General features: G+C 66.4%; 49 protein-coding genes and 2 tRNA genes (2 of these 51 cut by a window edge). 30 read left to right on the top strand and 21 right to left on the bottom strand.

The features are described 5' to 3' along the window. The 3 genes from nagB to BMX78_RS02160 all read left to right on the top strand — a co-directional run. Window positions 1-113, top strand: the final stretch of a protein-coding gene (gene nagB / locus BMX78_RS02150; RefSeq protein WP_091415732.1) for a glucosamine-6-phosphate deaminase. 670 nt of this gene lie to the left of the window's left edge; the window shows 113 of its 783 coding nt (coding positions 671-783); its start codon lies off the left edge, out of view; it ends in the stop codon at window positions 111-113. A 118-nt stretch (window positions 114-231) separates the two neighbouring features. Then, window positions 232-564, top strand: coding sequence for a DUF3039 domain-containing protein (locus tag BMX78_RS02155; protein WP_370455872.1), 333 nt, complete (start codon window positions 232-234; stop codon window positions 562-564). Further along, window positions 564-2348 (top strand): DEAD/DEAH box helicase, encoded by a 1785-nt coding sequence (locus BMX78_RS02160; RefSeq protein ID WP_091415735.1) that lies wholly within the window; start codon window positions 564-566, stop codon window positions 2346-2348. The genes BMX78_RS02155 and BMX78_RS02160 overlap by 1 nt, the downstream gene beginning before the upstream one ends. 89 nt (window positions 2349-2437) lie before the next feature. Here the strand turns inward: BMX78_RS02160 and BMX78_RS02165 are convergent, their stop codons facing one another. After that, window positions 2438-3076: an isochorismatase family protein gene (locus tag BMX78_RS02165; protein WP_091415737.1), complete on the bottom strand. Its 639-nt coding sequence runs from the start codon at window positions 3074-3076 to the stop codon at window positions 2438-2440. Then, window positions 3076-4404 (bottom strand): nicotinate phosphoribosyltransferase, encoded by a 1329-nt coding sequence (locus BMX78_RS02170; protein ID WP_091416052.1) that lies wholly within the window; start codon window positions 4402-4404, stop codon window positions 3076-3078. Before BMX78_RS02170 ends, BMX78_RS02165 begins: the two co-directional genes overlap by 1 nt. Window positions 4405-4767: 363 nt before the next feature. Between BMX78_RS02170 and clpS the strand changes: the two genes are divergently transcribed. The 6 genes from clpS (at window position 4768) to rdgB (ending at window position 9123) form a co-directional block, all read left to right on the top strand. Next, entirely contained in the window at window positions 4768-5151 is a 384-nt protein-coding gene (clpS, locus tag BMX78_RS02175; protein WP_091415739.1) for an ATP-dependent Clp protease adapter ClpS, read from the top strand. Continuing rightward, window positions 5144-5710: a DUF2017 domain-containing protein gene (locus BMX78_RS02180; protein ID WP_091415741.1), complete on the top strand. Its 567-nt coding sequence runs from the start codon at window positions 5144-5146 to the stop codon at window positions 5708-5710. The genes clpS and BMX78_RS02180 overlap by 8 nt, the downstream gene beginning before the upstream one ends. Before the next feature lie 123 nt (window positions 5711-5833). Next, entirely contained in the window at window positions 5834-6829 is a 996-nt protein-coding gene (murI, locus tag BMX78_RS02185) for a glutamate racemase (RefSeq protein ID WP_091415743.1), read from the top strand. Continuing rightward, a complete protein-coding gene (locus BMX78_RS02190; protein ID WP_091415746.1) occupies window positions 6826-7623 on the top strand; it encodes an MBL fold metallo-hydrolase in 798 nt (265 codons plus the stop codon). Before murI ends, BMX78_RS02190 begins: the two co-directional genes overlap by 4 nt. 79 nt (window positions 7624-7702) lie before the next feature. After that, window positions 7703-8461 carry a ribonuclease PH gene (gene rph / locus BMX78_RS02195; protein WP_091415747.1) on the top strand — a complete coding sequence of 253 codons (759 nt, stop codon included), beginning with the start codon at window positions 7703-7705 and terminating at the stop codon, window positions 8459-8461. Next, complete coding sequence (rdgB, locus tag BMX78_RS02200; protein ID WP_091415750.1) at window positions 8458-9123, top strand: RdgB/HAM1 family non-canonical purine NTP pyrophosphatase; 666 nt, start codon at window positions 8458-8460, stop codon at window positions 9121-9123. Before rph ends, rdgB begins: the two co-directional genes overlap by 4 nt. An 89-nt stretch (window positions 9124-9212) precedes the next feature. Here rdgB and BMX78_RS02205 read toward each other — a convergent pair whose 3' ends face one another. Beyond that, entirely contained in the window at window positions 9213-10007 is a 795-nt protein-coding gene (locus BMX78_RS02205) for a DedA family protein (protein ID WP_091416054.1), read from the bottom strand. A 149-nt stretch (window positions 10008-10156) separates the two neighbouring features. Between BMX78_RS02205 and BMX78_RS02210 the strand changes: the two genes are divergently transcribed. Together BMX78_RS02210 and BMX78_RS02215 are read left to right on the top strand one after the other, a co-directional pair. After that, window positions 10157-11167 carry a 3'-5' exonuclease gene (locus BMX78_RS02210; protein ID WP_091416057.1) on the top strand — a complete coding sequence of 337 codons (1011 nt, stop codon included), beginning with the start codon at window positions 10157-10159 and terminating at the stop codon, window positions 11165-11167. A gap of 72 nt (window positions 11168-11239) precedes the next feature. Continuing rightward, a complete protein-coding gene (locus tag BMX78_RS02215) occupies window positions 11240-11719 on the top strand; it encodes a DUF4395 domain-containing protein (protein WP_091415753.1) in 480 nt (159 codons plus the stop codon). Here BMX78_RS02215 and BMX78_RS02220 read toward each other — a convergent pair. Beyond that, a complete protein-coding gene (locus tag BMX78_RS02220) occupies window positions 11700-12782 on the bottom strand; it encodes an ADP-ribosylglycohydrolase family protein (RefSeq protein ID WP_091415755.1) in 1083 nt (360 codons plus the stop codon). The two genes, BMX78_RS02215 and BMX78_RS02220, sit on opposite strands and share 20 nt — an antisense overlap. A gap of 192 nt (window positions 12783-12974) precedes the next feature. Here BMX78_RS02220 and BMX78_RS02225 point away from each other — a divergent pair, with 192 nt between their 5' ends. The 4 genes from BMX78_RS02225 to BMX78_RS02240 all read left to right on the top strand — a co-directional run bounded on the left by BMX78_RS02225 (window position 12975) and on the right by BMX78_RS02240 (window position 19731). Beyond that, the gene (locus tag BMX78_RS02225; protein ID WP_091415757.1) at window positions 12975-13901 is read left to right on the top strand and encodes an aquaporin; all 927 of its coding nucleotides are present in this window, start codon (window positions 12975-12977) and stop codon (window positions 13899-13901) included. 67 nt (window positions 13902-13968) lie between these two features. Then, the gene (locus BMX78_RS02230) at window positions 13969-15153 is read left to right on the top strand and encodes an exonuclease SbcCD subunit D (protein WP_091415759.1); all 1185 of its coding nucleotides are present in this window, start codon (window positions 13969-13971) and stop codon (window positions 15151-15153) included. Beyond that, a complete protein-coding gene (locus tag BMX78_RS02235) occupies window positions 15150-18251 on the top strand; it encodes an AAA family ATPase (protein ID WP_091415762.1) in 3102 nt (1033 codons plus the stop codon). Before BMX78_RS02230 ends, BMX78_RS02235 begins: the two co-directional genes overlap by 4 nt. A gap of 190 nt (window positions 18252-18441) precedes the next feature. Then, window positions 18442-19731, top strand: a complete 1290-nt coding sequence (locus BMX78_RS02240) for an MFS transporter (RefSeq protein ID WP_286138744.1) — start codon at window positions 18442-18444, stop codon at window positions 19729-19731. Between the two features lie 30 nt (window positions 19732-19761). Here the strand turns inward: BMX78_RS02240 and BMX78_RS02245 are convergent, their stop codons facing one another. Then, entirely contained in the window at window positions 19762-20496 is a 735-nt protein-coding gene (locus BMX78_RS02245) for an IclR family transcriptional regulator (RefSeq protein ID WP_091415764.1), read from the bottom strand. A gap of 244 nt (window positions 20497-20740) precedes the next feature. Between BMX78_RS02245 and BMX78_RS02250 the strand changes: the two genes are divergently transcribed. Further along, on the top strand, window positions 20741-22072 hold the full coding sequence (locus BMX78_RS02250) for an MFS transporter (RefSeq protein WP_091415765.1): 1332 nt from the start codon (window positions 20741-20743) through the stop codon (window positions 22070-22072). 80 nt (window positions 22073-22152) lie between these two features. Here BMX78_RS02250 and BMX78_RS02255 read toward each other — a convergent pair whose 3' ends face one another. From BMX78_RS02255 to BMX78_RS02265, 3 genes are all read right to left on the bottom strand, one after another. Continuing rightward, a complete protein-coding gene (locus BMX78_RS02255; protein ID WP_091415768.1) occupies window positions 22153-22800 on the bottom strand; it encodes a phosphoribosyltransferase in 648 nt (215 codons plus the stop codon). Between the two features lie 95 nt (window positions 22801-22895). Beyond that, window positions 22896-23723, bottom strand: coding sequence for an alpha/beta fold hydrolase (locus BMX78_RS02260; RefSeq protein WP_091415771.1), 828 nt, complete (start codon window positions 23721-23723; stop codon window positions 22896-22898). Window positions 23724-23790: 67 nt separating this feature from the next. Next, window positions 23791-25194 (bottom strand): amino acid permease, encoded by a 1404-nt coding sequence (locus BMX78_RS02265; RefSeq protein WP_091415774.1) that lies wholly within the window; start codon window positions 25192-25194, stop codon window positions 23791-23793. A gap of 282 nt (window positions 25195-25476) precedes the next feature. On the opposite strand from BMX78_RS02265, the gene BMX78_RS02270 reads away from it, so the two are divergent. The 5 genes from BMX78_RS02270 to BMX78_RS02290 are packed head-to-tail and all read left to right on the top strand — an operon-like array spanning window position 25477 to window position 31530. Beyond that, window positions 25477-26187 carry an NUDIX hydrolase gene (locus tag BMX78_RS02270; RefSeq protein ID WP_091415778.1) on the top strand — a complete coding sequence of 237 codons (711 nt, stop codon included), beginning with the start codon at window positions 25477-25479 and terminating at the stop codon, window positions 26185-26187. Then, complete coding sequence (nadA, locus tag BMX78_RS02275) at window positions 26184-27488, top strand: quinolinate synthase NadA (protein WP_091415781.1); 1305 nt, start codon at window positions 26184-26186, stop codon at window positions 27486-27488. The genes BMX78_RS02270 and nadA overlap by 4 nt, the downstream gene beginning before the upstream one ends. Window positions 27489-27505: 17 nt before the next feature. Further along, window positions 27506-29446 (top strand): L-aspartate oxidase, encoded by a 1941-nt coding sequence (locus tag BMX78_RS02280; protein ID WP_091416063.1) that lies wholly within the window; start codon window positions 27506-27508, stop codon window positions 29444-29446. After that, entirely contained in the window at window positions 29439-30371 is a 933-nt protein-coding gene (gene nadC / locus BMX78_RS02285; RefSeq protein WP_286138745.1) for a carboxylating nicotinate-nucleotide diphosphorylase, read from the top strand. The genes BMX78_RS02280 and nadC overlap by 8 nt, the downstream gene beginning before the upstream one ends. A gap of 4 nt (window positions 30372-30375) precedes the next feature. Continuing rightward, a complete protein-coding gene (locus BMX78_RS02290; protein ID WP_091415783.1) occupies window positions 30376-31530 on the top strand; it encodes a cysteine desulfurase family protein in 1155 nt (384 codons plus the stop codon). A gap of 30 nt (window positions 31531-31560) precedes the next feature. Here the strand turns inward: BMX78_RS02290 and BMX78_RS02295 are convergent, their stop codons facing one another. Both BMX78_RS02295 and BMX78_RS02300 read right to left on the bottom strand, forming a co-directional pair. After that, window positions 31561-32409 carry a fumarylacetoacetate hydrolase family protein gene (locus BMX78_RS02295; protein WP_091415785.1) on the bottom strand — a complete coding sequence of 283 codons (849 nt, stop codon included), beginning with the start codon at window positions 32407-32409 and terminating at the stop codon, window positions 31561-31563. Between the two features lie 59 nt (window positions 32410-32468). Further along, window positions 32469-33155, bottom strand: a complete 687-nt coding sequence (locus BMX78_RS02300) for a DUF1684 domain-containing protein (protein ID WP_091415788.1) — start codon at window positions 33153-33155, stop codon at window positions 32469-32471. Window positions 33156-33288: 133 nt separating this feature from the next. Here BMX78_RS02300 and BMX78_RS02305 point away from each other — a divergent pair, with 133 nt between their 5' ends. Next, the gene (locus tag BMX78_RS02305) at window positions 33289-34104 is read left to right on the top strand and encodes a hypothetical protein (protein ID WP_091415789.1); all 816 of its coding nucleotides are present in this window, start codon (window positions 33289-33291) and stop codon (window positions 34102-34104) included. Window positions 34105-34178: 74 nt separating this feature from the next. Further along, the gene (locus BMX78_RS02310) at window positions 34179-34985 is read left to right on the top strand and encodes a transglutaminase-like domain-containing protein (protein ID WP_091415792.1); all 807 of its coding nucleotides are present in this window, start codon (window positions 34179-34181) and stop codon (window positions 34983-34985) included. A gap of 10 nt (window positions 34986-34995) precedes the next feature. Here the strand turns inward: BMX78_RS02310 and BMX78_RS02315 are convergent, their stop codons facing one another. The 8 genes from BMX78_RS02315 to bcp all read right to left on the bottom strand — a co-directional run bounded on the left by BMX78_RS02315 (window position 34996) and on the right by bcp (window position 45067). After that, entirely contained in the window at window positions 34996-35457 is a 462-nt protein-coding gene (locus BMX78_RS02315; RefSeq protein ID WP_091415795.1) for a MarR family winged helix-turn-helix transcriptional regulator, read from the bottom strand. Next, window positions 35457-36599 carry an LLM class flavin-dependent oxidoreductase gene (locus tag BMX78_RS02320; protein WP_091415798.1) on the bottom strand — a complete coding sequence of 381 codons (1143 nt, stop codon included), beginning with the start codon at window positions 36597-36599 and terminating at the stop codon, window positions 35457-35459. The genes BMX78_RS02315 and BMX78_RS02320 overlap by 1 nt, the downstream gene beginning before the upstream one ends. Window positions 36600-36715: 116 nt before the next feature. Beyond that, window positions 36716-39928: an efflux RND transporter permease subunit gene (locus BMX78_RS02325; protein ID WP_091415800.1), complete on the bottom strand. Its 3213-nt coding sequence runs from the start codon at window positions 39926-39928 to the stop codon at window positions 36716-36718. A 69-nt stretch (window positions 39929-39997) separates the two neighbouring features. Then, window positions 39998-41500 carry a malate:quinone oxidoreductase gene (locus BMX78_RS02330; RefSeq protein WP_091415803.1) on the bottom strand — a complete coding sequence of 501 codons (1503 nt, stop codon included), beginning with the start codon at window positions 41498-41500 and terminating at the stop codon, window positions 39998-40000. A gap of 79 nt (window positions 41501-41579) precedes the next feature. Next, entirely contained in the window at window positions 41580-43250 is a 1671-nt protein-coding gene (locus tag BMX78_RS02335) for an ABC transporter substrate-binding protein (protein ID WP_170850659.1), read from the bottom strand. Between the two features lie 177 nt (window positions 43251-43427). Continuing rightward, window positions 43428-44120: a fasciclin domain-containing protein gene (locus BMX78_RS02340; RefSeq protein WP_091415807.1), complete on the bottom strand. Its 693-nt coding sequence runs from the start codon at window positions 44118-44120 to the stop codon at window positions 43428-43430. Between the two features lie 275 nt (window positions 44121-44395). Further along, window positions 44396-44477 (bottom strand) — tRNA-Leu (locus BMX78_RS02350). A gap of 116 nt (window positions 44478-44593) precedes the next feature. Then, complete coding sequence (bcp, locus tag BMX78_RS02355; protein WP_091415811.1) at window positions 44594-45067, bottom strand: thioredoxin-dependent thiol peroxidase; 474 nt, start codon at window positions 45065-45067, stop codon at window positions 44594-44596. Window positions 45068-45163: 96 nt separating this feature from the next. Here bcp and BMX78_RS02360 point away from each other — a divergent pair, with 96 nt between their 5' ends. Beyond that, on the top strand, window positions 45164-45622 hold the full coding sequence (locus tag BMX78_RS02360; RefSeq protein ID WP_091416069.1) for a MarR family winged helix-turn-helix transcriptional regulator: 459 nt from the start codon (window positions 45164-45166) through the stop codon (window positions 45620-45622). Window positions 45623-46069: 447 nt separating this feature from the next. On the opposite strand, the gene BMX78_RS02365 is transcribed toward BMX78_RS02360, so the two are convergent. The 3 genes from BMX78_RS02365 to BMX78_RS02375 all read right to left on the bottom strand — a co-directional run bounded on the left by BMX78_RS02365 (window position 46070) and on the right by BMX78_RS02375 (window position 48534). Continuing rightward, a tRNA-Lys gene (locus BMX78_RS02365) sits at window positions 46070-46145 on the bottom strand. 114 nt (window positions 46146-46259) lie between these two features. After that, window positions 46260-47324, bottom strand: coding sequence for a PQQ-dependent sugar dehydrogenase (locus BMX78_RS02370; protein ID WP_091415814.1), 1065 nt, complete (start codon window positions 47322-47324; stop codon window positions 46260-46262). A 43-nt stretch (window positions 47325-47367) separates the two neighbouring features. After that, window positions 47368-48534 (bottom strand): sunset domain-containing protein, encoded by a 1167-nt coding sequence (locus tag BMX78_RS02375; RefSeq protein ID WP_091415816.1) that lies wholly within the window; start codon window positions 48532-48534, stop codon window positions 47368-47370. Window positions 48535-48860: 326 nt separating this feature from the next. Here BMX78_RS02375 and ilvD point away from each other — a divergent pair, with 326 nt between their 5' ends. From ilvD to BMX78_RS02405, 6 genes are all read left to right on the top strand, one after another. Further along, window positions 48861-50582 carry a dihydroxy-acid dehydratase gene (ilvD, locus tag BMX78_RS02380; RefSeq protein WP_091415818.1) on the top strand — a complete coding sequence of 574 codons (1722 nt, stop codon included), beginning with the start codon at window positions 48861-48863 and terminating at the stop codon, window positions 50580-50582. Between the two features lie 359 nt (window positions 50583-50941). Then, window positions 50942-52849, top strand: coding sequence for an acetolactate synthase large subunit (locus tag BMX78_RS02385; protein WP_091415821.1), 1908 nt, complete (start codon window positions 50942-50944; stop codon window positions 52847-52849). Between the two features lie 2 nt (window positions 52850-52851). Next, on the top strand, window positions 52852-53364 hold the full coding sequence (ilvN, locus tag BMX78_RS02390; RefSeq protein WP_050054685.1) for an acetolactate synthase small subunit: 513 nt from the start codon (window positions 52852-52854) through the stop codon (window positions 53362-53364). A 91-nt stretch (window positions 53365-53455) separates the two neighbouring features. Beyond that, complete coding sequence (gene ilvC, locus BMX78_RS02395; RefSeq protein ID WP_091415822.1) at window positions 53456-54481, top strand: ketol-acid reductoisomerase; 1026 nt, start codon at window positions 53456-53458, stop codon at window positions 54479-54481. Window positions 54482-54609: 128 nt separating this feature from the next. Continuing rightward, complete coding sequence (gene serA, locus BMX78_RS02400) at window positions 54610-56199, top strand: phosphoglycerate dehydrogenase (RefSeq protein WP_091415825.1); 1590 nt, start codon at window positions 54610-54612, stop codon at window positions 56197-56199. Between the two features lie 210 nt (window positions 56200-56409). Continuing rightward, window positions 56410-57671 carry the 5' end (the start) of an ABC transporter permease gene (locus BMX78_RS02405; protein WP_091415828.1) on the top strand. Its footprint extends 1537 nt past the window's final position, so 1262 of the gene's 2799 nt are visible here — the first part of the coding sequence; it begins with the start codon at window positions 56410-56412; the stop codon falls past the right edge of the window.

Consider the following 57671-nt stretch of genomic DNA (forward strand, 5'->3'; position numbering starts at 1 on the left):
AGTTCCATCCCCACGCCACCGTCCTGCTGGACGAGGCAGCCGCCTCGGCCCTGAAACTGGCGGATTTCTACCGCCACACCTACGACAACAAACCGGCCTGGCAGGGCCTCTGACCGCAGACCGGCGGGCAGGGTGACCGGGAGGAAAGCACGACGGCGGCAGGTCCCCGGCGGCGCGGCCGGAGCCTCCGGCGTCGAACGTCCAGTTGCCGGAACGGCTAAGATGGATCGCATGACTAGCATGACGGACCCTCTCGACAACGACCCGATGCGTGAGCTTTCCGGGGCTGGATCGTCCACAGCCACCATTGAGCGCGAGGAACTGCGCCAGGAAGTGGAGCCCGGGGACCGGGAGCGCTTTTCGCACTATGTGCGCAAGGAAAAGATCATGGAGTCCGCGCTGACCGGGGAGCCTGTTATTGCCCTGTGCGGCAAGGTGTGGACGCCGGGCCGGGATCCGCAGAAGTTCCCGGTGTGCCCCATGTGCAAAGAGGTCTATGACGGCCTCCGCCCGGGCAACGACGGCGGCAAGGGTCCCGGAGGGGACTCAGGCAACAACAAGTAGTGACGGAGACGCTCTTTGGCGGCCCCACCCTGCCTCCGGCTTATCCGGAACGTGCAGCCTGGGGAACCGCCCCGAAACTCCGTGCCTGGCAGCAGGAAGCCCTGGACCTCTACCTGAGGGCGAGTCCGCGGGATTTCCTCGCGGTGGCTACTCCCGGCGCCGGTAAAACCACCTTCGCGCTGCGGATCGCCTCCACGCTCATAGACTCCGGTGCCGTAAACCGGGTGACCATTGTGGCGCCTACCGACCACCTGAAGCGCCAGTGGGCGGACGCGGCAGCCAAGGTCGGCATCGCCATCGACCCCAACTTCAAGAACTCCGACGGCCAGCACGGCCGCGGCTTCATCGGTGTCGCCGTCACATATGCCCAGGTGGCCAGCAAACCCCTGCTGCACAGGGCCAAGACGGAGGCGGTGCGGACCCTGGTGATCCTGGACGAAATCCACCACGGCGGTGAGGCCCTTTCCTGGGGCGACGGGCTCCGCGAGGCCTTCGACCCCGCGGTCCGGCGGCTGTCCCTGACCGGAACCCCGTTCCGCTCCGACACCTCGCCCATCCCGTTTGTGGAGTATGCGCAGGACCGGGACGGCATCCGCCGCTCCAAGGCTGACTACACCTACGGCTACGGCAACGCCCTGCGGGACCACGTGGTCCGTCCGGTGATGTTTATGGCCTACTCCGGGCAGATGCGCTGGCGCACCAGTGCCGGCGAGGAAATGGCTGCCTCGCTCGGCGAAGCCGCAGTCACGAAGGACATTACGTCCCACGCCTGGCGCACGGCGCTGAATCCGGCCGGCGAGTGGATTCCTGCCGTTCTGGCCGGTGCAGACAAGCGGCTCAGTGAAGTGCGGCGTACCGTGCCCGACGCCGGCGGCCTGGTCATCGCCACCGACCACGAGGACGCGCGGGCCTACGCCGGGCAGCTGAAAAGGATCACGGGGCAGTCGCCCACCGTCATTCTGTCCGATGATGCGAAGGCCTCCAGCAAGATCGAGGAGTTTTCGGCCGGGGACCAGCGCTGGATGGTGGCCGTCCGCATGGTGTCCGAAGGCGTGGACGTTCCGCGCCTTTCTGTCGGCGTCTATGCCACATCCACGTCCACCCCGCTGTTTTTCGCCCAGGCCGTGGGCCGCTTCGTGCGTGCCCGCAAAAGGGGCGAGACGGCGTCGGTCTTCCTGCCGTCGGTCCCGCAGCTGATGGCTCTGGCCAACTCCATGGAAATGGAACGCGACCACGCCCTGGACCGGCCGGAGAAGGAGGACGGGGACGGGCTCTTCAACCCCGAAGACTCGCTCATGGACGAGGCCAACCGCGAGGAGAAGGCCTCCGACAGCCTGACCAAGGGCAAATTCGAGGCACTGGACTCCCAGGCGTCCTTCGACCGTGTGCTGTTCGACGGCGGCGAGTTCGGAACCGGCGGCGAGGTTGGCTCCGAGGACGAACTGGACTTCCTGGGCATTCCCGGGCTGCTGGATGCCGAACAGGTGGGCACCCTCCTGCGGCAGCGCCAGCATGAACAGCTCAACCGCAAGAACCGGAAGGCTCCTGCGGCAGCTGCGCAGGCTCCGGCGCCGGCTGTCCCGGACCACAGGCTGCTGATGGACCTCCGGAACGAGCTGGCCAAAAACGTGGCCGCTTGGTCAGCCCGGACCGGTACACCGCACGGTGTGGTGCATACCAAACTGCGCACGGTGTGCGGCGGTCCGCCCGTGGCCCAGGCGAATGAGGAACAGCTGCAGTCACGCTTGCGGAAGCTCCAGGACTGGTTCGTCGGCAGGAAATGACAGTGTTTGGCGAACGAAGAGGCCCGGTGCACAGCACCGGGCCTCTTCTGTTGTTACTGTTCCTTAGCTGCATCTGCAGCCGCGGGCGGTCAGGCGACGTCCACGCCGCCGAGTTCCAGTTCTGTGACGGTTTCCTCCAGGTCATCGGCAATCCCGGCGGTGAGGGAGCGGATGACGGTGACGGAGTAGCCCGCCTGCACGGCGTCCAGCGAGGTGGCCTTGACGCAATAGTCCGTGGCGATGCCCACCACCACAACATCCTCGACGTCGTTGCTCTGCAGCCAGTCGTCCAGGCCGATCGCGTCTTCGTCCGGGGCGAACCGGTCAGCGTCGCCGGAACCGGGCAGCGCGCCCGGCTGCCGCTCACCGGTGGGAACGGCGTCCTCAGGGGCCAGCAGCCCCTCGAAACCGGAGTAGGCGGCGGCGAACTGCCCTTTCTGGAAATAGGCCTCGATGTATTCGGTGTCCAGGTCCGGGTGAAGCTCGGCTCCGCGGGTCCCGGCAACGCAGTGCGGCGGCCAGCTGTCAACGAAGTCAGGGGTTTCGGAGAAGTGGCCGCCGGGATTGATGTGCCAGTCCTGGGTGGCCACGATGTGGTCGAACTCGTTGTGGTGCGCGTCCACGTATTCGCTGATGGCGCCGGCCACATCCGCGCCGCCGGCAACGGCCAGGGAGCCGCCTTCGCAGAAGTCGTTCTGGACGTCGACGATGATCAGGGCCCGGGACATCAGTTCTCCTCGTAATTGGTGGGAATAGCTGCTTCCCCGCGCTGGAGGCGGTTGACCACGGCGGGCAGTTCGGCCATGGTTTCGGCGTGCCGGCGGCGGGCACGGACCACGCCTTCATGGCCGGTCCAGCCCGGCATCAGTTCGCCGTTCTTCATGAACTGCTGCAGCAGCGTGCGGTCGTTGCCGTCGTCCTCCGGCCGGTGGCCCACGCCCACGACCTCGGCGGTGGCAATGCCCCGCTCGTCCAGTTTCCGCAGGGCGTACTTCCGGCCGCCCACGCTGGCCTTGTTCTTGGCGGCCTTGGCCACGGAAACGAAGTCTCCGTCGCCGTCCGTTCGGCTGACCAGCTTGTAGACCATGCTGGCGGTCGGTGCTCCGGACCCCGTCACCAGAGAAGTGCCCACCCCATAGGAATCCACCGGTGCGGACTGAAGCGCGGCAATCGCGAACTCGTCCAGGTCCGAGGTGACCACGATCTTGGTGTTCTCATTGCCCAACTGGTCCAAAAGCTGGCGCACCCACTGGGCCTGCGCCACGAGGTCGCCCGAATCAAGCCGCACGGCGCCAAGGCGTGGACCGGCAAGGTCCACGGCCGTACGCACGGCTGTTTCGACGTCGTACGTGTCTACCAGGAGGGACGTGCCCTCCCCAAGGGAGGCAATCTGTGCCTCGAAAGCATCCCGCTCCGTATCGTGCAGGAGGGTGAACGAGTGGGCGGCGGTGCCCACAGTCTTAACCCCGTAGCGGATGCCCGCCTCGAGATTGGACGTGCTGTCGAACCCGGCAATGATGGCCGCCCTCGCGGACGCGGTGGCCGCCTCCTCGTGCGTGCGCCGGGAACCCATTTCGATGCACGGGCGGCCGCCGGCAGCACTGACCATCCGGGACGCGGCGGAGGCGATGGCGCTGTCGTGGTTGAGGACCGAGAGCAGGTAGGTCTCCAGCATGCAGGCCTCGGCGAAGGTGGACTCAACAATGAGGATGGGGGAGTACGGGAAGTAGGCCTCGCCCTCCGGGTAGCCCCAGATATCACCGGAGAAACGGTAGGACGCCAGGTACTCCAGCGTTTCCTCGTTCACCACGTTGGTGCGGGCCAGGAAGTCCAGTTCCGCCTCCCCGAACCGGAAGTTCGCGATGCCCTCCAGCAGCCGGCCGGTGCCTGCCACGATGCCGTACCGCCGGCCGTCCGGGAGCCGCCGGGCAAAGGCCTCAAAGACGGACTTCCGGTGCGCGGCGCCCGAATGCAGGGACGCCTGCAGCATGGTCAGCTCGTAATGGTCTGTGTAAAAGGACGTGCGGGGATGGTCCCAGCCGGCTGAGGTGCTCACGAAAGTCACTCTAGTCCCCACCGGCTCCCACGTCTCGCTTCGCTTCGCCGCGGGCCCCTCGCCGGTGTGGGCCCTCCCACCGGCTCCCACGTCTCGCTTCGCTTCGCCGCGGGCCCCTCGCCGGTGTGGGCCCTCCCACCGGCTCCCACGTCTCGCTTCGCTTCGCCGCGGGCCCCTCGCCGGTGTGGGCCCTCCCACCGGCTCCCACGTCTCGCTTCGCTTCGCCGCGGGCCCCTCGCCGGTGTGGGCCCTCCCACCGGCTCCCACGTCTCGCTTCGCTTCGCCGCGGGCCCCTCGCCGGCGTGGGCCCACCCGGAATGGGGCCATCCGGCGTGGGTCCATCCTCCCCCTTAGAATGGACAGATGACCTTAAGCGTTGCGCTCGGCCCTGATACCCAAGAGGGCACCCGGACCGGCACAGAGGAGTCCACCGGCTTCCTGGCCGCACCGGACATCCCCTGGAACCTGGTGATCTGGAATGATCCCGTAAACCTCATGAGCTACGTCAGCTATGTTTTCCAAAGCTACTTCGGCTATTCCGAGACCAAAGCGAACAAGCTCATGATGGAGGTCCACAAAAAGGGCCGCTCGATTGTTGCCAACGGCAGCAAGGAACAGGTCGAGCGCCACGCGGTGGCCATGCACGGTTTCGGGCTGTGGGCCACCGTGGAGAAGGCCAGCGGCGGACCGGGCGGCAATTCAGGCAAGTCCGGCGGGTCCGGCCAGGGTAAGGGAAAACGTGGCTAAGGCGTTCAAGTACGGACTCAAAGGCATTACGGGCTACCTGGAGCCAACGGAGCGGGAGCTGCTGCGCAGCCTCATCGACGACGTGATCTCCATGCTGCAGCCCGAGGACCGCTCCGGCCAGGACCCGCTGGCTGCCCTGATCGGCCTCGACATGGATGTTGCCGAGCCCTCGGACCGGGCGGTGAAGCGGCTCCTCCCCAACGTGATGAAGAACGACGGCGCCGCGTCCCTTGAGTTCCGCCAGCTCACCGAGCGGTCCTTGCGTGAGACGAAGATCGGCGCGCTGCGGGCGGCGGCCCTGGACCTGGACAAGGACGAGATCGTTCTCTCTGCCGAAGGCGCCAAGCACTGGTCGATGGCGCTGAACGATGTCCGGCTGGTCCTGGCGGAGCGGCTGGACATCCAGGACGAAGAGGACGCCGAGCACGTCCACCTCATGCAGGACTGGTCCCAGGCGGAGGATGTGGAGAGCTATCTGGCCCTGGTCTACAACTTCGCCACCTGGCTCCAGGAATCGCTGGTGCAGGCCATGCTGCAGTCGCTGGACACCCGTCGTTGAGGCTTGGCCCCGGCCGTCCGCGCGGGTCGTGTGAGAAATTAGACATGAGTCGCAGGCCACAACATGATGGCTGAGGCCGCAGGGAAGACCTATCCTCGAATAATCATGACAACAGCCTCGAGCATGGATCCGTCAGCTGTAGCAGCAGGATCCGAAGCCAGCGACCTGCCGGCCGCCGCCGTGGAATCACGGCCCATCGGTGTCTTCGATTCCGGAGTAGGCGGCCTCACGGTGGCACGCTCCATCATCGACCAGCTCCCCAACGAGTCCATCCTCTACGTAGGGGATACAGCGCACGGGCCCTATGGCCCGCTGCCCATCGCGGAAGTCCGGGCCAACGCCCTGGGCGTGATGGACGAACTGGTGGACTCCGGCGTCAAGCTGCTCACCATAGCCTGCAACTCGGCGTCGGCCGCTGTGCTCCGCGACGCCCGGGAACGGTACACCGCGAAGTACGGCATCCCCGTCATTGAGGTCATCCAGCCGGCGGTGCGGCGCGCCGTTGCTGCCACCCGCAGTGGACGGGTGGGCGTGATCGGCACCTCCGCCACCGTGGGCTCGCGTGCCTACGAGGATACGTTCGCCGCCGCTCCGGACCTGGACATCACCTCGGTGGCCTGCCCGGAGTTCGTCAGCTACGTCGAGGCAGGAATCACCACGGGCCCGGCACTGCTGGCCGTGGCGGAGCAGTACCTTGCCCCGCTCAAGGCCGCCGGCGTGGACACTGTAGTCCTCGGCTGCACCCACTACCCGCTGCTGACAGGTGTCATCTCCTATGTGATGGGAGCGGACGTCACCCTGGTGTCCAGCGCGGAGGAAACGGCCAAGGACGTCTACCGCGCCCTGGCCACCCATAACCTGCAGCGCACTGAAACAGCCCCGCCCGAGCACCACTTCGTGGCAACCGGGGACGCCGGCCAGTTCGAGGCGCTGGCCCGCAGGTTCCTGGGGCCCGAAGTCCTCTCCGTCCGGCACGTGGACCATGTGGCGGCCCAGTATCCCACGGGCAGCCTAGCCCGCATCACCCCTGAAATGATCGCCGCCGCGCAACGTGCCGGGACCCGCCAGCGGATTTCCAACTTCGTGGGCAGCTCCGTCATCGGGGGTCCGGGCCAATGAAGCTCACCATTGTCGGCTGTACCGGATCCTTTCCCGGGCCGGGATCCCCGGCGTCGTGCTACCTGCTGACCGCGCACGACGGCGAGCGGAACTGGAAAGTGGTCATGGATCTGGGCAGCGGGGCACTGGGCGCCATCCAGCGGTACACCGACCTTGAGGACATCGATGCGATCTTCCTGACCCACCTGCACCCGGACCACTGCATGGACCTCTGCGGCCTGCACGTCGCCGTCCGCTGGAAGCCGGGCGGCTGGGAAAGGGGACGGATTCCCGTGTGGGGACCGGCTGCCACGGCAGACCGGATGGCCACCGCCTACGGACTGGAGCTGGACCCCGGCATGCGCGAGGAGTTCGACTTCACCAACTGGGCCGAGCGTGAGCCCGTGACCGTGGGTCCCTTCACCGTGACGCCCTTCGCCGTGAACCATCCCATCGAGGAGTGCTACGCGCTCCGGGTGGAAGTGGTGGAACCGGACAAGGAAGGCAACCGGATCACCAAAACGCTGACCTACTCCGGCGACACGGACTCCTGCGCAGGCCTCGAGGAGGCCGCCAAGGACGCGGACCTGTTCCTGTGCGAAGCGGCCTTTGAAGAAGGCCGGGATGACGGCATTAAGGACGTCCACCTGACCGGCAAGCGCGCCGGGGAAGCTGCTGCCGCCGCCGGTGCCCGCAGGCTCCTGCTCACCCATATTCCCGTGTGGACGTCGCAGACCACCGTCATGGCGGAGGCCCGTCCGGCTTTTGGCGGCGACGTTGCCGTGGCAGTTGCCGGAGTGCACTACACCGTCTAGGGGCGGGATGCTGGTGCGGGGACTGCCCGGCTCTTTGCCCGAAACATCCGTGCCGCGCGGCAGTGGATAAGCTAAAGGCATGACTTCTGAAGCAACTGCAGTGCCCATCGTGCGCGGCGACGGCCGCGCCCCGGACCAGCTCCGGCCCATCAGCATCACCCGTGGATGGTCCAACCAGGCCGAGGGCTCGGCCCTGATCGAGTTCGGCAACACCAGGGTGCTGTGCACGGCTTCCCTCACTGCGGGGGTTCCGCGCTGGCTCAAGGGCGAGGGCCGCGGCTGGGTCACCGCCGAGTACGCCATGCTGCCCCGCGCCACCAACACCCGGTCCGACCGCGAATCCGTCAAGGGCAAGATCGGCGGCCGCACGCACGAGATCTCCCGGCTCATCGGCCGTTCCCTGCGCTCCATCATTGACACCAAAGCCCTGGGCGAAAACACCATCGTGCTGGACTGCGACGTGCTGCAGGCTGACGGCGGCACCCGGACCGCCGCCATCACCGGCGCCTACGTAGCGCTCGCTGACTCCATCCGGTTCGCCCGCGACAACAAGTTGATCGCCAAGAACGCCCAGCCCCTGATTGACACCATCGCAGCGGTATCCGTGGGCATCATCGACGGAGTTCCCATGCTGGACCTGCCGTACGTTGAGGATGTCCGGGCCGAAACCGACATGAACGTGGTGGTCACCGGTTCGGGCAAGTTCGTGGAGGTCCAGGGAACTGCCGAGGGTGCGCCCTTTGACCGTGCGGAACTGGACCAGCTCCTGGACCTCGCCCTGCTCGGCACCACCCAGCTTGCGGCCATCCAGCGCGAAACCCTGGCAGACACCCTGTGACCGCGGCCTCCGCCGCGGGGCAGGGGACAGCCCCGCGCCTGGTCCTGGCCACCCACAACAAGGGCAAGCTCCGTGAGCTCCGTGAGCTCCTGCGCGGGCAGGTACCGGGGCTCGACGTCGACACGCAGGTTGTGGACGCGGCGGCGGCAGGTGCTCCCGACGTCGTCGAAACGGGCGTGACGTTCGCCGAGAATTCCCTGCTCAAAGCGCGGGCAGTTGCCGAAGCGACCGGCCTGGTGGCGATCGCCGATGATTCCGGGCTCGCTGTGGATGTGATGGGCGGAGCGCCGGGCATCTTCTCGGCCCGGTGGGCCGGCAGCCACGGTGACGACGCCGCGAACCTGCGGCTGCTGCTCAACCAGCTTTCCGATGTTCCGGACCCCCACCGTGGCGCCGCCTTTGTCTGTGCGGCGGCGCTGGCGGTGCCGGCGGCCAACGGGGGTGCCGGGCGTGAAGTCGTGGAGTACGGGCAGCTGGAGGGCGTGCTCCTGCGCGAACCACGCGGTGACGGCGGGTTCGGCTACGACCCCGTGCTTCAGCCGGCGGGGGAGACCCGCAGCTGCGCGGAACTGTCCGCCGACGAGAAGAACGCCATCAGCCACCGCGGCAAGGCCTTCCGGGCGCTCCTGCCCGCCATTGTGGAGGCCCTCCAGCACCGCTGAGCAGGCGACTGCGAAGATGACACAAAGAAGGGTGTGTTCCGGGCCGAAGCCTGGAACACACCCTTCTCTACGCTGTGGCAGACGTGCTGCTACTCGGGCCGCGTCCCGTCAAGGTGGCGGGGTGTTTTGTGCTCTTCCTCGGGTGCGTGTTCTTCGATGAACTCGTCTACCGGGTCCGTGCCGTAGGCCGTTGCCTGGCGCCTGGCGGACATGCCGCGCAGGACCTCCACCCCGATGGGCAGTACGGAGACCAGCACGATGGCGATGAAGATGATGTCCAGGTTGTCCCGGACCCAGGGGATCCGGTCGCCCAGCAGGTATCCCAGGAGCGTCACGCCGCCGCCCCAAAGGAAAGCGCCGATGACGTTGTACAGGAAGAACTTCTTTTTGCTCATCTGGGCAACGCCCACGATGACCGGGACGAAGGTCCGGATGATCGGGACAAAGCGGGCCAGGATCAGCGCTTTGCCGCCGTGCTTCTCGAAGAAGGCGTGGGCATTTTCAACGTTCTCGCGCTTGAAGAGGCGGGAATTGGGCTTGTTGAAGATGGCCGGTCCCGCTTTGGAGCCGATCAGGTAACCGGTCTGGTTGCCCACGATGGCCGACACAACAATCAGCAGCGCGAGAAGCCAGACGTTGAACTTGATGGTGTCGGTGGCCACCAGCAGGCCGGCGGTGAACAGCATGGAGTCGCCCGGCAGGAAGAAGCCCACCAGCAGCCCGGTTTCCGCGAAGACGATGCCGCAGACAAGCAGGAGCACCCAGGGTGCCAGGGCAGGATCGGCCAGGAAGACCTGGGGGTTCAGCCAGTCGGGCAGGAAGGAGGCCAGCTGTGGCTGTACCGGTCCCGCACCGCCCAGCATGGACACAGCGAAGTCGTTCATCACAGGAAAGTTCACTCCTCAAGGGTACTTGACACGCCTCTTCCTCCCTGTGGCGGCGGAAGGTGCCGGCCGGGGCGGCCGGGTGATTTCGGCGACAGGACGGCATGGGTGACACGGGAACGATAACCTTCGAAGGTAAGGTGGGGCCCGTGGGTTTGGACTTTACGGCGATCGACTTCGAGACTGCGAACGGATTCCGGGGGTCCCCGTGTTCAGTGGGCCTGACGAAGGTCCGGGGCGGCAAGGTGGTTGAGGAAGCCTCCTGGCTCATGCGCCCGCCGGCCAGCCACGACCACTTCGACTACCACAACGTACGGATCCACGGCATTACTGCTTCGGACGTCGCGGGCCGGCCCCGGTTCGGCGAGCTCTTTCCCGAGATCGGCGCCTTCATTGGCGATGACATCCTTGCGGCGCACAATGCGGCCTTCGATCTCGGTGTGATCCGCTCCGGGCTGGAGGTCTCGGGACTCCCCGGTCCGGCCTACGACTACGTCTGCACGGTGATGCTGTCCCGGCGCTGCTACTCCCTGGTGTCCAACTCCCTGCCCTTTGCCGCCGAGGAGGCCGGAGTGCCGCTGGTCAACCACCACGACGCCGCCGAGGATGCCCGCGCCTGCGCAGGCATCCTGATCGATATCGCCGGCCGCAACGGGGCCAACAGCATCGCCGAACTCTATCTGTCACTGGGGCTTGTCATGCCGCGCCAGGAGGCGTTCGACCCCGCCCGGGACACGTTGTCGAAGCCGAGCCTCGCCGCCCTGTCCGGCGCGGCGGGCAGCGGTGCAGGGCTGGTCCGGCAGTTCCAGGGCGGCTGGCCTGAAGAGGGAGCCAACCCCGAACCCAATCCGCTCGCCGAGCCCGGCCACCCGCTCTACGGCCAGACGGTGGTTTTCACCGGGCAGTTGTCCATCGGGCGGCCTGAGGCGAAGCAGCGATCTGCCGAGTTCGGTGCCAGGCCGGAGAGCCGCGTGACGGGACGCACCACGGTCCTGGTGGTGGGGGACGGCTTCGTGGCCTCGGACCTCCGCTCGGGAAGGCTCACCGGCAAGGCGCGCCGCGTGCTCGAACTGCACGAGCGGGGGCAAGCCATCGAGGTTCTTTCCGAGGGCGAGTTCCTGCAGATGGTGGGCAGTTTCGCCGGAGCCCTGAGCGCCTGAGCAGCCCGGGCGCACGGTCACGCGGCGCAACAAACCTTCCGCCCGGCGTCGGCCTCCACCTAGCCTTGCCTCATGCGCAAGGTCTTTGCCTTCCCCAATCCTGTGAACGAGTACGCTGCCCGCGTGACGGCGGGGCTGGTAGTTGTCCTGTCGCTGCTGACGGCGGCCGCCGGTTCAGGATGGGGGCTGGCGGCCATCGCCGCCGGGTTCTGGCTCCGGGTCCTGTTCGGGCCCCGGATCTCGCCCCTGGGACTGCTGTCCGTGAAAGTCATCACTCCACGGCTGGGCCGGGTGAAACTGGTTCCCGGGCCGCCCAAGCGCTTCGCCCAGGGCATGGGGGCAGTGGTCTCCACCGCGGCCCTGGCCCTCTTCGCGGCCGGCGCTGTTCCTGCCGCTTGGACCATGCTGGCAATCCTGATCGTGGCGGCGTCGCTTGAAGCGTTTGCCGCCTTCTGCCTCGGCTGCGTGATCTTCGGATTCCTGCAGCGGCGCGGGCTGATTCCGCAGGAAGTCTGCGAGGCCTGCAACAACATCAGCCTTCGCCGGTTGTGACCTTCACCAGCTGGCCGGCCATGCCGCGGATCACGTCCTGCCCTTCCAGCACCGCAAGCCATTCCGAGGGCAGGCAGGCCTCACCATAGAAGGCACCGAGGATGTTCCCGGCGATGGAGCCGGTGGAATCGCTGTCGCCGCTGTGGTTGACGGCCAAGGCAACAGCATGGCGGAAATGCTGCAGCGGTTCCGCCGGGGCGGCATCCGGGAGGGTGGCCAGTACGGAGTAAAGCGCGACGGCGAGGGCTTCTTCAGCGACCCAGCCCTCACCGAGTGCCTGGACCATTTCCTCGGGTGTCACCACTCCCTTTCCCGCCAGCCGGAGTGCGGCCTCCAGCCGTTCCAGCAACTCGGGGGCTGCGCCGTCGAGGCCTGCGGCATGGGATAGCGCCTCGGCTGCCGCTTCCCGGAGCCCGGCGCCGGCCACCACATGGTGGATGAGCAGGCTGAAGGTACCCGCGCTCTGGCGGGCGGACGGGTGGCCATGCGTAAGGGAAGCGGCGTCGGCACTCAGTTTGTAGACGGCGTCGGCGGTGATGTGCGGGATTAGTCCGAACGGGGCCGAGCGCATCACCGTTCCGCAGCCTTTGGAGTCAGGGTTCACGGGCCGGAACGAGGTGCCCATTTCCCCGGTGGCAAGCCCGGAAAGGCAGGCTTTGCCAGGATGCCGCCGCTGGTGGAGCACCTCCTGGGCGTCGATCCAGCGTGGCTGGGGGACCGGGGCCGAGGCGGGCGCTGTTTCCCCCTGGGTGGCATACCAGCGCAGGTACGCGAGCCACAGGCAGGCGTTGGCGTCGGCGCCGACTCCCGAGTTTGCCCACTCCAGCGCCTCGACGAGGCCGTCCACTGTGTACAGGGTCATTTGGGTGTCATCGGAGAAGCGGCCGGGGCCCGCCAGGGCTTCGAAGCCCGTCAGGCCGGCCGCGCCGTAGCGGGCGCGGATCTGATCCATCGTGTCGAACTCCACGGCGTAGCCCAGGGAGTCGCCGAGGGCGCCGCCCAGGAGTGATCCGTGGATACGGGACTTAGGGGAGGGGATGGAAGCGTCCGGCTCGATACTCATGGTTGCAAATTTACCGTGGCTGCCAGCGGCTGGCTGACGCCGCGGGCGGCCGGAGCAGCGTTGCCGGCGCCGGGTCCGCTGCTGTGCCAGCTGCTGTCGGCTGGCGTCCAGCGAACGCACAGTCTGCACTGGAATAATGCCGGGGTTGCCTGATCGCAACGTCCGTTTCCGCCTACCTCGAAGGTCATCACCATGAGCACGCCTGTCCCGGCCCGTCACGATGCAGTCCAGCCGTCCGGTGCTGTTGCAGCCCAGCCACGGCTTCTGCCACGTTTGGCCGCCGAGGCGTTTGGAACCTTCTTCCTGGCGCTCGCCGGGCTCGGTGTGCCGCTGTTCAGCCTCCCGCAGTCCAGCCCGCTGCCTGCCGCCCTTGCTGCCGGGCTCGCGGTGACGGCGGCAATGCTTGCTTTCGCCCACGTTTCAGGCGGGCATTTCAACCCTGCCATCACGGCCGGGCACCTCGTGGCCGGCCGGATCCGCCTGGGGGCAGCTGCCGCCTATACCGTGGCCCAGGCAGCCGGGGGAATGGTAGCCGCGCTCGCTCTCTACGGAATCCTGCGCACGCTCCCAGGGATCGCGGACAGCCGGACGGCCTTCGACACCGTTACCGCCGGCTTCGGTGAACACTCCATCATCCAGGCCCCGCTGGCCGCCGTGCTGCTGCTGGAGATGATCGGGGCCGCGATCATCACCGCCGTGTTCCTGGGAACAGCCCGCCAGGACAGCAGCGGCCCCAGCGCAGCGCCGGTTGCCGTTGGCCTGTCCTTCGCCGTCCTTCTGCAGCTGGGACTGTCGGTAGGCAACCTGCCGTTCAATCCGGCCAGGGCCGTTGCCTCCGCAGTATTCAGCTCGGGGTGGGCTGTTGAGCAGCTCTGGGTATTCGTTGCCGCTCCCTTGGCAGGCGCCGTCATCGCCGGACTGGCGTTCCGCATTTTCAATGCCGCTCCGGCCGTGTCCGCTGCCTCCGCTGAAGCCGCGGCGGCGGGCAACGATGGCGACCAGGTCCCGGCGGTTGAAGAGTTCGTGGCAGCCCGTGAGGCGGACCCAAAACCGGCCACCAAGGACACAAAGACCAAAGCCAGCGAGGCCCAGGAATTCTTCGACGGAAAGCGCGGCTGAACCTGCCGGTGATGCGGCAGCTGCGGCGTTTGCCGGAACTGTCAGTGGCAGCCGATAGCGTAGAAGCATGAGGTTACTTCACACATCGGACTGGCATTTGGGCCGCTCCTTCCACGGCGTTGGCATGCTGGATGCACAGCAGGCTTTTGTCGACCAGCTGGTGGACGCCGTTGCCCGCCATGCGGTGGATGTTGTGCTCATCGCGGGCGACGTCTACGACCGCGCCCTCCCGGGGGTGGATGTGGTCCATCTCTTGGACGATGCCCTGGTCCGGCTGACGTCGGCAGGGGCGCAGGTGGTGCTGACCAGCGGCAACCACGATTCCGCCATCCGCCTCGGATTCGCTTCGCGCCTGCTGGAGCGCGGCGGCGTGCACCTGCGGACCAGGCTGGACAGCCTGGACCAGCCCCTGGTGCTCCCGGTCGGTGGAGCATCTGCCGGCGCAGCTGATACTGCCGTGGTTGCCATTTACGGCATACCCTGGCTCGAGCCGCGGCTGGTGGCCGATCAACTGGGTGTCCAGACCGCCAGCCACTTCGAGGTGACCCGGGCGGCAACAGAGCTGATCCGGCAGGACATAGAACGGCGCTCAGCAACAGCCACAGTCCATTCGGTGGTACTGGCGCATACCTTTGCCAGCGGCGGGATCAGTTCGGACAGTGAACGCGACCTCAGCATCGGAGGCGTAGGGGCAGTGCCCCAGGACCTCTTTGACGGCTTCAGCTACACCGCCCTGGGCCACCTGCATGGGCGGCAGTCCCTGTCGCCCCAGGTCCGCTACTCCGGCTCACCGCTGGCGTACTCCTTCTCCGAAGCATCCCACCAGAAGGGGGCCTGGCTCATCGACATCGATGCCGGCGGCGTGACCGCAGTCCAGGAAGTCCTGTGGGATGCCCCGCGCACCCTGGCGGTGCTCCGGGGGCCTTTGTCCGAGCTGCTTGAGTCCCCCGACTACTCGTGGGCCGAAACCGCCTACTGCCAGGTGACCCTGACCGACGCCCAGCGTCCCGCCCGGGCCATGGACCAGCTGCGGGCACGTTTCCCGGACACGCTGGTCCTCAGCTTCGACCCCGAGGGTAGCCCTGCCGGCACCGCCTCCACCTACAGCAGCAGGCTGGCTGAAGCCCCCGATGACCTCGCTGTATGCTGCGGCTTCCTCGAGCACGTCCGGGGCCGTGTTCCGGATGATGCCGAAAAGGCGGCGCTCGCCGCCGCCCTGGAAAACGTCCGGCTGCAGGAGGCCTCGCTGTGAGGATCCACCGCCTCCGCATCTCCGGTTTCGGTCCCTTTGCCGGCACCGAGGAGATCGACTTCGACGCCCTGAGCGCGCACGGCCTGTTCCTGCTCAATGGGCCCACCGGCGCGGGTAAAACCAGTGTGCTCGACGCCATCTGCTTCGCACTCTACGGCTCAGTTCCGGGCGCCCGCCAGGACGGAAAGCGGCTCCGCAGCGACCATGCTGAGCTCGGCCAGGAACCTGCGGTGAGCTGTGAATTCTCGGCGCAGGGCAGGCGGTTTGACGTCACCCGGTCGCCCGCCTGGGAAAAGCCGAGCGCCAGGGGCAAGAACGGTTTCACCACGCAACAGGCCAAAACCCTCCTGCGCGAACGCGTGGACGGGACGTGGGTGGAGAAATCCACGCGCAACGATGAAGCCGGGGCCGAGATACTCGCCCTGCTGGGAATGGACCGGGAGCAATTCACCCGTGTGGTGATGCTGCCGCAGGGTGACTTTGCCGCCTTCCTGCGCTCCAAGGCCACGGACCGGCTGGAGCTTCTGCAGAAACTTTTCGGCACGGAGCGGTTTGAAGCCGTGGAGCAGGAACTCTCGCAGCAGTCGCAGGCAGCAAAGGAGAAAGTGGCTGGCCTCAACGGCCAACTGGAACTCCTGGCGGCGCGGGCCGAGTCAGAAGCAGAAGCGCTCCAGCTCCAGGAGACTGACGCGCCGGCGGAGGACATCCCGGCGGCAGATGCTGTGGCGGACACCCGGGCCGTGCGGCTCGAGTGGTTGAAAGAACGTGCCGCGGAACGACAACGCCAACTCTCGGAGCTCGCGCTGGCTGCGGAGTCGGAACACCAGGAACGGGTCAGCGCCGTTGCAGCGGAGACTGCACTGCGTGAACGCCACCGCAGGCTCGAGGAAGCAACAGCCAGGCAGGCCGCCGTGCAGGAAACCCTTCCGCGGCTGGAGGACCTGGCCCGCCGGCTGGGCCGCCACCGCCAGGCAGAGGTCCTTGCCGGGCAGCTGCGCAGCGTCGATGCCGGGGTTGCCAAGGTCCGGCGGGCGGCTGACGCCATGGAATCGGCTTTCACCCTGCTTCGCCTGGCCGCCGACGAAGACCCCGAACTCGGCCAGCTGGACCTGGGACCCAGGAACCATGTCCCGCAGGACATCGACGGACCGGCGGTGTTTCCCGGCGCGGCAGATGAATTGAACCGGCTCCGGTCCCTCCTGGCTGTTGTGGAGGCGCGGCTTCCGGACGAGGACCGCCTGAAGGTGCTCCGGTCAAAGCACCGGCAGTTGCTGGCAAAACAGCAGGAGCTCTCGGCGTCCAATGCCGCCCTGGACCGCCGCGTGGAGGATCTGCTGAACGAGCGGATCCGCCTCACCTCGGGCCTGGAAGCACTGGAAGGACGGGCCGGCGTGGCAGCGCTGCGCGCGAAGGAAGCAACCGCCGCCGGGGAACTGCTGGACGTGGTCCGGCGCTACGGTGCTGCCGTTGCCGCGCGGGATGCGGCGAAGCTGGTTCACGACAAGTCACGCGAGCACCAGCTGGAAACCAAACGCCGCTGGCTCGATGTACGGGAGCAGCGGCTCGCCAACGCGGCTGCCGAACTGGCCGCCAAACTCGTGGAAGGGGAACACTGCCCCGTGTGCGGCAGCACGGAGCATCCCTCACCGCCGGCCGGTAACGGGGGCGGTTCCGGCCTCGAACAGGAAGAGGAAGCAGCCCATCAGGTGTATGAGGCCGCGGAAGCAGGATTCGCCGGTGCCAGCCAGCGGCTGGCCGAGGCAGATCAACTGGTGGCGGTCCTGGCCGGCCAAGGCGGCGGGACGCCCCTGGAAGAGGCCCTCAATGGGGCTGAGGAAGCTCGCCTGGCTGCGGACGACGCCGCCCAGGCCGTGGAGGAACTCGCGGCGGCGCGGGCGCGGCTGGAAACACTCGAAGCGGGCGTCACTTCAGCCCAGGCGTCCAGGGCCAGCGCGGAGGCCGAGCTCGCGACCGTTGTATCCTCCCTGGCCGACCTCGCCGAACAGTCATCGACCCTTGACCAGGCATTGGCGGACTTGCGGGCAGGGCGCTCGAGCCTTGCCCAGCGGCTGCGCGCCCTCGAAAACGCGGCCGCCATGCTGTCCAAAGCCGTCGAAGCCCAGGCTGCGCTTTCCACCGCCAACGCCCAGGCGGCGGAGGCCCGGGAGCACTTGGAACTGGCCTTGCCAGAAGCGGGGTTTGCTTCTTCGGAGGAAGCAAGGGCACACCTGCTGGCCGCCAATGACGCTGTTGCACTCGAAGCTGAAATACGCTCGGTCCACGACGAGGCTGCCAAGGTTGCCGAGCTGTTCGCATCGGACGAAGTTGTGCTCGCCGTGAAGGAAACGGCTGACGGGATTGAGATGGACCAGCAGCGCCTGCCGGCCCTGCAGGCTGACGCAGCCGCTGCCCTGCAGGCGGCGCGCGACGCTGAGGTGGCGGTGGGGTTGGCATCGCGCTGCCTTGAATCGTTGACAAGCATCGCTGCAAGCTATGACGGGCTTGCCGGTTCGGCCCGCGGTCCCGCCGAGCATGCCCGGATGTTGTCCGGCCTGGCGGATGCGGCGGCAGGCCGGGGAGACAACACTTACCGGATGAGCCTGAACAGCTATGTCCTGGCAGCGCGGCTGGAGCAGGTGGCCCTGGCCGCCTCGGAACGGCTGGTGGCCATGAGCGACGGGCGGTACCTCCTGCAGCACACCGACGCCAAGGCGGCACGCGGTGCCAAATCCGGGCTGGGGCTGGAAGTTGTGGATCAATGGACCGGGCACCGCCGGGATACGTCCACCCTCTCTGGGGGCGAATCGTTTATGGCCTCACTGTCCCTGGCGCTCGGACTGGCCGACGTCGTCCAGCAGGAGTCCGGCGGCGTGGAAATCGAAACCCTCTTCGTGGATGAAGGCTTCGGCAGCCTGGACGAGCAGTCATTGGAACAGGTGATGGATGCCCTCGAAGGCCTGCGGGATGGGGGCCGGGTGGTGGGACTCGTGAGCCATGTAGCGGAGATGAAGCAGCGGATCGGCATGCAGCTCCAAGTGCTCAAGGGACGAAACGGCTCCACCCTGCGGATATCGGAGGCTGTCGAGGCCCCGGTCTGACTGCGCGGACAGGAGTAGATCCATGCTCCCGGGGCCTATGGGGAACGCCGGATATACTTGGACAGTTACCGGGTTCGGCGCATCGGGAGGAGGGACGATGCGCACTTACTGAACGAGCCCGGAATTGACATCTTCGACCTCCCTTTCTTCCGACCAGCCTTCGTCTTCCCGGCATGCTCCTGCACCTGCCATGCCCGATTCTCCGGCCACGAGTGGCAGTTCTTCCGCCGGCCCGGGCAGCCCGTCCGGCAGCCGTTTCGCCAGGCTTCCGCGGCTTGCCGGCCGCAGCTTTCTTCCCCTCGGTATTTTCGCCCGCCTTCCCCTGGCCATGCTCACGGTAGGAACCCTGACCCTGGTGACGTCCAACAGCAGTTCCTATGCGCTGGGGGGCACCGCAGCAGGAGCAGTAGGCATTGGGTCCGCCCTGGGCGCGCCGATCCTGGGGACCCTTGCGGACCGACGCGGCCAGCGCCCGGTGCTGCTCTTCGCAGCTGCCCTTAACACCGCAGCGGTGGCGGCGCTGATCCTTGCGGCTGCCCTCCTGGGCACATCCGGTGGTTTTACTGCCGGAGTGTTGGCCGCCGCGTTCCTTTCCGGGGCAAGCTGCCCCCAGGTGGGACCACTGGCCCGGGTGAGGTGGATGGCACTCACATCACAGGGGAGCGCGCCGGACAACAGGCGCGACCTGGACACGGCACTGTCCTACGAGAGCACCGCCGATGAAATCACCTTCGTGCTGGGCCCTGCCCTCGTAGGAATCCTGGCCAGCCTCCTGGCGCCCTGGCTGCCGTTGGCGCTGGCGGCGGCGATGACCATCACGCTGGTGCCCGCCTTCGCGACTCACCACACCCACCGGGCGGTCCCGGTGACCCGGCGACCGGCAGGAGAACGAACGTCGGAACAAGGAACTGCAAGGCGCGGCCTGCCCGCCGCCGTTGCCGTCCCGGTGGTGGCCATGGTTTGCATGGGGACGTTCTTCGGGTCCGCGCAAGCGGCCTTGAGCTCCTTTTCCGCCCAGTACGCCACTTCGGAAATCGCTGGACTGCTTTACGCCGTGATGGGGCTCAGTTCCGCCGCGGCCGCCCTGTCGGTCGCCTATTGGCCCCAGCGATTTGGGCTGTCCTGGCGTTGGGTGGCCTCTGCTGCGCTGATGGCCGCGCTGGCAGCGCTCCTGCTGGTTCCCGCGTCATTGGGCTCAATGGTGCTGGTGCTGCTGATTCTGGGGCTCCCGGTGGGGCCGGTGATGGTTACTGTCTTTGCCGTGGGTGGGGCAGTGGCCCCGGCCGGGCGCTTGGGAACCGTGATGACGGCGCTGGCCAGTGGAATTGTTGCCGGTACGGCGATTGGTTCAGCAGTAGGCGGACGGCTGGCGCAGGACCACGGCTATTCGGCGGCATTCCTCGTCCCCGCCTGTGCGGCAGCGGCACTGGCGCTCCTCGGTGCCGCGGCCGCCGTCGTACTGCAGCGCCGCCGCGCCTGACCTGTTCCTACTCGCCTCAGAAGGGCGCGCTCAGGCCAGCTGGCGTTCGATCCTGGCCGCACTCTGGGCCAGCGCGGCGCCCACCTCTGACGGATCGTGGGCTGAGCGGATATATACGACGGCGAGCGCTGCCGGCCGTCCGCCGGGAACCCGGACCGGTGCCGCCAGCGAGGAAACGCCGGCGATGACTTCGTCATGGCTGGCGGAGTATCCGGCGCGCCGGGCCTCCGCCGCCTCCGGGCGGTACGGGATGCCGGTCTCGAGGCGGTCCCATTCGGCTTCGGTGAGGGCCGACTGAATGGCAATGCCCGGTGCTCCGGCGTTGATGGGGTGACGGGTGCCGGGATGCTGCGCCACAGTAGCCCCACTGTGCCGTGGTTCCACGGTCACGAGGGTGATGCAGTCGTGGTGGTCCCACAATGCCACGAAAGCAGTCATATCCAAGGTGTTGGCCAAATGCGTCAGTTCGGGCAGGGCTGCGCCCTGCAGGTTCCTTGAAACGCCGCGGGCAAGGACGGCCAGTCCGGGGCCGGGCTGGACCCGCCCTGCGTCGTCGCGGACCAGCAGCGAGTGGTCCTCCAGCGTGCGAAGGATCCGGTAGGCCACAGAACGGTGGACGCCCATGGCATCGGCGAGTTCGGCAATCGTCAGCGGGCCAGGCGCGGCAGCAAGGATTTCCAAAGCACGGATGCCCCGGGAAAGCGTCTGGGAGGGTGAGGCCTGCGCCGGCGCGGCTCCGGCCGGGGCTGCAGCGCTGGAAGTCATGGTTTCCATCCTAGGCCGGAGCGTCCGGATAGCGAAGCGCCGGTTCACATATAGAACCTGCTGACCAGGGCTCTTGCAAGGTCGCGCCAGTTCAGCGCGTCCGACTTCGACGCCTGAGGCATGGAATTCGGAGAATCCGTGTCCCGCCTCACATTTTCGTAGTACCCTACTAACTAACTGACCGTTCTGTCGGTAATCCTGAAGGCGTCCTGGCAGCCCCGCTGCCACAAACAATGGAGTTTCAATGACCACACCTTCCAAGGTGGATACGCTCTCCGGTCCCAGCACCCGGCGGGAGGAGCGCAAAGTCCTGGCCGGTACCCTGGTGGGCACCACCATCGAGTGGTACGACTTCTTTATCTTTGCCCAGCTAACGGCAACGCTGCTGTCGCCGCTGTTCCTGGCACCGCTGAACCAGTCCAACCCGGGCCTGGCGCAGATCCTCTCCTTCGCCCTGATCGGCATCAGCTTCCTGTTCCGGCCGCTGGGCGCCGTGGTGGCAGGCCACCTTGGCGACCGGCTGGGGCGCAAAGCCATGCTCGTCTTCACCCTGGTGATGATGGGAGCGGCCACCGCCCTCATCGGCATGCTGCCCACCTACGCCCAGATCGGCGCCTGGGCGCCCGTGCTGCTGATCCTCCTCCGGATCATCCAGGGCTTCTCGGCAGGCGGCGAATGGGGCGGGGCAGCACTGATGGCCGTGGAACACGCGCCCCTGAACAAGCGCGGGCTCTTCGGTGCCTACCCGCAGATCGGTGTGCCGGTGGGCATGATCCTGGCCACCGGCCTGCTCTTCTTCCTCAACAGCAGCATGTCCAAGGAAGACTTCGCGGCCTGGGGCTGGCGGATGCCGTTCCTGCTTTCCATCGTCCTGATCGTAGTGGGCTACCTGATCCGGCGTGCCGTGGCAGAAAGCCCGGTCTTCCAGGAGATGGCCATGCGGAAGCAGGAAAGCAAGGCGCCCCTGGGTGAACTGGTCCGAAGCCACAAAAAGCCGGTGCTGTACTCCACCATGATCTTCATCGGCAACAACGCTGCCGGGTACCTGCTGATTGCGTTCTTCATCTCCTATGCCACCCGGACGCTGCAGATGCCCACGCCCCAGGTCCTCCTGGCCACTACGCTCGCATCCTTTGGCTGGCTGATCTTCACGCTGGTGGGCGGCTGGCTCTCCGACCGTATTGGCCGCGTCAAGACCTTCCTCACCGGCTACGCGATTGTGTTCGCCTGGATGATTCCCATGTTTGCCCTGATCGACACCAGGAACATCTGGCTGTACGGCGTTGCACTGTTCGTCCTCACCATCGGCCTTGGCCTTTCCTACGGCCCGATGTCCGCAATGTACGCGGAGATGTTCCCGGCCAGTGTCAGGTACTCCGGCATTTCCATCGGCTACGCCTTCGGCGCAATCCTGGGCGGGGCCTTCGCCGCCACCATCGCCGAAACTCTGCTGCAGACCACCAAGTGGGCCGGATCGATCGGCATCTACATCATGGTGCTGTGCGTCATCTCGGCCATCGGCGTGGTCCTGGCCAAGGAAACCAAGGGCAGGCCGCTGGGCGTCAGCCACCACTAGCCGCACCGTCACAAGGAAAGCCCATAACGCAGCAGCGGGCCCGGACCATATTGGTCCGGGCCCGCCGTCGTCAACGGTTGCTACTGCTTCAGGAAGCTGATGGCGTCTTCGTCCGTCAGTTGTTCGAAGTGCCGGTAGAAACTGCCCACCGCGCGGAACTTGCCGGGCAAGTGCAGGCACAGCACGGCGTCGCACACCCGCTCCACGGACGCGGCGGCTTCAATGGAGCCCACGGGAGCGGCGGCCACCACCGTCTCCGCCCCACCCTCACGGACGGCCTCGACGGCGGCCCTCATGGTGGCTCCGGTTGCCAGCCCGTCGTCGATGAGCAGGACGGTCTTGCCGGAGATTTCCTGGTCTGCTCCCGGGTAGAGGTCCACGCGGCGGAGCAATTCGACGCGTTCGCGCTGCTCCACCTGACGCAGGAGTTCCTCACGGACCCCATGTTCCAGGACGCGGTCCAGCAACGGCTTGTTGAGCAGGCGCACAGTCCGTCCGCGGGCCCACGCCAAGGCTCCATACGCGGTTTCCTCATGCCCGGGAATGCCGAGCTTGCGCACCAGGACGGCACCCAGGGGAAGGTACAGGGCCTTCGCTGCGGCCGCCGCCACGGGGATTCCACCGCGCGCAAGGCCCATCACAACGGTGCCCGGGCGCTCGCGGAACTGCGTCAAAACCGCAGCCAGCCGCTCGCCGGCCTCTGTGCGGTCTTCGAAACGCATATCCATGTAGTCCTCCCGGCTGTTCCAGCCTTCCCTTTCAGCCTACCGCCGGGAAGCCAACGGCAGGAGGGCCTGGATGGCCGGGGAATATTGCAGCCGGATCAGACCGCGAGGAAGGAGATGGCGGCCTGCTTGAAGGCACGGCTGGTGACGGCGTTGGTGTGGTTGCGGCCCGGCAGCGTCAGCTGTTCGGCCAGGGCGCCGGCGCCTTGGGCCAGCTCGGCGAGCTGCGGCAGGCTGCCGGCGCGCTCGTCCTGGTCGCCTGCGACCAGGAGGACCGGCACGTGCGGGACCGCCTCGGCGGGGTCGTAGGGTTCGGCCTTGATGGCTTCCACCAGGGACAGCAGGGCGAAGATGTTGTTGCTCGGCAGCAGCAGCGCCATTTTGAGCAGCCTGGCCGTTGACTCATCCGCAATAGGGGTGCCGTCGGCCAGGTAGTCCTGGGCGGCCACGAGGTCGAACTCAGCCAGGGGGTCCGCGGTATTCGGCCCGCCCAGGACAATCCGGTGCACTATTTCGGGCTGGGTGGCGGCGAACTCCCAGGCGAGCCGGGAACCCAGGGAATAACCCACCACGTCCAGCCCGCTGGCAGGGTCACCGGCCTGCAAAGGCCGCACGCCGGCGTCGAACGCAACCTGCAGCAGGTCCGCGCGGATCCTGCTGGGGGAGTAGGAATCGCGGTCCTCCGGGGCGCCGCTGCGGCCGTGCCCGGGCAGGTCCACCATAATGACGCGCCGGCCCGAATCAAGCAGCGCTGCCAGCCAGCCGGTGTCCTCCCAGTTGAGTTTGCTGGAGGACGAGAAGCCATGCAGGAGCAGGACGGGGCGGAGCCCGGCGTCCACAGCAGGATCATGCACCGCCACATACAGCTGGGGGTCGGTTCCCTCCACGGTGTGCGAATGCTGCTCGCCGGTGTGCCTGCCGCTCATGGTGTCAGTCCTCATCAACTACGGCGCCCAGGGAGACCCGGCGCGTCGGAACCTCGTGCTTCGAAAGTTACTCTACCTGCCTTGCCGCCACCTGCCTGGGCTCGCGGGTCCTGGCGCTGAGCCGGGCACCCACTGCACAGGCTGCTGCGATTGCCGCGATCAGGCCGAAGGTGCTGAACAGCTGGACACGGCTGCTTTCGGCACTGAAGCCCACCGCGAAGATCAGGCCCAGCAGGACGAGGCCCACAATCGTCAGGGCCGGGAAGCCCCGCATCCTTAGCGGCAGGGGAGTGCCGTCCCTGTCCGCACGGCGCCGCAGGACCAGCTGCGAGACCAGCGCGCTGCCCCACACCACCAGGCAGGTTGATCCGACCAGCTGGAACAGGGCGGGGAGGATGCGCTCCGGGAACAAAAGCTCCAGGATTGTGGCCACGAAACCGAAGGCGACGGACACGCCGACGGCCAGCATGGGCACGCTGGCACCGCTCAGGCGGGCCAGGAAGCGAGGGGCCTCGCCGCGCCGGGCAAGGGAGTAGACCATCCGCGACGAGCCGTAGAGGTTGGCGTTCAATGCGGAGAGAAGGGCGACGACGGCCACGAGCGTGATTGCCGTTGCGGCGCCGGGGATGCGGGCGGCGTCCAGGACGCCGGCAAAGGGTGACGCCAGGCTTTCCGATGTTGCCGGCAGGACGGCGGCGATCACAAAGACGGAGCCGATGTAGAAAACCAGGATGCGCCACACCACCGTCCGGACGGCTTTGCCCACACTGTGTTCCGGGTCTTCGGTTTCGGCCGCCGCGACGGACACAATCTCCGTGCCGCCAAAAGCGAAGATAACCACAAAAAGCGCCGCGGCAATTCCGCCGAGTCCCGCGGGGGCGAAATCGGAGGTCAGGGTGGCGAGGCCGGGGGATGCCACGTCCGGCAACAGGCCCAGGAGCAGTGCAGCGCCGATCACCAGGAACAGGACAATGGCCGCGACCTTGAGGATGGCGAACCAGAACTCGAATTCACCGAAGTTCCGGACTCCGGCCAGGTTGATGGCGGTGAAGACCACCATAAAGATCAGGGCGAGCGCCCAGACCGGGACCACTGGCCAGACGGTGAAGAGGAGCCCGGCCGCGCCCAGTGCCTCGGCGGCAATCACCACCACCAGCTGCAGCCACCACAGCCAGCCGATGGTGGCTCCGGCCGTTTTGCCCATGGCACGTTCGGCGTAGACGGAGAAAGCGCCGCTGTTCGGGTTCGCTGCGGCCATTTCGCCCAGTGCCCACATCACCAGGATGATCAGGGTGCCGGCCACCAGGTAGGAGATCAGCACGGCGGGGCCGGCCGCCTGGATTCCTGCCCCGGAGCCGAGGAAGAGGCCGGCGCCGATCGCGCTGCCCAGGCCCATCATGGTGAGCTGGCGGGGCTTCATGCTGTGGCCCAGATGGTCTTGCGGACGCGCTTGGGTGGACTTCATTGTCATCTGCTGCTGAACCTTCTTGGGGTTTGAATGGTGGCTCCTCGTGGGACCTCTTGAATTTACCGTCTCCTGGCCATGGTGCCCGCATCCGGGGCTCCCGGCGCCGCGCTCCCCGCCACCAGGCAATCCCTCCCCATGACTTCCGCGCCGGCAGGAAGGAGAAACATTTGGCAATTGAGGGGCGGTTGCCCGTAGAATCAGTTATGGTCAAGTTGACCATAACTATGGTGACCATAGGACGCAGGCTTCAACGGGGAGCCCGGCAGGTTGGGAAGGTGGTGGGAAATGTACTTGAGCTCGGCAAACGTCTCCGAGCGCCAGGCCGCCCCGCCATCGCTCGCCATCTCCACCGTCATTTTCGCCCTCCGGCCCAGTGAAAGCTCCGGACGGCCCACGCTCTGGCTGCCGCTGGTCCGGCGGATCCGGGAACCGTTCAAAGGCCTCTGGGCGCTCCCGGGTGGCCCACTGAGCCACTCGGAGTCCCTGCAGGACGCGGCGTCGCGCAACCTGCGGGAGACCACTGGCCTCGCCCCGAGCTACCTCGAGCAGCTCTACGCCTTCGGCGGCCTCCACCGTTCACCCACGCAACGGGTCGTCTCGATTGTGTACTGGGCCCTGGTCCAGCCGACCGAAGCCGCCCTGGCAGACGAGTCCGAGAACGTCAGATGGTTCCGCGCGGACCGGCTCGGCGAACTCGCCTTCGACCACAACGCCATTGTGGACTATGCGCTCTGGCGGCTGCGGAACAAGCTGGCCTACGGATCCGTGGCCTACCACCTGCTGGGGGAGTACTTCACCCTGGCCCAGGTCCGGGAAGTCTACGAGGCTGTGCTGGACCGCCAACTGGACCCGGCAAACTTCCGGCGCCAGCTCAAATCCACCCCGGAAATCGAGGAAACCGGGGAATACCTCCAGGGCGGCAAACACCGCCCGCCCCGCCTCTACCGCTTTACCGGCCGGCCCGGCCTTGACCCAGATAACAGGAGCACACTATGAGCAGCGTCAACACAGCAATCCAGCTGATCACGCGCGAACAGGCCGAGAACGGTGCGGCGGCAAAGGGCAGCACCTGCAGCCCGGCCCTGGCCAATGGCCCGTGGGACTACGACCTTGCCGAGGCGCTCGCCGGCGTTCCCGCCTACGGCCCCGGTGCCTCCAGTGCGGACGTGGCCCCCGCCGCAACGCCGCGCCAGGGGCAGCTGCCCGAAGAGTACAAGCTCGCCAGCGACGCCGAGCTGGGCGAAAGGATCCTCGCCGCCAAGGCTGCGCTGGGGGACCGGGCCGTCATCCTGGGGCACTTCTACCAGCGCGATGAAGTCATCCAGTACGCGGACTTCGTGGGCGACTCCTTCCAGCTGGCCAATGCCGCGCTCACCCGCCCGGACGCAGAGGCCATCGTCTTCTGCGGCGTCCACTTCATGGCCGAAACCGCCGACATCCTTTCAGCGCCCGAACAGGCCGTCATCCTGCCCAACCTTGCGGCCGGCTGCTCCATGGCGGATATGGCCGACGCCGACTCCGTAGCCGAGTGCTGGGAGCAGCTTGAGGAAATCTTCGGCACCGAACCTGACGCCGACGGCCGTGTTCCGGTCATCCCCGTCACCTACATGAATTCCTCCGCAGCCCTGAAGGCTTTCTGCGGCGAGCACGGCGGCATCGTCTGCACCTCCTCCAACGCCAAGACCGTCCTCGAGTGGGCGTTCCAGCGTGCCCGGCGGGTGCTGTTCTTCCCGGACCAGCACCTGGGCCGCAACACCGCGAAAGCGCTGGGCGTGCCGCTGGAGCAGATGCCCATGTGGAATCCGCGCAAGGACCTCGGCGGCAACGACGAGCAGGCGCTCCTGGATTCCCGGGTGATCCTGTGGCACGGGTTCTGTTCCGTGCACAAGCGCTTCAACGTGGCGCAGATCGAAAAGGCCAGGGCCGACTTCCCCGGCGTCCAGGTGATCGTGCACCCCGAGTGCCCCATGGAGGTGGTGGATGCGGCAGATTCGGCCGGCTCCACCGACTTCATCAAAAAGGCCATCGCCGCGGCCACCGAGCCCACCACCTTTGCCATTGGCACCGAAATCAACATGGTGAACCGGCTCGCGGCCGAGTACCCGCAGCACACTATCTTCTGCCTGGACCCCGTGATCTGCCCGTGCTCCACGATGTACCGGATCCACCCGGGCTACCTGGCATGGGTCCTCGAGGAGCTCGTTGCCGGGCGGATCGTCAACCGGATCACCGTGGCGGACTCCGTGCAGGACAACGCCCGCACCGCGCTCGAGCGCATGCTCGCCGCCAGGCCGTAATGAACCGGCAGCCGATCATGCCTCCCCCTGCGGGCGGTGGAACATTCGAACCCGGCGCCCTGCCCCCCAGGGGCGCCAGGGCCGGCGGCGGATCCCCGCGCCGGCTGATCGTGGTTGGCAGCGGTATCGCCGGACTGTATGCCGCGCTGCTGGCGGCCGACGCCGGCGCCGATGTTGTGCTGCTGAGCAAAGGACAGCTCCGCGAGAGCAACACCTGGTACGCCCAGGGCGGTATTTCGGCAGTACTGGACGAGCCCGCCCCCGGGGACACGGTTGCAGCCCACATCGCCGACACCCTGCAGGCGGGCGCTGGACACTGCAATGAAGCGGCGGTCCGGCTGATGTGCATCGAGGCCCGCCTGGACATCGCCGGGCTGGAACGGTTCGGCGTGCGCTTCGATCCCGGTGCCGGCGGTGGCCCCGCATTGGGGCTGGAGGCTGCCCACTCCGCCCCCCGCATCCTGCACGCGGGCGGCGACGCGACCGGCGCGAAAGTCGCGGCAGGCCTGATCGAGGCCGTGCTTGCCCGCCGCGCGGAGGGCACGCTGACCATCCACACCGGTGCCCACGCCACAGCGCTCCTGCTGCAGGACGGCCACGCCACCGGCGTCGAGTTCCTGCAGGACGGCGGGACCCACACACTGCACGGGGACGCAGTGCTGCTGGCCACCGGTGGAGCAGGACAGCTCTTTGGACAGACCACCAACCCCGCGGTGGCCACGGCAGACGGCCTGGCGCTCGCCGTCCGCGCCGGGGCGGCAGCGGCCGACCTGGAATTCTTCCAGTTCCACCCCACCTGCCTGGTGCCCGGGGTCAGCGGCACAAACCCGGGCACAGTGACCGGGCTGGACCAGGACCCGCTCCTCATCTCCGAAGCCGTCCGCGGCGAAGGAGCCATCCTCGTTGACGGCAACGGCAAGCGGTTCATGCGTGCCTACCACCCGGACGCCGAACTGGCCCCGCGCGACGTCGTCTCGCGCAGCATCGCCCTGCACCTGGCCAAGCTCGGCGACCCCAACGGCCACGTCTACCTCGACGCGCGCCTCATCGAACAGGTCAAGGGCCCGGGCTTCCTGGCGAAGCGCTTCCCCACCCTCACGCAAAGGACGCTCGACGCCGGCATCGACTGGACCAGGGACCTGGTCCCGGTTGCCCCCGCAGCCCACTACTGGATGGGCGGAGTAGCCACGGACCTCCATGGCCGGACCACTGTGCCCGGGCTTTACGCCGCCGGCGAAGTTGCGTGCACCGGCGTCCAAGGTGCGAACCGGCTGGCCAGCAACTCCCTCCTTGAGGGACTCGTCTTCGGCCGCCGCGCTGTTGAAGACTTTCTAGTCTCTGACTCTGGGTGGGTGTCGACTGACGGCGCTCCTCCGCGTACTCCCCACGATCCCCCTAACCTCGCAAGCTCGGCCAGGGAACCCGGATCGTGTGGGCCCACGGCCGCGGGCGGCCTCCCCTTGACGCTCGCTTCCGGAACACCCTCGGCCGACGTCGGGCAGCGCACCTTGGGTGCCGTCACCTTCCCTGCTGCTTTAGAAGGCGATGCGGGCGAAACGGGTGGTGACGGCGAGAGCCTGCTGGCCAACTCCGGCGGGGAAGGGGATGCTGGCGACGGCATTGGCTCCACGTTCTCGCGGGAAGCTCTGCGCCGGTTGATGACTGCCAAAGCTGGGGTGCTGCGCTCGGGGGAACTGTTGGCCCAGGCGGGGGACACGCTTGGGCGATGGGCCGCCGTCGTACGTCCTGACACTCTCTCCGCCGGCACGGACACGCGCCTGCACGAGGACCGGAACCTGTTGCTGGCCGCGCAGCTGCTGGTGGTTGCCGCCCGGCAGCGCACCGAGTCCCTGGGCGCCCATTACCGCAGCGATGACCCCAAGGACGCAGCCGGCATCGCTGCCGAAATTGAAGAATCTTCCCGAACCCGCCCGAAAGCGAGCCTTCTCCATGAGTGAACTGGCCACCACCGAAAATCCCGTGACCGCACCAGCGCGGGCGGGCGTCCGCAGCCTGGACCTGACGCTGCCGTCCGCACCCGTGCGGGACATCCTGGAACGGGCGTTCGCCGAGGACGCTCCTGCCGGCGACATCACCTCCCAGCTGCTGATCCCCGCCGACGCCCGCGCCACCGCTGTGCTGAACGCACGGGTCCCCGGCGTCTTCAGCGGCGCCACGGTGTTCCGGGACGCCATGCTGCTGGTGGACCCCGAAACGGACGTGGAGCTGCTGCTCGCCGACGGGGACACGTTCGACGCCGGCACGCACCTCGCGCGGGTCAGCGGACGGGCCCGGTCGGTGCTCCTCGCAGAACGCGTGGCCTTGAACCTCGTGCAGCGGATGTCCGCCATCGCCACGAAGACCGCCGAATTCGTCGAACTGACCGAAGGCACGTCCGCCCGGATCACCGACACGCGCAAGACCACTCCCGGGCTGCGGATCCTGGAGCGGTTCGCCGTGCGCTGCGGTGGCGGCGCCAACCACCGGTACAGCCTCTCCGACGCCGTCCTCGCCAAGGACAACCACCTTGCGGTGATGACAGGAGGGGACCCGGCCAAACTCACCGGGCTGCTCGCCGCAGCCAAGGCACAGCTGGGGCACACCACCCACTTTGAGGTTGAGGTGGACCGGATGGACCAGATCGAGCCCGTACTCGCCGCCGGGGTGGACACCATCATGCTGGACAATTTCACTCCTGAGGAGTTGAGGGCCGGGGTGGCGCTGGTAGCCGGACGCGCACAGGTTGAGGCCAGTGGGAACGTGAACCTCGCTACCGTGGCCGGGATCGCCGCCACCGGAGTGGACGTCATCTCCATCGGCGCCCTGACGCACACCGTGGCCGCCCTGGACCTCGGGCTGGATGTCGAACTGACGGTGGCATGAACCCATGATCTTCCTCGACGCGGCCGCCACAACACCCGTCCGCCGTGAAGTACTGGACGCCATGTGGCCCTACCTCACCGGAGAGTTCGGGAACCCTTCCAGCCACCACACCCTCGGCGAGGCTGCGGCCACTGCGCTCGCGGACGCGCGGCGGACGGTGGCAGCGGTGCTGGGCTGCCGGGCGGGCGAGGTAACCTTCACCGCGGGCGGAACGGAAGCGGACAACCTGGCGGTGAAGGGCATCGCCCTGGCCCGGCAGGCTGCTGACCCGCAGCTCAACCGGGTGGTGATCAGCGCCGTCGAACATCCCGCCGTCGAGGAATCGGCCCGGTACCTGGAGCGCTTCCACGGCTTCGCCATTGATGTGGTCCCCGTTGACGGGACCGGACTGGTGACCCCAGAGGCGTTTCAAAAAGTGCTGACACCGGAAACAGCGGTGGCCAGCGTGATGTACGCCAACAATGAAGTGGGAACGGTCCAGCCCATTTCCGAACTGGCAGCGCTGGCACACGAACTGGGCATCCCTTTCCACACGGACGCCGTCCAGGCAGCCGGGTGGCTGCCGCTGGACACGAAGGTGCTGGGTGTGGATGCGATGAGCATTTCGGGGCACAAGCTGGGGGCGCCCAAGGGATGCGGGGTGCTGTTCGTCCGGGGGCGCACCAAACTCGAGCCGCTGATCCACGGCGGAGGGCAGGAACGCGGCCGCCGGTCAGGAACAGAGAACGTGGCCGGCGCCGTGGGCCTGGCCACCGCCCTGACGCTTGCGCACGCAGGCCAGGAAGAACAACGACGCCGGGTCACCGCACTGCGGGACACGTTCATCAGCGCTGTGCTCACCGGTGTTCCCGGCGCAGTCCTCACCGGGCATCCGGCTGAACGGCTGCCCTCCGTGGCGTCATTCTGCTTCCCCGGAACCAGCGGCGAGTCAGTACTCCTTGAGCTCGAACGCCAGGGCGTGGTCTGCTCCAGCGGCTCAGCCTGCGCGGCGGGCTCGGACGCGCCCTCGCAGGTGCTGACAGCACTGGGCATTGCGCCCGAGGTGGCCCAGACGGCTGTCAGGTTCAGCTTCGATGCAAGGGTGACCGAAGCGGACCTGGCAGCGGCGGCAGCCGCGGTGGAATCCGCCGTCGGACGGGTCAGGGCGCTCGGCGCCTGACTGCACCAACGCCCCGAAGGCGCTGCCGCCTCAGCCGCTGGAAGGTGCGGGCCAGGGCGAGGCAATCACAGGATTCACGAGCTCACCGATCCCTTCGACCCGGCACACCACCGTGTCGCCCGGGGCCAGCGGAACGCACTCTGCCGGGAAACCGGTCAGCACCAGGTCGCCCGGGTGGAGGGTCATAAACGAGGTCACGTACACGAGGATCTCATCAACCTTCCAGCCGAGGTCAGCGGTGCTGGCGGCCTGGAGGGGAGTGCCGTTGTGCACCACGTCCACGGCCAGGTGTGACTCGTCCAGGCCGGTCACCATCCACGGTCCCGCGGGCGTGAACGTGTCCTGGCTCTTGGCGCTGATCCAGAGTTCATCAGTTTTCTGCAGATCCCGGCAGGTGACGTCGTTGCCGATAGTGAAGCCCAGGACGGCGCCGCGGGCATTCTCTGGGGTCAGGCCCCGCGACCTGGTGCCGATCACAATGGTCAGCTCCGCCTCCGGATCCACCCGCCGCATTCCCGGCGCCAGTTCAATCGCGTCTCCAGGCCCGATGACGCTGGTGGCCGCCTTGTGGAACGCCTGCGGCGGCAGCTCCCGCCCGGACTGGCCGGTGTTGTGCGCCATCCCCAGGACATTGGCGGGCACGCTGGGAGCGAGGAATGTAAAGGAATGCTCCTTCACCCGGTCCCCTGGCTGCCACCCCTCCCGCGGGTGGCTGGAGGCGTTGGCGGGTGAACCCCAAAAGGGGCTGCCAGTAACTGTCCACGTGCTGCCGTCCGCCCCGCCAAAGTCCACTGCATCGCTGGCAACAAAAAACTGTTCCGCTGGATGGGCAGGGGACAGGGGACGGACGCGCGCAATGCGGCGGGGGAGGGCAGGCATAAGGGAATCCTAGGGGGGCGTTGTGAATCGAACCTGGCGGGAAGCCGGCTGCGGTTCCGTCAGTAGAGCTCGCCCACCGGAATCTCGACAGCCAGGCGGTTGGACGGCCCGGGCAGCGGGCAGGCCCAGGCCTCGTTGTAAGCGCAGGACGGGTTGTAGGCGAAGTTGAAGTCCAGCACAAAAGCGGCATCCGGACCGGTCCCATCGACGCCGTGGAACGCGCCTTTGATGGTGTCCAGCAAATACCGTCCCGCGCCGTAGCTGCCGCCGGGCTGGCCGGCCGTGGCATCACGGAACGGCACAAAAATGCCGCCGCCGTAGCCGTGCAGCTTCCACACCCCGAGTTGGCCCATCTCGGGCAGGTCGAAGGTTCCCAGCCGGATAAACCGGACCACGCCGTCCGTGGCGGTCTCCACGTTCATCTCCCGCCCCGCACCCTCCTTGGTCAGGGGCACGTGGAAACGGTAGATGGGATCGTAGTCTGCGGTTTTGAGCCCGGAAAAGCGCGCCTTGTCCTGAGCGGTGAGGGCGGAGGCAGGGTGCGTGGCAAACATCAGGTCCCGCTGGTGGCGCCAGTAGGAGTGGGCCTCGGACGGGTTCTCGAGCGCCAGCTTCCGGACATTGGCGTAGAGGGCGAAGGTCCGCAACCGCCAGTCGGCAATGTCGACGGCGGAGATGTTCGCCAGGGTATCGTCGGCTCCGCCCAGGGTTTCTTCGGCTGTGCCGTGCTGCTGATCGTGCGCCATAACCCCAGCCTAGTCCCCGCACCGTACCGCGCCCGCCCGACGGCGACACGGACCTCCGGTGCCTGCCCCCGCCGGGGGGAAACGCGCTCCCGCCCAGCCCGGCATGCCGCCCCGGTCCGGTTAGGCTGGCTGCATGAGAGGCATGGCAACGAGGGTGCGGTCCGGTGTATCACTGCTGGTGGCGGGCGCCTTCCTGGCCGGCTGCTCCAGCGCAGGGCCGGTCCAGCCGGGCTGGACTGCGCAGCCGGGTCCGTCCGGTGCCGCAGGCTCCAGTGCTTCCGCGCCCGCATCCCCGGATGCCTCCTCAACGGCGGCTTCCGATGGCGCAGCTCCCGGCTCCGCCTCATCCGGCGCCCCGCAGGCAGTGGCTACGGCGTCGGCCTGGAAGTCATTCTCGGACCCTGGCAAGGCCGTCAGCTTCGACCTGCCGCAGGACTGGATCGCCCAGTCCGTCACGCCGGAGGAAGGCACCTTGCCCGGTGCCCTGAAGATCGAAGTGAAGAAGCCCGACGGCACCTTCATGGCAGCGCTGCGGACCGGGCTGCCGCCGTCGTCCACGGAATGTCCGGAAGCATCCCGGCGGGCCTACACCGTGGTCAGCAGTGTGCCGGTGGAGGTCTCCGCCGCAGGCGGGGAGGGGACCATACCGCCCAGGGTGGTGTTCCGTGTGATCCAGGGGTACAAATACTTTGGTTCCTACGGCGTTACGAACGTTGCGGGCGGCACGGACGGCCAGGCCTGCGAGCTCCGCAACATCCTGCGGGGTCCCGCCGGAAAGGGCGACTACTCGTTCGGGGACGTCGTCTCCGTACGCCCCTTTGCCCCGGACGAAAAAGTGGCCCCCGCCAAGGCATTCGACACCCTTGACCAGGCCGCCCGGTACGCCAATGAGGGCAGCGAATTCGCCAATGTCCAGCGGATGCTAATGTCTCTGAAGATCAAAAACTAGTTAGTCCCGTTCCCGGCCCGCGTGCTGCGACAAGCGGTGACTTTTCTTCCACCGCACCCAACCCGGAAAGAGCCATGGAACGCAGTGTTTCCGCACGACTGGTCTTCAAAACCGCAGCCAACACCAAGGTGGCGATGGCCGTCGCGGTGGCGAGGAACGGGGGCTATTCCTCCTTTGAGGAGTCGCTGTCCGTCACGGCCGGGGGCGGCCAGGTCCCGCTGACCGAGGTGGCCGACCACCACGGAGGCCGGTTCCACTACATGGAGTTCGCCGATCCGGCGGAGGTGACGGTGGAATACTCCGCCACGGTGGCCGGAAAAGCCGAACCGGAAGAGGCGGAGCTTGCCGACCGGATCCGCTACGTCCGGCCCAGCCGGTACGCAGAATCAGACCGGCTTCTGCCCACCGCCTACGCCGAATTTGAGGGGGTCCAGGGCGCCGGGCTGCTGCACGCCGTCAGGAACTGGGTGAACGGGGAACTGCGCTACCTCAGCGGATCATCGCGGGGCACCGACGGTGCAGTGGAAACCCTGCTCAGCCGCCGCGGGGTGTGCCGGGACTTCGCGCACCTGGCCATCGCACTGCTGCGCTCCAAGGACATCCCCGCCAGGCTCGCCGCCGTCTACGCTCCCGGCCTGTCGCCGATGGATTTCCACGCCGTGGCCGAGGCCTACGTGGAGGGTGCCTGGCACGTCATCGATCCCACGGGGCTGGCCCCGCGGGAATCGATGCTTCGGATCACCGCCGGCCGGGACTCCGCCGATACCGCCTTCCTGTCCACGGTGGGCGGGAGCCTGATCCTCCACCAGCTGCAGGTCACCGCAGTTGTCAACGGCGTCCTGCCCGTGGAGGATCCTGCCCGCCTTATGCAGCTGGGCTGACCACCTCCGGTCAGCGGGGACCCAGCGAACTCCGCAGCTTCTCCGTGAGCCGCCGCAGTTCCTTCTGCTCTTCAGGTGTCAGGGCCGGACCCATCAGAGTGGAGATGTCCCGGACGTGCTCACGGCCGATCTCCTTCTGCAGCTCCCGGCCTTCCTCCGTCAGCTTCAACAGCACGCCCCGGCCGTCCTCCGGCGCCGGCATCCTGGCCACCAGCCCCCGTTTCTCCAGCCGCTCCACCATCCGGCTGAGGCTGGACTGGCTCAGGAGGACGTTGTCGTTGAGCTCGTTGAGCCTAAGCCAACCCGTGGGGCAGCGTGACAACGTGAACAGGACGTCATACTCGTTGACGGCCAGCTTCCGGAAGGCCGGACCTGCCTGCAGCTTGCGCATGACGGCCACCTGGGCCCGGAACAGCGACTCCCAGGTCTCGGCTGCAAGCCGCACCGGTGATTCTGAACTGTTGCCGGCCATCATGCCTCCACGGAGGACTTTTCGGCGCCCGGCGCGTCCTGGCCCTGCCCTGCCTGCGCCTCCTGGGCGGCCAGTGCAGCGGCAACCCGGTTGGCATGGGTGGGCGGTTCGGGAACGTGGGCCGGCGTGAGGGCGGCGTACTCCTTGCGCAGGACAGGCAGGACTTCCTCGCCGAACAGGTCCAGCTGCTCCAGCACGGTCTTCAGCGGCAGGCCGGCATGGTCGATCAGGAACAGCTGCCGCTGGTAGTCGCCGAAGTACTCCCGGAAGGTCAGGGTCTTTTCGATAACCTCCTGCGGGCTGCCGACGGTCAGGGGCGTCTGCGAGGTGAAGTCCTCCAATGAGGGCCCGTGCCCGTAGACCGGAGCGTTGTCGAAGTAGGGGCGGAACTCCTTGACGGCGTCCTGCGAGTTCTTCCGCATAAAGAACTGGCCGCCCAGGCCCACGATCGCCTGGTCTGCCTTGCCGTGGCCGTAGTGCTCGTAGCGCTCACGGTAGAGGCTGATCAGCTGCTGGTAGTGCTCCTTGGGCCAGAAGATGTTGTTGGCAAAGAAGCCGTCGCCGAAGTACGCGGCCACTTCGGCGATCTGGGGCGTGCGGATGGAGCCGTGCCACACAAACGGGGCCACTCCGTCGAGCGGGCGCGGGGTGGACGTGAAGTTCTGCAGCGGGGTGCGGAACTTGCCGGACCAGTTCACGGTGTCCTCGTCCCACAGCTTGCGCAGCAGGCTGTAGTTCTCGATGGCGAGTTCCACGCCGTCCTGGATGTTCTTGCCGAACCAGGGGTAGACGGGAGCGGTGTTGCCGCGGCCCAGGACCAGGTCCACGCGGCCGTCGGCGAGGTGCTGGAGCATGGCGAAGTCTTCGGCAATCTTGACCGGGTCATTCGTGGTGATCAGCGTGGTGGCCGTGGACAGGATGATCCGTTCGGTCTGCGCCGCGATGTAGGCAAGGGTGGTAGTGGGGGAGGAGGAGAAGAAGGGCCGGTTGTGGTGCTCGCCGATGGCGTAGACATCCATGCCGATTTCCTCGACCTTCTTCGCGATGGCGACGGAGGCCTTGATGCGCTCGTTCTCGGTGGGGGTGCGGCCCGTGGTGGGGTCCGTGGTGATGTCACTGACGCTGAAAACACCGATCTGCATGATGTGCCTTTCCGTTGCTTGGACTTGCTGGCCTTGGTTCCAGTATAGGCCAATTTAGATGCATTTGCATCTATCGCCGGATACAACGCTGCCGCACGGAAAATATTCCGCAGTTTTTACTCGGGGCTTCCGGCTGCTGCGCGCCGCCCGCTGACCTTGGGCACCATGCCCGTGGTCCAGTCGCGGAACTCCTCGTCGACGTCGGCGCCGGGGCCGAATTCCGGGCGCTCATGCAGTTCCCGCAGCAGCGCCTTCTTCTCCCGGCGCCCCTCCACCAGGCGGTAGAGGACGGGAACCAGGACCAGGGTCAGGGCGGTTGATGAGACGAGGCCGCCGATGACCACCACGGCCAGGGGCTGGGAAATGAAGCCGCCCCCGCCTGTCAGCCCGAGGGCCATCGGAGTCAGGGCGAACACCGTGGCCAGGGCGGTCATCAGGATGGGCCGGAGCCGCTGCCGCGCGCCGTGGGTGATGGCATCCGCCACGTTCATGCCCGGCCGGCCGTCGCGCGGCTGCCGGTACTGGTTGATGAGGTCGATCAACACAATGGCGTTGGTGACCACGATGCCTACCAGCATCAGCATGCCGATCAGTGACGGCAGGCCCAGCGGAACCCCGGTCACCAGTAGCAGGGCCACGGCGCCGGTGGCCGCGAACGGCACCGAGACCAGCAGGATCAGCGGCTGGATGAGCGATTTGAACGTGGCCACCATGATCACGTAGACGATGGCAATGGCCGCCAGCAGGGCAAGCCCAAGCTGCTCGAACGACTCCTGCTGCTGGGTGGTGGCGCCGCCGATTTCGGCGGTGACCCCGGCCGGCAGCCGGACCTCTGCGAGGCGCTTCTGGACTTCGGTGTTCACGGCGCCGAGGTTGGATCCCGACGGCGTCACGGACACCCGCGCGGTGCGCTGGCCGTTGCTGGCGGTGATGGACACCGGGACGTCCACCTGTTCCACCGCGGCAATGCTGCCGAGCGTTACAGGAGCGCCGGCGGCGGGCAGCGGAATTGCGCGGACGGCGTCGATGCTGGTGAACCTGGTGCCCTTGCCGATCTGGACCGGGAAGTCGTTGGTGTCGATCCGCACGGTCCCGGCAGGGATGGGGCTGATGGTTGACGCGAGGACGCCCGCCACCTGTTCCTCGTTGAGCCCTGCCGCGACGGCCTTGGCACGGTCAACCTTTACCTGGACCACCGGCTGGCTGGCGGCGAGGTTGGTGGCCACTTCGCTGGTGCCGGGGACGCCGGTCATGGCCTCGATCATGGCGTCGCTGGCAGCCTGCAGGTCCGCGGTGGTGGCCGCCTTGATGGTGATGTCCACCGTAGAGGACGTTCCGAAGCCGCCCTGCTGGGTACCGACGGATACCTTCCCTGAATCGGGCACCTTTGCCAGCTCGTTCCGAACGGTTTCCTGCAGCTGCTCCTGGTCCGCCTTTTCATCGGTCACCACCGTGAAGGTGGAGTTGGAGGATCCGGTGGAGGTGATGGCGGCAAACCCGGCCTGGGCATTGCCGCTGGTCACCTGCACGTCGCGGACGCCGTCGATCCCGCGCAGGACCTCCTCAAGGCGGACGGCGGCGGCGCTGGTATCAGCCAGGCTGGTCCCGGCAGGCAGCACCTGCCGGACGGTCAGGCTGTTCTGCCCGGAATTTCCCAGCAGGTTGGTTGCCAGCAAGGGTGCCATGGCCGCGGTGCCGCCCAGGACCAGGGCGGCGGCAACCAGGGTGACTACCGGATGCTTCTGGGTCTTGGTGAGGATGGGAAGATACCCGCGCTGGAGCCTGCTGCGCTGCTCTGCCTCCTGGGCCTTGGCGCGGGCCTCGGAGGCATTGCGGCGGGCTGCCTCGCTGCCGAGGCCGGGATTGCGCAGGAACCAGTAGGCCAGCACGGGAACGATGGTCAGCGAAACCAGCAGTGAGGCCAGCAGCGCCATGGTGACGGTGAGGGCAAACGGCCTGAACAGCTCGCCCGCGAGTTCGCCCACGAAGGCAATGGGCAGGAAGACGGCCACCGTGGTCAGCGTGGAGGCCGTGATGGCGCCGGCCACTTCGCGGATGGCGGTCAGGATGGCGGTGACCTTGTCCTCGCCGTAACTGAGGTGCCGCTTGATGTTTTCGATGACCACGATCGAGTCATCCACAACCCGGCCGATGGCGATGGTGAGCGCGCCGAGGGTGAGGATGTTCAGCGAGTAACCGGTAGCGGACAGGCCGATGAAGGTGATCAGGAGTGAGAGCGGGATGGACACCGCCGTCACCAGGGTGGAGCGTGCGGACATCAGGAACACCAGGATGACAGCCACGGCGAAGCCCAGCCCCAGCAGTCCTTCGGTGGTGAGGTCCTTGATGGATTTTTCGATGAACGGGGCCTGGTCGAAGACCGGGGTGAACTTGGCGTTGGATCCCAGTTCTGCCTCAAGCTCGTCCAAGGTGTCACGGACCGCGTGCGAAATGGCCACCGTGTCGCCTTCGGGCTTCTTGGTGACGGAGACCGCGAGGGTTTCCGCCCCATTGGTCCGCGTAATTGAAGTCCGTTCGTCATCCTTGACGGAGACGTCGGCCACGCTTCCGATGGTGGCGGCGTTTTTTGCCCCGGAGAGCGGCAGGGCCTTGATGGCGTCCAGGGAATCAACCGGACTGCCGATCTGCAGGGAGAGGGTCTTCCCCTGCTCCTGGAGGGTGCCTGCCGGTACCAGCGCGCCGTTGTTCCCCAGGGCATCCCGGATGGACGTGATGCTGGCTCCGGACGCCGCCATGGCATCGGCGCGGGGGAGGATCTCGATGTGCTGTGTGGCGCCACCGGTCACGTCGGCGCCGCGGACGCCGTCGATCTTCTGCAGCCGGGGCACGCTCAGCCGCTGCAGGTCCGCGTTCAGTTCGCTCAGGGACTTGTCGGAGGACACCGCCAGGAACACGATGGGAAAATCGCTGATGCTTCCCGCAATGGCCTGCGGCTGGACGTCCTCGGGGAGGTTCCGCTTGGCGTTGGAGATGGCCCGGTCAATCTGGTTCCGGGCACGGTCCAGGTTGGAACCATAGGTAAAGACCATGGTGATCTGGGAGACGCCGTTGCGCGACGTGGAGGAGGTGGACTCCAGCCCCTCCACGCCGTTCAACGCAGTCTCCAGCGGCCCGCTCACCTGCTTGTCCACCACTTCCGGCGAGGCGCCGGGCATTGCGGTGAGCACCGTGATCTGCGGGAACTCGATCGACGGGATGAGCTCCTGCTTCAGCGAGGACATGGTGATCACGCCAAAGACGGAGGCGAAGACCGTGATGAGTGCGATCAGAGCCCGGTTTGCCAGTGAAAGTTGTGCCAGCCGGAACATCGCATGGTCTCCTGTGGGGTTGTGACTGACTGTTGCGGGCCAAGCAGCCGGCCACCGGCCCCGGCAGGGTCAGTGGTTGGCGGTAACGCTTTCCAGCTGCAGGGACCTGGCGGTTGCCTTCTCGAGCTCCGCGGCAAGTTCCGGGTTGTCATCGAGCTTGACGCCGTAGCCGGGCATCATGTCCTTGAGCCTGGACTGCCAGCCCTTGAAGTTCTTCGGGAAGGCCTTCTTGAGCAGTTCGATCATGATGGGTACCGCAGTGGAGGCTCCGGGGGATGCACCCAGGAGTGCGCCGATGGAACCGTCACGGCCGGCAATGACTTCAGTGCCGAACTGAAGAATGCCGCCCTTCTGCGGGTCTTTCTTAATGATCTGTACACGCTGGCCGGCCGTAATGAGTTCCCAGTCGCCCGCCTTGGCCTCCGGGTAGTACTCGCGCAGGGCTTCCACCTTGTCGGCGTGCTTTTTGGCCACTTCCTTGACCAGGTACGCGGTGAGGTCCATGTTGTCCTTGGCAACGGCCAGCATGGGGATGATGTTGCTTGGCCGGATGGACAGCGGCAGGTCCAGGTAGGAGCCGTTCTTCAGGAAGTTGGTGGAGAAGCCTGCGTACGGGCCGAACAGCAGCGAGCGCTTGCCGTTGACGTACCGGGTGTCCAGGTGGGGCACGGACATGGGCGGGGCGCCCACGGACGCCTGGCCGTACACCTTGGCGCTGTGCTGGGCAGCGAGGGTTTCGTCCGTGCAGCGGAAGAACTGCCCGGAAACCGGGAAACCGCCATAGCCCTTGCTTTCCGGAATCCCGGAGGCCTGCAGCAGGTGCAGGGCACCGCCGCCGGCGCCCACGAATACGAACTTGGCGTGGATCTTGCCGTGTTCGCCTGACCGGGGGTGCTTCAGCGAAAGGTTCCAGCCGCCGTCGGATGCCTTGGAGATGCCGGTGACATCATGGCCGTAATTGATCTCGACGCCGTTGTTCCCGAGGTAGGTGGTCAGTTCACGGGTGAGTGCCCCGAAGTCCACGTCGGTGCCTTCGGCGGCGCGCGTGGCGGCGATCCGCTGCTGGGGATCGCGGCCCTTGACGATCAGTGGAGCCCACTTGCCGATCTTGCCGTGGTCCTCGGAGTACTCCATGCTGCGGAACAGGGGATGCGGCTTGAGTGCTTCATACCGGGTCTTCAGGAACCGGGTGTTCTCTTCGCCGATCACAAAGCTCATGTGCGGCACGGTGTTGATGAAGCCCTTGGGCGATCCGATCAGCGACTGGTCCACCAGGTGGGACCAGAACTGGCGGGAAAGCTGGAACTGCTCATTGATGAGCAGTGCTTTGGCGGGGTCCACCGAGCCGTCTTTGGCTGCGGGGGAGTAGTTGAGTTCGCAGAGGGCAGCGTGGCCGGTTCCGGCGTTGTTCCACGGACCGGAGCTTTCCAGCCCAGGCTCGTCCAGCCGCTCGAACATGGAGATGGTCCAGTCCGGCTCCAACTGCTTGATGAATGCCCCCAGCGTGGCGCTCATGATGCCGCCGCCAATCAGGACGACGTCGGCATGAGGGGTCTTGGAAATGAAGGTCACGATCAGTCTCCGATTGCAGCGGCTCTGGCTGTCACAGAATATCCCCGCGCAGCCCTACTACTGAAATTGGGCTGGCCCGTCAAGGCTTCAGTTGTACTTTGGTGAAAACTTCATTTAAGACAGGCGACGCCGGATAGCTCACCACACGGTCGGACAAGGCCAATGCAGAGATGGGGAAGGCAACCGGAACCGCTGGAACAGTGGCCGCGATCTGCGCATTGATAGTGTGATATTGCTCATCCCGCTCCTGCCCCTCGGGCATCCCGCGGGCCCTGTTGATCTTGGAGAAGACCTGGGGATCCTGGTATCCGAACTCGCCGTTCTTCTCACCGAAGAGGGGGCCAACGAAATTGTCGGCGTCCGAGTAGGACCCGTTCCAGCCGAGCAGGTGGAGTGCGTGGTCTCCCGGGGACTGCACCTTTTGCAGATACCCCTCAGACCAGTCCACGGGAACGGGCCTGACGTTGAAGCCGACGGCGGTGAGCTGGCGGCTGATCTCGGCGTAAACCTTCTCCGGAGTGGGCAGGTAGGGCCTGGTGACGTTCAGCGGGTAGTAGAACCTCAGCTCCTCACCGGCATAGGCGGCCTCCTTGAGGTACTCCTTGGCCTTGGCGGGGTCGTGCCCCAGTGCGGGGGCGTCGTTGTTGAACCCGCTGATCTTCGGCGGGACGAACTGGGTGGCCACGGCGGTGTTGTCGATGAAGAACTTGCGGATCAGCGTTTCTTTGTCGATGGCCAGTTCGATGGCCTGCCGCACTTTCTGGTTCTGCAGGACCGGGATCTCCTGGTTGATGCCTAAGTACATAACGGAGAACGGGTCCCGCTGCACAATCTGCTTGCCGCGCTTCACCAGCTGGTCGAAGTTGCCCACCGTCACGGCGTCGTAGCCGTCGATTTTCCCGTCCAGCAGGGCCTGGAGGCGGGCCTGGGGGTGGTTGTAGGCCACAAAGTTGATGGTGGCGATCTGGCCACGGTCGCCCCAGTAGGAAGTATTGCCGGCCAGGGTGACGCTGCCTTCGTCCCAGGATTTCAGGATGAAGGGACCGGTGCCTACCGGATTGGCGCCGAAGCCGGACACGGCCTGGCCGGCGCGGTTCTGGTCCAGCACGTCGGCGTTGCCTGCCGCAAGCGCGGCGGGGGAGGCGATGGCGAAGGCCGGCAGGGTCAGGGCCTGCAGGAATGCGGTGAAGCGCTGGGTGAGGTCGATCTGCACGGTATCGGCTGCCACCGCGGTGCAGCTTTTGAAGATGGACAGCTCCGGCTGGTCCGAGTGAGCCTTGAACACGCCTTTGAACGAGCTGCCCGGAGCCTGCCGGCGGAGCTCCTCCGGGAACGCAAACCAACGGTTGAAGTTGGTGCACACCGCGTCGGCGTTAAAGGGGGTTCCGTCGTGGAAGGTCACACCGCTGCGCAGTTTGAAGGTGTAGGAGCGGCCCTCATTGGATTCGCTCCACTCCGTGGCCAGCAGCGGGGTAGGTTTCCCGGTGGTCTGGTCCACCCCCACCAGTCCCTCGAGGATCTGCCGGGTGATCCGCTGGGACTCAACATCGCTTGACAGTGCGGGATCCAGGCCCAGTGGCTGCACGGCTGTGCCGAAGTTAAAGGTTTCTGTGGGTTCCGCCGTCGGGCTGGGGGAAGGGGACGCGGGCGACGGCGACGGGGCCGGTATGCCGGTGCATGAGGTGACGCTCAACGCCAGGAGGGCGGCACCGGTCGTCAGGACCGTCCGCCGGGATGGACTGCTGGGCACGCGTTTATCACCTCGGGATCTTGCCGGCACCGCCGGTTGCGGGCCGGGACCCAGTCTAGTTGACCTGGTGGTGCGCTTCCGGGAGGCCCAGGGCGGCCGCCTGTTCGCCGACGCCTTAAAGGCCCGGGGCCCGTCCTTGTCGGAACGGGCCCCGGGCCTGGCTGCTTGCAGCCGGGATTACTTGGGCATCAGCACGGAATCGATGAGGTAAACCGTCGCGTTCTTGGTCTTGACGCCGCCGCAGATCACGCTGGCGTCATCCACCTTAAGGGTGTCGCCGCTGCCCGTGACCGTGACGGAGCCGCCCTGGACGGTGGCGTGGGTGCCGGCGATCTTGTCCGGGGTGATCTGGCCGGGAACCACGTGGTAGGTCAGGATCTTGCTCAGGAGGGCATCATCGGTCTTCAGTGTTTCGATGGTGGCGGGGTCGATCTTGGCGAAGGCGTCGTCCACCGGCGCGAAGACAGTGAATTCACCGCCGTTGAGAGTGTCCACCAGATCCACCTTCGGGTTCAGCTTGCCGGACACGGCAGCCGTGAGGGTGGTCAGGATGGGGTTGTTGGATGCTGCCACGGCCACGGGATCCAGCGCCATGCCTTCCACCGAACCTGCGCCCGTGGGTACCTGCTTGGCGTAGGCTGCGCAGCCGCTGCCCACCAGGTTGGCGGCCGGATCCATCATGGCTGCGGAGGAGCTGGCAGACGGTGACGGGGCCATCGTGGTGGCCTTCGCCGAAGCGGAGGATGACGGCGCGGCGGCCGGAGCGGAGGAGCTGGACGTGCCTGCTGAGCCACCGCAGGCGGTCAGGCTGAGCAGAGCTGCAGCTGCAACGCCTGCGACGCTGAAAGTGGTGCGCTTGATGGTCTGCATTGTGGTTCTCCTTGGGTTGAACATGTCGCCTGGCCGTGGACGGGATGTCCGCGGCGCTGATTGCTTCCGGTTGGTGGGCACCTGCCTTGGCTGGTGTCTCAGTGGGTATTCGGCTGCTGCGGAAACATGGATGGGTCGGCGTCAAGGACTTTTTCAGCGCACTGGTGTTTCCCGGGAATTTCCCGGGGCTGATGACCGCCGGGCGGCGGCAAAGAAACAAAAAATCCCCCGGCCTGTGACAACGTCACGAAGGCCGGGGGATCTTTGACAGGCAGTGCGCAAGGGGGGACTTGAACCCCCACGCCCGAAGGCACAGGAACCTAAATCCTGCGTGTCTGCCAATTTCACCACTCGCGCTTGGCCTTCGGCGCCGCACGCTCAGGCGCCTGTGTCAGGGCCAGGAAGGTACGACGGCGGATGCCAGTCTTTATTGTAGCGTTGCGCAGGCGGGACCTGCGTCAGCGGTGGCCGGGTCAGGCGTCCAGTTTCAGGTCCCGGCGCAATTTGGCCACATGGCCCGTGGCGCGCACGTTGTACTGGGCCAGGGCCACTTTTCCGTCGGGATCCACCACAACGGTGGACCGGATCAGGCCCTCGTAGGTCTTGCCGTAGTTTTTCTTCTCGCCCCAAGCCCCGTAGGCCTCCGCCACTGCATGGTCCTCGTCAGAGAGCAGCGGAAAGGTGAGGGATTCCTGGGCGGCGAACTTGGCCAGCTTTTCCACGGGATCGGGGGAGATGCCCAGCACGTCATAGCCCGCCGATTGCAGGGAGGACAGGTTGTCCCGGAAGTCGCACGCTTCCTTGGTGCAGCCGGGGGTTGCCGCGGCGGGGTAGAAGTAGACGATGGTCTGGCGCCCCGGCCGCGGTGCCAGGCTGACGTCCTTCCCCGTCGAGTCTTTCAGGGTGAATTGCGGTGCGTCGTCACCTGTTACGAGTCGGTCAGCCATTGTTTTTCTCCTTGTTGCAGGCGTGACACATCAGCCTAGTAAGCGGTGCGGAACAGTGCTAATCGGCACTTGGCTATACTTGCTGCTATGCCTGATATGGATCAATGGCCCACAGGGCGCCTCTTGTCCACTGCTGCGCGCCTCGTTGAACACTCCTGGAATGAAAAACTCGGCGCTATCGGTCTCACCCATGCCGGTGTTATCGCCATAGAGGTCCTTAACGCGCAGGGCCCCATGACCCAGGCGCAGCTTGCCCAATATGTGCGCGTGCAGGCCCAGACCATGGGCAAAACCCTGAGCCGCCTCGAAGCCCACGGGCATATCGCCAGGGTCCGCAGCACCTCTGACCGCCGCAGCCATGTGGTGTCCCTGACTGAGCGGGGCAAGGAAGCCGTCGCCGCCGCCGTCGAGATGGAACGTACGGTCCTGGCAGCGGCCACCATCGACCCCGACGCCCTGCGGCAGGAACTCAAGGCTGTTGTCCGCGAACTGGCAAGCCAGTTCGGTACCACCGCCACCGCGGCGTTGGTGGAGAACCCGTCCATGACGCCGTAGCCCATCTGCTTCGGCCGGCACTGCCGGCCTACAGCGTGATCCCAGCTGTTACAGGCTGCGGTCACGCTTTATTTTTGCCCCGCATCTGCCGCCCACCGACGGGAACGCGCCATCACGTCCGGCAACGAATCGGCCGACGCTCCATCACTTATGGCCACCAGGTTGGAATCGCCCGCTCACTTGCTGCAACGAATCGGCCGACGCGCCATCACGTCCTGCAAGCAATCGGCCGACGCTCCATCACCTGACGCAGGCTGCCACGCCGCCGTCGGGCCTCACAGGAAACTGATGGAGCGATGCACGAAAAGCTGCAGGAGGTGATGGAGCGTTTTGTTCCAGACTCCAGCAATGCGAATGCCGGGCCGCTAACCCCCGAATGCTTGAGGTGCCGGGAAACAAAACAGCCCCCGGTTTGCGTTTCCGCAAGCCGGAGGCTGATTTCCCCCTTGGTGCACCCCCCGGGACTTGAACCCGGAACCCATTGATTAAGAGTCAATTGCTCTGCCAATTGAGCTAGAGGTGCATCTTTTGTTTCGATCGTTTGGGCTTTTTCTTTCCCGGTTGATCTCCGCAACGACATGAAACTCTACACGAACTTTTGGTGCATGTGAAATCGACGGCGGCAGTCGGGGTCTGGTCAGCCCGGAGGGGGTAAAACCAGCACAAAGTCGGGGTTTTCATTGTTTGTCAGCAGCCAAAAACCACCGTCCGGAGCGTGGACCACATCCCGGATCCGGCCGTATTCGCCTGTGAAATAGGCCACAGGCGAGCCTGCTTCCTCACCGGCCAGGGGCACCGTCCACATCCGCTGGCCACGCAGTGCGCCCAGGTACGCCGTGGAGCCCACAATTTCCAGGCCGCTGGGCGAGGACTCGCTTGTTGCCGGCCAGACGACTTTTGCGTCCCGGAACTCCGGGCGGTGCGGTGCTCCGGTCACAGCGGGCCACCCGTAGTTGCCGCCCGGCACAATCAGGTTCAGTTCATCATTGACGTCAGGCCCGAACTCGCTGGCCCACAGCCGCCCCTCTGCGTCCCAGGCCAATCCCTGGACGTTCCGGTGTCCGAGGCTGTACACGGCATTCCCGAACGGATTGCCTGGTGCCGGGGCGCCGTCGGCTGTCAGGCGGAGGATCTTCCCGCCCAGCGCCTCGGGGTCCTGCGGTTGCTCCCTGCGCTGGGAGTCGCCGGTGCCCACATACAGGAAGCCGTCCGGCCCGAACCGGATCCTGCCGCCGTTGTGGGTGGAGGCTTTCGGAATTCCTGTGAAGATCACTTCCGGTTCTCCGAGGGAAAGCGTGCCGTCGCCGGCCGCCGGCAGGCGAAGGCGGGCAATCCTGTTGTCCTGCCCGGAGGTGAAGTACACGTAGAGGTAGCGGTCCGCCGCGAAGCCGGGAGACAGCGCAAGTCCCAACAGGCCGCCTTCTCCTCCCGGAACCACGCCTGGAACTGCACCCAGTTCGCGGACGGCGCCGTCACGGACTGCTTTGAGGAGGGTAGTGTCGCGCTCAGAAATCACGGCTGTTCCGTCCGGAAGGAACACCGCGGCCCAGGGGATTTGCAGCTGAAGATCCAGGCGTTGCGGCGTTCCGGGCACCGGCCCTGCCGAGGTGCTCAGTGAAGGCCGGCTTCCCGTAGGTATTCCGTCAGGGTTACCCGTGCAGCCAGACAGGAGCAGGGCGAGGCACACACCAGCGGCCGCCATAACGGGTGCAGCCGGGTGCGCCCGCCGCCGGGGGCCGGCTCCGCTAAATGCGCCTCCGCCGCGGCGCCCTGAAGCCGGCAGCCTCTGCATGGGCAGGCGACTCGAACCACACGTCAGCCCTTGTCTGCTCATACTCGGGGTGTCCCTCCTCGTAGTAGACCATGGAGCCGGCGTCACCCTTGACGGTGTAGTCCGCCGGGCCGCTTCCGTCAGCCGTGGCCGACGCCGAGCCCGCGCCATAGGGCTCGTTCGCGGCAAGGTGCCCGGTTGGTTCCGTTGCAGCCGGCTCTGTGGCTGAAGGTCCTGTTCCGGACGCGGGCATGGCCGACGGCTGGTACTGGGTATGGTCCGCGCCGGTTTCCACCAGCGCAGAGGACTGCGCCCGGTCCTGCGTTTCGGTTGCGGCGGCGTCGGTGGGCAGTCCCATGCCTGCGCCGCCTGGGGAAGGCGCCACGTCGGAGTTTGATGCGTTTTCGGTGTGGCCGGTGCCGGCGGGCGACGGCTGACGGGCTGCGGCTGCCGCGCCGGTGTCCTCCTGTTCTTCGACTGCCGCCGTCTCAGCCCCGGGAAGGGTAGGGGCCTGGGGTGCGGTGTATTCGGCATGGTGAACCGGCTGCGAGTCCACAGCACCCTCATCCGTGGTTCCGGAAGGCCCAGCCCCGAACCCGGCCTGCGGGGCCGTCCCTTCCCGGTGGGTCGCACTTTCGCGGGCAGGGGCTGAACCTGATGCCTCAGACCACTGGGTTTCCCATTCGGCCGCATCCTGGATCCGGCGCTCTTCCTTGGCGCCTTCCCCGTTGGCGGCGCCTGCTCCGCTGCCCACGCCTGCTCCGCTGCCCGCGCCTGCGGTGCCAAGTGCGGACGAGCCGGTACTGCTGTGCTGTGCCTCGTCAGCAGGGGACCTGTCCGGCCTGGCCACCGACTCGGCCGGCTCCTCCGCAGTGGTGGGCGCGGCGGGCTCTGCCGGGCGGCCGAATCCGGCCGCGCTGGCAATACCAGTGGTGCCCGCGGCCTCGGCGGAAGCTGCCGCGCTGCCGCCGGAAAGTGCACCGTCAGTCCGGGTACTACCGTCGACGCCGGGCCTGTCCGCCTGCCCGCCGCTGCGGTCCGCGGACGGCTCCCGGGCGGCAGCGGACTTTTTGGCGTTCAGCCGCCACCACACAACACCGGCCAGAACAGCGAGCAGAATGATCAAGAAAACAGCTTCCATGGCAATCCCTTCAGTCGGTTGGGCAAGCTCCTTTGCCCGACGCTACGTCGGGTCCAGATCGCTGTCCAGCACTTTGACCTGCCGCGACGCCGTTTGCCGCGGCCACCGCAGGTGGCGTCCCTCCGGGCGAGGCGGCAAGACGGTGCCCTTCAGCAGGCGTGCCGGACACACGGTTGCGCCAAACCAGAAAAGTCGAAGGGATACGAGGGGGGCATCTCAATATCCAAGATGCCAGTCCACTATCTGATCGGAAAAATTCCCGGTTTTGTGCTTAACCGGCCCGGGTCTGTCGTCGCGCCGTTCCGCGGAGCCATAGACTTTCCCCTATGAGTGAGGACACCCTGGTGGGAACCGACAACAAGCCTGACATCAAGCCGCGCAGCCGGGTAGTTACTGACGGCATTCACGCTGCTCCCGCCCGCGGCATGTTCCGGGCCGTCGGAATGGGCGACGACGACTTCGCCAAGCCCCAGGTGGGTGTCGCCAGCTCCTGGAACGAAATCACCCCGTGCAACCTCTCCCTGAACCGGCTGGCCCAGGGTGCCAAGGAGGGCGTCCACGCGGGCGGCGGGTTCCCCATGCAGTTCGGCACCATCTCGGTCTCGGACGGCATCTCCATGGGCCACGAAGGCATGCACTTCTCGCTGGTTTCCCGCGAAGTCATTGCCGACTCCGTTGAAACCGTGATGCAGGCCGAGCGCATCGACGGCTCCGTACTGTTGGCCGGCTGCGACAAGTCCCTTCCGGGGATGCTCATGGCGGCGGCCCGCCTGGATCTGTCCAGCGTCTTCCTCTACGCCGGCTCCATCATGCCCGGCTGGGTCAAGCTAGAGGACGGTTCCGAAAAGGAAGTCACGCTTATTGACGCCTTCGAAGCCGTTGGCGCCTGCGCCGCCGGCAAGATGAGCATGGAAGACCTGACCCGCATCGAAAAAGCGATCTGCCCCGGCGAAGGCGCCTGCGGCGGCATGTACACGGCGAACACCATGGCCTGCATCGGCGAGGCCCTGGGCATGTCCCTGCCCGGCTCGGCCGCCCCGCCCTCGGCAGACCGCCGTCGTGATGAATTCGCCAGGAAGTCCGGCGAAGCGGTAGTCAACCTGCTGCGCAAAGGCATCACCGCCCGCGACATCATGACCAAGAAGGCGTTTGAGAATGCCATCGCCGTCACCATGGCCTTTGGCGGTTCCACCAACGCCGTCCTGCACCTGCTGGCGATCGCCCGCGAGGCCGAGGTGGAGCTCACCCTTGACGACTTCAACCGCATCGGCGACAAGATTCCGCACCTGGGTGACCTCAAGCCTTTCGGCCGCTACGTGATGACCGACGTCGACAAGATCGGCGGCGTGCCCGTCATCATGCGCGCACTGCTCGACGCCGGCCTGCTGCACGGCGACTGCCTCACCGTCACGGGCAAGACCGTGGCCGAAAACCTCGAAGCCATCAACCCGCCGGACCTTGACGGCAAAATCCTGCGTGCACTGGACAACCCGATCCACAAGACCGGCGGCATCACCATCCTGCATGGCACCATGGCCCCCGAAGGCGCAGTGGTGAAAAGCGCAGGCTTTGACGCCGATGTCTTTGAAGGCACAGCGCGTGTCTTCGAACGTGAACAGGGCGCCCTCGACGCGCTGGACAACGGCAAGATCCACGCCGGCGACGTTGTGGTCATCCGGTACGAAGGCCCCAAGGGCGGGCCGGGCATGCGCGAAATGCTGGCCATCACCGGCGCCATCAAGGGTGCGGGCCTGGGCAAGGACGTCCTGCTCCTCACCGACGGACGGTTCTCCGGCGGCACCACCGGCCTGTGCATCGGCCACGTCGCCCCGGAAGCAGTCGACGGCGGCCCTATCGCCTTCGTGAAGGACGGCGACCGGATCCGCGTGGACATCGCAGCCCGCAGTTTCGACCTCCTGGTGGACGAGGCGGAGCTCGAAGCCCGCAAGGTGGGCTGGGAGCCACTGCCCGCCAGGTACACCAAGGGTGTCCTCGCCAAGTACGCCAAGCTGGTGCACAGCGCGAGTACAGGCGCTTATTGCGGGTAGCACCTCCGCAAAGGACGGCCGACCCAACCAGGTAGCGCTAAGTGTCGTTTTGTACGCTCAAAACGACACTTGCTGCTACCTGGTTGGGGAGGGCGCCAGTTTGTGGACAATGGAGTCCACATGGTGAGATCGGGTAGCGGCTCGTTGACACGTATCTCACCAGAGGGAAAACTGAAGCCATGACTTTCGTTACCAGCTGCGCCGCTGCAGATGCAGTCGTCGTACTTGCCAAGCGCGTGGCACATTAGCCCTGGTAACGAACCGTCACGCGCAAACCCCTCGAAGAGCCGCCAGGCTGAGGGGTTTTTTTATTTCCCGCAGTTTCCATGTAACACAGATGATCCACAAGGAAGAGTCCGATGAGCAAAGGATCGCCGATCAGCCCCTCGCTGATGGCTACCAAGTCCGCTGGAGCCCCCAAGGCTCCGGAACGCGCCGACCGCACGGCTGAGCACGCCGTCGTCGTCGCCGACCTTGCTGCCGCCTCTCCTGTCCTTGGGCCGAACAACGTTGTACCCCCAACGGTGATGACCGGCTCGCAAGCTATTGTCCGCTCGCTCGAAGAACTCGGCGTCGACGATATTTTCGGTTTGCCCGGTGGCGCAATCCTGCCCACCTACGACCCCTTGATGGCCTCCAGCATGAATCACGTCCTGGTCCGTCACGAACAGGGAGCCGGCCACGCCGCGCAAGGCTACGCCATGGTCACCGGGCGGGTGGGCGTCTGTATCGCCACCTCGGGCCCCGGCGCCACCAACCTCGTTACCGCCATCATGGATGCCCACATGGACTCCGTGCCCCTGGTGGCCATCACCGGCCAGGTGTCCAGCGGTGTGATCGGCACCGACGCCTTCCAGGAAGCGGACATTGTGGGCATCACCATGCCCATCACCAAGCACTCCTTCCTGGTGACCGACCCCAACGACATCCCGCACGTGATGGCGGAGGCCTTCCACCTGGCCTCGACCGGACGTCCGGGTCCTGTCCTGGTGGACGTGGCCAAGGACGCCCAGGTGGGCCAGATGACCTTCTCCTGGCCGCCGCGGGTGGACCTGCCCGGCTACCGGCCTGTTACCCGCGGTCACAACAAGCAGGTACGCGAAGCTGCCAAGCTCATCGCCGCAGCCCGCAAGCCGGTCCTGTACGTGGGCGGCGGTGTTGTAAAGGCACATGCCTCCGCAGAGCTGCTGGCACTTGCCGAAGCAACCGGGGCCCCCGTTGTCACCACGCTGATGGCAAAGGGTGCCTTCCCCGACTCCCACGCCCAGCACATGGGAATGCCGGGCATGCACGGAAGCGTGTCGGCCGTGACCGCCCTGCAGCAGTCGGACCTCCTCATCACGCTCGGCGCCCGGTTTGATGACCGCGTTACCGGTGTGCTGAAGACATTCGCCCCCAACGCCAAGGTCATCCACGCCGACATCGATCCGGCCGAAATCTCCAAGAACCGCACGGCGGACGTGCCCATCGTGGGCTCGGTCAAGGAGATCATCCCTGAGCTGACCGACGCCGTGCGCACCCAGTTCGAGGCATCAGGGACTCCGGACCTCACCACGTGGTGGGCATTCCTGAACAACCTGAAGGAAACCTACCCGCTGGGCTGGACCGAACCGGAAGACGGACTGACCGCCCCGCAGAGGGTCATCGAGCGGATCGGTGCCCTGACCGGACCGGAAGGCATCTATGTGGCGGGCGTTGGCCAGCACCAGATGTGGGCGGCGCAGTTCATCAAGTACGAGCGCCCGCACGCCTGGCTGAACTCGGGCGGAGCCGGCACCATGGGCTACGCCGTCCCGGCAGCCATGGGTGCCAAGGTGGGGGAGCCGGACCGCGTGGTCTGGGCCATCGACGGCGACGGCTGCTTCCAGATGACCAACCAGGAATTGGCCACCTGCGCCATCAACAAGATCCCCATCAAGGTTGCCGTCATCAACAACTCCTCGCTGGGCATGGTGCGCCAGTGGCAGACCCTCTTCTACGAGGGCCGCTATTCAAACACCGACCTCAACACCGGCCATGACACCGTCCGCATCCCGGACTTCGTCAAGCTGGGGGAGGCCTACGGCTGCGCCTCGTTCCGCTGCGAACGCGACGAGGACATCGACGCCACCATCCAGAAGGCCCTCGAAATCAACGACCGCCCGGTGGTCATCGACTTCGTGGTGAGCCCCAACTCCATGGTGTGGCCGATGGTGCCCGCCGGCGTGAGCAACGACCAGATCCAGGTTGCCCGCAACATGACCCCGGAATGGGAAGAAGAGGACTGACCATGAGCCGCCACACACTCTCTGTCCTGGTTGAAGACAAGCCGGGCGTCCTGACCCGGGTTGCAAGCCTCTTCGCCCGCCGGGCCTTTAACATCAACTCCCTGGCCGTTGGCCCCACCGAGGTTCCGGGCATCTCCCGGATGACCGTGGTGGTCGACGCCGATGGCGACCTCATCGAGCAGGTCACCAAGCAGCTCAATAAACTGATCAACGTCATCAAAATCGTTGAGCTGACCTCCGAATCTTCCGTACAGCGTGACCACATCCTGGTCAAGGTACGTGCGGATGCCGCAACTCGTCTGCAGGTGACCCAGGCCGCAGACCTGTTCCGCGCCTCAGTGGTCGACGTCTCCACCGATTCCGTCGTCATTGAAGCAACCGGCCATCCCGAAAAGCTCACGGCACTGCTTTCAGTACTGGAGCCCTTCGGCATCCGCGAAATCGTGCAGTCCGGCACCCTGGCCGTTGGACGGGGATCCCGCTCCATGAGTGACAGGGCGTTGCGCTCAGCGTAGGAAACTGTCCGGGCCCCGCCCGGCAGAGCGCGACGCCCGTAACCGCACCACCGAACACCTATCTACAATCCACTCAAGAGGAGTTACGCAAGTGACTGAAATGTTTTACGACGACGACGCCGACCTGTCGATCATCCAGGGCCGCAAGGTTGCCATTGTGGGCTACGGCTCCCAGGGCCACGCCCACGCACTGAACCTGCGCGATTCCGGCGTCGAGGTTGTTATCGCGCTGAAGGACGGCTCCAAGTCAGCCGCCAAGGCCGAGGACGCCGGCTTCACCGTCAAGAACGTCGCCGACGCCGCCGAATGGGCAGACGTCATCATGATCCTGGCACCGGACCAGCACCAGCGCTCGATCTACAACGACTCCATCAAGGACAAGCTGAAGCCGGGCAAGGCCCTTGCTTTCGCCCACGGCTTCAACATCCGCTTCGGCTACATCCAGGCACCGGAGGGCGTTGACGTCATCCTCGTCGCCCCGAAGGCACCGGGCCACACCGTCCGCCGCGAGTTCGAAGCCGGCCGCGGCATCCCGGACATCATCGCCGTCGAACAGGACGCTTCCGGCGCCGCCTGGGAACTGGCCAAGTCCTACGCCAAGGCCATCGGCGGCACCCGCGCCGGCGTCATCAAGACCACCTTCACCGAAGAGACCGAAACCGACCTCTTCGGCGAGCAGGCTGTCCTCTGCGGCGGCGTGTCCCAGCTGGTCCAGTACGGCTTCGAAACCCTGACCGAAGCCGGCTACCAGCCCCAGATCGCCTACTTCGAGGTACTCCACGAGCTCAAGCTCATCGTTGACCTCATGTGGGAAGGCGGCATCGCCAAGCAGCGCTGGAGCGTTTCCGACACCGCTGAGTACGGCGACTACGTCTCCGGTCCGCGCGTCATCACCCCCGCGGTGAAGGAAAACATGCAGGCCGTCCTCGCCGACATCCAGTCCGGTGCGTTCGCCAAGCGCTTCATCGAAGACCAGGACAACGGCGGCGTGGAGTTCAAGGAACTGCGTGCCAAGGCCGAGCAGCACCCCATCGAGGCTGTTGGCCGCGAACTGCGCTCCCTGTTCTCCTGGCAGCAGCAGGACGTGGACTACGTTGAAGGTTCCGCCGCCCGCTAAAGGTTGCCCCTGAGGCGCCACCATAAAGGCAGCAGTGAGGCCGGGTTCACACTTAACAATGTGAGCCCGGCCTTTCTCTCGGCCTAGACTTGTTTCCATCCCCAGGACTGCAACGCAGAGGATCAGCCGTGTCAAAACCCGTAGTACTGCTCGCCGAAGAACTTTCCCCCGCCACCATTGAGGCCCTCGGCCCGGACTTCGAAATCCGCCAGACCGACGGCGCTGACCGCTCCCAGTTGCTTGCTGCCATCGGTGACGTTGACGCGATCCTGGTCCGCTCCGCCACCCAGGTGGACGCCGAGGCCATCGCCGCGGCGAAGAACCTGAAGGTCATCGCCCGCGCCGGCGTGGGCCTGGACAACGTGGACATCAAGGCCGCCACCCAGGCCGGCGTTATGGTGGTGAACGCCCCCACGTCCAACATCGTCTCCGCCGCCGAGCTCACCGTGGGCCACATCCTCAGCCTGGCCCGCCACATTCCGCAGGCCAGCGCCGCGCTCAAGGACGGCGAGTGGAAGCGCTCCAAGTACACGGGCATCGAACTGTTCGAAAAGAAGATCGGCATCATCGGCCTCGGCCGCATCGGCGCCCTGGTGGCAGCCCGCCTGAAGGGCTTCGACACCAAGATCCTTGCCTACGATCCCTACATCACCTCCGCCCGGGCAGCGCAGCTCGGCGTGCAGCTGGTCACCCTGGACGAGCTCCTGGCGCAGTCCGACTTCATCACCATCCACATGCCCAAGACTCCTGAAACCGTGGGCATGCTCGGCGCGGATGCGTTCAAGAAGATGAAGACCACCGCCTACGTGGTGAACGTTGCCCGCGGCGGTCTGGTGGACGAGGAAGCCCTCTTCACTGCCCTGCAGGATGGCGAGATCGCCGGTGCCGGCGTGGATGTCTTCGCCAAGGAGCCCAGCACCGACCTTCCGTTCTTCAAGCTGGATAACGTGGTGGTCACCCCCCACCTCGGCGCCTCCACGGACGAAGCCCAGGAAAAGGCAGGCGTCTCAGTGGCCAAGTCCGTCCGCCTCGCCCTCGCAGGGGAGCTGGTTCCCGACGCCGTCAACGTCGCCGGCGGCATCATCGCCCCGGACGTCCGCCCGGGCATCCCGCTGATCGAGAAGCTGGGCCGGATCTTCACCGCCCTCACCCACGACTCCCTGACGCAGTTCGACGTCGAGGTGGCCGGCGAGATCTCCTCCCTGGACGTCAAGGTCCTGGAACTGGCGGCACTGAAGGGCATCTTCGCCGACGTCGTCACCGAACAGGTGTCCTACGTCAACGCCCCGGTCATCGCCGAGCAGCGCGGCATCAACGTCCGCCTGATCACCACCCCGGAGACGGAGTCCTACCGCAACGTCCTGACCCTGCGCGGGGCACTCAGCGACGGCAGCCAGATCTCCGTGGCCGGCACCCTGACCGGTCCCAAGCAGATCGAAAAGCTGGTGGGCATCAACGGCTTCGAAGTTGAAATCCCCATCAGCGAGCACCTTGTGGTGGTTGCCTACACCGACCGCCCCGGCGTGATCGGCACCATCGGCCACATCCTGGGCATGAACAACATCAACATCGCCGGCATGCAGGTGGCACGCCACGACCAGGGCGGACAGGTCCTGGCGCTGCTGACCATCGACAGCTCGGTGCCCCAGCAGGTGCTCGATGCCATCAAGGCCGGCATCGGCGCCGAAATGGTCCGGGAAGTGGACCTGGAGGACTAAGCCCCAGGGGAAACGCCGAAGCGTCGGCCCCCGCTCGGCGCGTCCGGGCGGGGCCACGTATGATTGGCCGGTCTGCTTACAATGGCTGGGTCCTTATCGGGACCATGCCGGCAGGCCGGCCAATACCTTTTGCACATCCGTCCGTAATCGCCCACGTCCGCCGCGCGCGGACTCGAATGTGCGCACGCAATCCAGGTTTCAGGGAGTTCAATGAACGCCGTCCAGAGGTTCATCAGAAGCAGGGTGCTGCTGTTGACCGCGGCCATCTTGATCGCAGCCATGTGCTTGTCGGTCATCGTCCAAAGCCAGTCGCAGGCGGCGCTCAGCCGGACCGTGGACGAAAATTCACGGGGCCTCTACGACGTCCTGGTGCAGGCCAAGGCGCCCTCGGGTGCAATGCTGCAGCCCGAGATCGCCAACGGCACGGGCGGCATCACCTTCGAGCAGCTGGAAGCCATCAGGAAGCTGTCCGGCACGTCCGTGGCAGCGCCCATCAGCCTGGTGTCCCGCGTGACGCAGAACCTCGAGGCTCCCCGGCTGGACGCCATGGATTACCTGGGCTACAACGCCGGGCTGGCAGGGACCGCGACGGCGGACCAGGCCGCAGGTGCCACGGCCCCGGCCCAGTGGCCCGCGGCAGAGTCCGTGTTGAGCGACCAGGCAAAGAAGTACCGCCTGACGGCAAGTGCCGTGAGCTCCGACGGGGTATCAGAGCAGACCCTGTTCAAGTCCACCGCAGAAGGCACTCTGGGCAAGGCCAAACTCGTTGAGGAACAGGCAGCCGGCGGCAGCAGCATCCGCATTGCCGCCCCGTCAGGTGAAACGGGCATCAAGTTCCCGGCGCCTGCCGGCGGTTCCGAGCACAACCTCTTCAACCTGTCAGTGTCACTGCCCCTGGCACCGGAAGTGACCGAGTCCGTGGTCGCCGTCGATCCTGCCGCCGAACGCGCCCTGCTGGGATCCGCCGGGGACTTCCTTGCCCCGCTGGAAAAGGCCCCGCCCGCCGACGCCCGGAACGCCGGCGCCGTGGGCCGGTACCTGGAAGGCCTCTTCACCAACGGCATCGGCCTGGACCAGCTCAAGGACGGACCCGACTTCCTGGGTGTGAAGCTCAAATACTGGGCACCGCTGATGACCCAGTACCAGCAGGCCAAGCGCACCGGCCAGCTCACCGCCGAGTCCCAGGCCATACCCCTGGTGGTCCGCTCGGGCACATCCCTGGACCTGAAGTACAACGTCAAGATCGAGGAAATCGACGACGCCGGCAAGGTGGTCAAGGACGTTGGAACAGTTTCCCGGTCCCTTGGCCAGGACTACCTGCCGTTCGTCTCGAAGGACCCGTTCGTCCTCTCCTGGCCCGGATCCACGGACCACACGTCCCTTCTGGGCGCCACGGGCAACTTCAACCAGGGGCTTTACACGCCCGCTCAGTGGAGCACCGACTTTGCTGCCGCCCCGAAGTACACCGACGG

Origin of the sequence: Arthrobacter sp. OV608, assembly GCA_900110595.1 — a bacterium.
GTDB lineage: Bacteria > Actinomycetota > Actinomycetes > Actinomycetales > Micrococcaceae > Arthrobacter.

Coding starts and splice junctions, on each gene's coding strand:
- BMX78_RS02155 (WP_370455872.1), top strand. CDS start 232: ATGACTAGCATGACGGACCCTCTCGACAACGACCCGATGCGTGAGCTT.
- BMX78_RS02165 (WP_091415737.1), bottom strand. CDS start 3,076: ATGTCCCGGGCCCTGATCATCGTCGACGTCCAGAACGACTTCTGCGAA.
- clpS (WP_091415739.1), top strand. CDS start 4,768: ATGACCTTAAGCGTTGCGCTCGGCCCTGATACCCAAGAGGGCACCCGG.
- murI (WP_091415743.1), top strand. CDS start 5,834: ATGGATCCGTCAGCTGTAGCAGCAGGATCCGAAGCCAGCGACCTGCCG.
- BMX78_RS02190 (WP_091415746.1), top strand. CDS start 6,826: ATGAAGCTCACCATTGTCGGCTGTACCGGATCCTTTCCCGGGCCGGGA.
- rph (WP_091415747.1), top strand. CDS start 7,703: ATGACTTCTGAAGCAACTGCAGTGCCCATCGTGCGCGGCGACGGCCGC.
- BMX78_RS02205 (WP_091416054.1), bottom strand. CDS start 10,007: ATGAACGACTTCGCTGTGTCCATGCTGGGCGGTGCGGGACCGGTACAG.
- BMX78_RS02215 (WP_091415753.1), top strand. CDS start 11,240: ATGCGCAAGGTCTTTGCCTTCCCCAATCCTGTGAACGAGTACGCTGCC.
- BMX78_RS02220 (WP_091415755.1), bottom strand. CDS start 12,782: ATGAGTATCGAGCCGGACGCTTCCATCCCCTCCCCTAAGTCCCGTATC.
- BMX78_RS02225 (WP_091415757.1), top strand. CDS start 12,975: ATGAGCACGCCTGTCCCGGCCCGTCACGATGCAGTCCAGCCGTCCGGT.
- BMX78_RS02230 (WP_091415759.1), top strand. CDS start 13,969: ATGAGGTTACTTCACACATCGGACTGGCATTTGGGCCGCTCCTTCCAC.
- BMX78_RS02240 (WP_286138744.1), top strand. CDS start 18,442: ATGCCCGATTCTCCGGCCACGAGTGGCAGTTCTTCCGCCGGCCCGGGC.
- BMX78_RS02245 (WP_091415764.1), bottom strand. CDS start 20,496: ATGACTTCCAGCGCTGCAGCCCCGGCCGGAGCCGCGCCGGCGCAGGCC.
- BMX78_RS02250 (WP_091415765.1), top strand. CDS start 20,741: ATGACCACACCTTCCAAGGTGGATACGCTCTCCGGTCCCAGCACCCGG.
- BMX78_RS02255 (WP_091415768.1), bottom strand. CDS start 22,800: ATGGATATGCGTTTCGAAGACCGCACAGAGGCCGGCGAGCGGCTGGCT.
- BMX78_RS02260 (WP_091415771.1), bottom strand. CDS start 23,723: ATGAGCGGCAGGCACACCGGCGAGCAGCATTCGCACACCGTGGAGGGA.
- BMX78_RS02265 (WP_091415774.1), bottom strand. CDS start 25,194: ATGACAATGAAGTCCACCCAAGCGCGTCCGCAAGACCATCTGGGCCAC.
- BMX78_RS02270 (WP_091415778.1), top strand. CDS start 25,477: ATGTACTTGAGCTCGGCAAACGTCTCCGAGCGCCAGGCCGCCCCGCCA.
- nadA (WP_091415781.1), top strand. CDS start 26,184: ATGAGCAGCGTCAACACAGCAATCCAGCTGATCACGCGCGAACAGGCC.
- BMX78_RS02280 (WP_091416063.1), top strand. CDS start 27,506: ATGCCTCCCCCTGCGGGCGGTGGAACATTCGAACCCGGCGCCCTGCCC.
- nadC (WP_286138745.1), top strand. CDS start 29,439: ATGAGTGAACTGGCCACCACCGAAAATCCCGTGACCGCACCAGCGCGG.
- BMX78_RS02290 (WP_091415783.1), top strand. CDS start 30,376: ATGATCTTCCTCGACGCGGCCGCCACAACACCCGTCCGCCGTGAAGTA.
- BMX78_RS02295 (WP_091415785.1), bottom strand. CDS start 32,409: ATGCCTGCCCTCCCCCGCCGCATTGCGCGCGTCCGTCCCCTGTCCCCT.
- BMX78_RS02300 (WP_091415788.1), bottom strand. CDS start 33,155: ATGGCGCACGATCAGCAGCACGGCACAGCCGAAGAAACCCTGGGCGGA.
- BMX78_RS02305 (WP_091415789.1), top strand. CDS start 33,289: ATGAGAGGCATGGCAACGAGGGTGCGGTCCGGTGTATCACTGCTGGTG.
- BMX78_RS02310 (WP_091415792.1), top strand. CDS start 34,179: ATGGAACGCAGTGTTTCCGCACGACTGGTCTTCAAAACCGCAGCCAAC.
- BMX78_RS02315 (WP_091415795.1), bottom strand. CDS start 35,457: ATGGCCGGCAACAGTTCAGAATCACCGGTGCGGCTTGCAGCCGAGACC.
- BMX78_RS02320 (WP_091415798.1), bottom strand. CDS start 36,599: ATGCAGATCGGTGTTTTCAGCGTCAGTGACATCACCACGGACCCCACC.
- BMX78_RS02325 (WP_091415800.1), bottom strand. CDS start 39,928: ATGTTCCGGCTGGCACAACTTTCACTGGCAAACCGGGCTCTGATCGCA.
- BMX78_RS02340 (WP_091415807.1), bottom strand. CDS start 44,120: ATGCAGACCATCAAGCGCACCACTTTCAGCGTCGCAGGCGTTGCAGCT.
- bcp (WP_091415811.1), bottom strand. CDS start 45,067: ATGGCTGACCGACTCGTAACAGGTGACGACGCACCGCAATTCACCCTG.
- BMX78_RS02360 (WP_091416069.1), top strand. CDS start 45,164: ATGGATCAATGGCCCACAGGGCGCCTCTTGTCCACTGCTGCGCGCCTC.
- BMX78_RS02370 (WP_091415814.1), bottom strand. CDS start 47,324: ATGGCGGCCGCTGGTGTGTGCCTCGCCCTGCTCCTGTCTGGCTGCACG.
- BMX78_RS02375 (WP_091415816.1), bottom strand. CDS start 48,534: ATGGAAGCTGTTTTCTTGATCATTCTGCTCGCTGTTCTGGCCGGTGTT.
- ilvD (WP_091415818.1), top strand. CDS start 48,861: ATGAGTGAGGACACCCTGGTGGGAACCGACAACAAGCCTGACATCAAG.
- BMX78_RS02385 (WP_091415821.1), top strand. CDS start 50,942: ATGAGCAAAGGATCGCCGATCAGCCCCTCGCTGATGGCTACCAAGTCC.
- ilvN (WP_050054685.1), top strand. CDS start 52,852: ATGAGCCGCCACACACTCTCTGTCCTGGTTGAAGACAAGCCGGGCGTC.